Here is a 57,094-nt window from a genome sequence, read left to right on the forward strand (position 1 = left end):
CCAGTAGTCAGATTGCTGGGATATGCTTTACTCATATTGCTTTCTCGGTGCTGCGTGCTTTCTATTCGCAGCTTACACTGAGAGAGCTTTTTTACCGACTAGCTGACTTTTCAAACATCCTCTAACCTCGTATCTTCTTTTGAACACCAGTCCTTACACCGTTGTTTTGATTGTTCCCACTGGTATTGGGGCGGCTGTGGGTGGCTATGCCGGAGATGCATTGCCCGTGGCACGGGCGATCGCCCAAGTTGCCGATCGATTGATTACGCATCCGAATGTGCTCAATGGCGCTCAGCTTTACTGGTCATTGCCTAATGCCTTCTACGTTGAAGGCTATGGGCTTGATCAATTTGCTGCTGGGCAGTGGGGGCTGCGTCCCGTGGTGCAAAACCGGGTAGGGTTGGTTCTAGATCAAGGCATTGAGCCAGAGTTGCGCTGGCGACATCTGCAAGCGGCGGATGCTGCCCGTGCCACCCTGGGGCTAGATTTGACGGATTACGTCGTGACAGATGCGCCGTTAGGAGTGGGGCTGAAAACGGCAGGTTCGGGCGCAACTTGGGGAACTATTCAGAACCCCGACAGCTTGCTGCGAGCGGTAGAAAAATTGGTAAAAGTAGGAGGGGCAGAGGCGATCGCCGTGGTCGCGCGCTTTCCCGACGATGGGGGCAGCGCAGCCCTTCAGCAATATCGCCAAGGTCAGGGCGTTGATCCTTTAGCAGGTGCCGAAGCCGTCATCAGCCATCTCGTCGTGAAGACCTTTCAAATCCCCTGTGCTCACGCCCCCGCACTATCACCCCTTCCCCTCGACCCGACTCTATCGCCCCGATCGGCAGCAGAAGAATTAGGCTACACCTTCCTCTCCTGCGTTTTAGTCGGCTTGAGCCGTGCCCCTCAGTTTGTTAAGGCTGCTTCAACTCGGGTAAGCGACCTGTGGGTAGACCAAGTGAATGCTTTAGTCATTCCGGCAACTGCCTGCGGGGGCAGCGCTATTCTCAGTCTCAGCCAAACCTCGACGCTCATTATTACCGTTCAAGAAAACCAGACGCGCCTAGCGGTTACCGCCAGTGCCCTGGGCATCTCGACGTTTGAAGTGAGTTCTTACCTGGAAGCTTTAGGAGTACTGGTCGCTCATCGGGCAGGCATTAGTCTGGCGGCTCTACGTCCCACATTGTCTTCCATCCGTGAGCTTAACCATTAAGATTTTCAGCTAATGTAATTTTCTCTCTGGAGGAAAGGTTAAAACAGATCGTTGAGCAGAGCTTTGGTATTAGGAACTATGGTACAGAACGAATGGTTTAAGACATTTGATTTTGATGCGCATACAGGTCAGTACAGTTCTAAAAATGCTCTTGCTTGCGGAAAGCTATCTTGGCTCGCTTATTACGCCAAAGACGAAATTCGGGAAGTTCTAAAAAGTTGGAACTTTACGAAGTTTAGATTTTTTGATCTAGGCGTTACGCAAGCCTTTGTGGTAGCTGATGCTGAGAAAATCATTCTGACCTTTCGGGGTACAGATTGCATGAAAGACTGGCTAGGAAACTTTGATATTGATTTAGTGGGCGGTCCGTTTGGCGGTAAGGTTCATGAAGGTTTTTCGCGATCGCTCAGCCTCATCTGGAAAGACATTCAACTGACGTTTGACTTGCTGCAACCCAGACGTATTGCCACTCAAACAGAAATGGTTCAAGGCGACCTGAAGACAACCAAAGCGCCTTCCCTGTGGGTAACGGGGCATAGCTTAGGAGCAGCATTAGCGACTTTATCGGTTGCCAGACTAAGGGAAAAAGATCAAATGGTACATGGTCTTTATACTTTCGGTTCACCTCGGGTGGGCGATCGTAAGTTCCAAGAAGAATATAACAGCGACTTTCGTTCTAGAACATTTCGCTTCGTTAGTAAAAACGATGCCGTTACCCGCGTTCCTATGCGAACTTTGTTTTACAGCCATGTCGGGCAACTTTTTTATATTGACGATGATGAAACAATCCACACCGATCCATCTTTTTGGTATCGCTTTGTCGATGGCATTGAGGTGCGTCTCAAAGACATTGCCGATCTTGATTTGTCAACGATCGAAAATCATAAAATAGAATATTACGTTAGAGCCTTAGAGAAAAATAAAGCTCTAAAAATAGAGGACTTTGCCTAGGAATCTGTCTGCATACACGCTCTTGCGTTAGTCTAAAGGTGAAACGTTTGTTAATGCCTTTGGCAAGAGAAAATTGGCGATGAGTCAGACCGTTACTCGACCCCAACCCAATTCCAGCGATCGCTCAACTAGCGCGATCGTCCCTCCAACCTCCGAATTCAGCGACTTTGTTCAAGAAACTTCAGCTTTGACTCGGCGATTGTTCATTCAGCTTCAGCGTCGCCCCTCAACCCTGATCGCTGGAATTATTCAACCCGTCATGTGGTTAGTTTTGTTCGGCGCACTGTTCCAAAATGTTCCCCCTGGACTGTTCGGCGGTACGCAAAACTATGGGCAGTTTTTGTCGGCTGGAGTGCTGGTGTTCACGGCTTTTGGCGGCGCATTGAATGCGGGCTTACCCGTCATGTTTGACCGAGAATTTGGTTTTCTCAATCGGTTGCTGGTAGCGCCCTTGGCTTCGCGCTTCTCCATTGTCCTTGCTTCTGCCATCTTTATTGCCACCTTGAGCTTGGTGCAAACGGCTGTCATTCTGACCATGAGCGCTTTTTTAGGAGCAGGCTTACCCGCTCCTTTAGGACTGGGGCTAGTGGTTACCATTGTGCTGTTGTTGGTTTTGGGTGTCACAGCGCTGAGCCTGGGACTGGCTTTTTCTCTACCTGGACACATTGAACTGATTGCAGTAATTTTTGTGACGAATCTGCCACTGTTGTTTGCCAGTACAGCGTTGGCTCCTCTGTCATTTATGCCAACCTGGTTGCAAATTGTGGCGAGTCTCAATCCTTTGACCTACGCGATCGAGCCGATTCGATACATTTATCTGCACCCCAACTGGTCACTAGGCAGCGTGGTCATGCAAACGCCTTTTGCCGAAGTTACCCTGCTATCTGCATTGCTGGTGCTGACAGGATTCAGCGCGATCGCCCTATTGAGCATTCGTTCTTTGTTGCGCCGCAGCTTTGCCTGATTGGGATACCAGACTGGGTATACTGGTCGGGAGCAATTTTAGCTTGATTAACGTCTACCGTAAAACACACTCTAATCCCTAATAGCCCTATGAAAAAGCTTTCAACTCGCCTTGCCTTCGGGACTCTGGGAATAGCTGGAACATTGGGGATGATCATTTGCCAGACTGCCGTTGCTCAAAACTCCTCCCGCGATTCCAATGTTTATAACAATACCCTCAGTGGCGATCGCCCCTCTGGTGGTTTGGGGTCTGGTAGCTCTGGTCTAGGAAATATGTTTGATCTCTTTCACCGAGCCGTTCTAGGATCTCCTCGCAGTTCTTCAGAGTTTGGACAAGAGCAGCAGAACAACATTGGCTCAGAGGCTTCAGACTTCCGCCAACGGCAGCAGGAACTCTTGCGTCAGCAGCAACAGGGCAACACGCCAACTAATCCGCAAGCTTCACCAGCCCCTGCTGCTATGCCTCCACAATTGAACTAAGGCGCTGTTGCCATGGCAACCCTTGAAGAAGTTTTGCAATTTTGGTTTAGCGATCCTCAATCTGAGGAGGCGCAATATTCGAGGCGGCGTAAAGTTTGGTTTAGTAAGAACCCTGAGATCGACCAGACTATCCATCGCCGTTTTTTAATGACCTATGAACAAGCAGCTTCCGGCGAACTAGATGGCTGGCAAGCAACGCCAGCGGGTTGTTTGGCATTAATTTTGCTCCTCGATCAGTTTCCACGGAATCTTTTTCGAGGGCAGCCCCAAGCATTTGCTACTGATCCTCAAGCACGGATACTGGCGTTACGGGCGATCGCTCAAGGGTTCGATCAATCTTTAGCTCCTATCCAGCGCATTTTCATCTACCTTCCTCTAGAGCACGGTGAAACCCTGAGTGATCAGCATCAGTCAGTCACTCTGTTTCAACAGCTTACAGACCAAAACCCAGAACTCGCCGACGTACTAGATTATGCCGTTCGCCACCAGATCGTCATCGAACGTTTTGGGCGATTTCCCCACCGCAACGCCATTTTAGGAAGAACATCGACTGCCGCAGAGTTAGAGTTTTTAAATCAACCGGGTTCGTCTTTCTGAATCAGATTTTTCTTCAAGAGATCCTCAGGCTTCATCTGTTCGTAAATCTCGAAAGGTTGATGAATCCACGGATTATCGGTCAAGCGATCGACGTAATAATCGGGGGCGATCGCCGAGCAATCCTTGTACCACAGAACAGCACTCCGCACTTCTTCAATGTAAAATCCGTAGTAACGATCGAGCCACACCAACGTTCGCTTGAGGCTAACTCCCGAATCGACCAAATCATCGACTAGCAGAACATGGCTGCCCAAGTTAGCAGTCGTCATTGTCAGGTCACGCCCGAAAGTAATAGAACCGCGAACCTGGTTATTGATGCCACCGTAGGAGGAAGTTGCCAAAATTGCCAAGGGTTGATCAAAGATCCGCGCTAAAATATCGCCGACTCGTAACCCACCCTTTGCAAGGCATACAATTTGATTGAACTGCCAGCCTGACTGATGAATATTAGCAGCGAGTTGCTCAATTTTTTGGTGATAATCTGTCCAAGAGATGTAAAGGTCTGACATGATAGACTGCATTGCATGAATGAGGATGAAGAGCATGATACAAGCCTCTTGCTCTGGAAAGGAATCTATTGAAATGAGCAAAACTCATACTTAATCGCCACTAATCGTGCTATAAGAAAATACAGTATCTACATCGACAAAGTGGGGATTAACCGCTTCGCCTTGTCTTAAAAGAGGTAATTCCGTGGGCATTGTTGTTGAAGCCGTATCTAAGCAATTTGGTAGCTTTAAAGCGCTCGATCAGGTCAGCGTAGAAATTAAAACGGGTGGGTTGGTTGCGCTCTTAGGGCCCTCTGGTTCAGGCAAGTCTACCTTGCTACGGCTGATTGCAGGCTTAGAAATGCCCGATACTGGCAAAATATTTTTGACTGGGAAAGATGCCACCTATACCAGCGTGCAAGAACGAAGTATTGGTTTTGTCTTTCAGCACTATGCTTTGTTCAAGCATTTATCGGTACGCAGAAATATTGCCTTTGGGCTAGAGATTCAAAAAGCGCCCAAGTTCAAGATTAAAGCAAAGGTAGAGGAGTTACTGGAGTTGGTGCAGTTGTCAGGACTGGGCGATCGCTATCCCTCCCAACTTTCTGGGGGACAACGCCAGCGGGTCGCCCTAGCACGAGCTTTAGCCGTCGAACCCAAAGTGCTGCTTTTAGATGAACCCTTCGGCGCTTTAGATGCCAAAGTGCGCAAAGACCTGCGGGTATGGCTGCGGCGACTCCACGACGAAGTTCATGTCACGACAGTCTTTGTCACCCATGACCAAGAAGAAGCCATGGAAGTTTCAGACGAAATTGTAGTCATGAACAAAGGGCAGATTGAGCAAGTCGGCACCCCAGCCCAGATTTACGACCATCCAGCAACGCCCTTCGTCATGAGCTTTATTGGCCCCGTCAATGTGTTGCCTAGCAGCTCTCGCATTTTTCAAAACAATGGGTTTGATTCGCCTCATCCTGAAGTGTTTCTGCGTCCGCAAGACGTAATGATTGAAACTCAGACAAATGGGTCAAGTGTAGGGGCAAGGGTCAGCCGAATTATTCACTTAGGATGGGAAGTACAGGCAGAACTCACGTTAGATGATGGTCAGGTGGTTGCCGCTCATTTAACGCGCGATCGCTTTGATGAACTGAACCTTCAGCCCCAACAGCGCGTCTATATTAAACCTAAAGAAGCTAAAGCCTTCCCACTGCATTACTCTATCTAACTCTTTCCCGCCAAGTTGCTCAACAGCTTAAAGAATCATCGACGTTGATTACTAGATCTGATTGGAATTGAATCAGAACGATCGCGGCATCGTTTTCTACCCCGATCGCACCTCCTGTTTTAACTATTATCTAATATGGAAATTCGTCCTGCGATCGCCGCTGATCTACCTGCCATTATTGCCATTTACAACACATCTATTCCCAGCCGCACCGCCACTGCCGACACTGAACCGATTACCGTTGAGAGTCGGCAAGAATGGTTTGCCAAACATAATCCGTCGCGTCCGCTTTGGGTTCTAGAAGCAGAGGGCGCGATCGCCGCTTGGATCGGGCTAACTTCCTTCTATGGCGGACGACCTGCGTACAATGCCACCGCTGAGATCAGCATTTACATTGTGCCTCAACACCAACGCAAAGGCTACGGCTCGCTTTTAGTGCAACAGATGATCGATCATTGCCCTAGCCTGGGAATCACCACGCTTTTAGCGATGTATTTTGATCACAATACTGCCAGCCAGCGCTTATTTTCCTCCTTTGGATTTGAACCCATGGGTCATTTAGCAGAAATTGCTGTTTTAGACGGTAGGAAGCGGGGCTTAATTATTGTGGGTAAGCGAATTTGTGAAACGAATCTGTGATAAATGGGACACTTAATTTTTCAGGTTGAAGTAATAGTAATAGGAGGGAAATCACCAGAAAAAGAAACTTAGGAAATTAGATATGATGACAGTTCTTTCCATGATTGCGGTGAATGGCGATCGCCTTAACGCCAGCATTACCCGATTAGCAAAAATCGGTCGCTTACCCAATGGCAATATTTGTCGTCTTGCTTTTACTCCAGAAGACTTGCAGGCGCGCTATTTAGTGCAGCAATGGATGGTAGAAGCAGGCATGGCAGTTCGCACCGATGCGGCGGGTAACCTAATTGGCACCTACGCAGGGCGAAGAGTCGGAGCGCCATCATTAGCAACCGGGTCGCATGTTGATACAGTACCATCCGGTGGAGAATATGATGGGACATTAGGCGTACTAGCAGGGATTGAGGCGGTGCGGGTGCTGCGGGAAAACAACATTCATCTAAACCATCCCATTGAGGTGATTGTGTTTACTGACGAAGAGAGTTCAATGATTGGCTGTCAGGCAATGGCAGGCATGGTGAAGCTTAAAGATGATTCTTTGGCAGAGCATTTAGAGCGCATTGGTGGCAACTGGGATGAGATTGGCACAGCAAAACGGACGAGAGAAGATATGGCAGCATTTATTGAACTTCATGTGGAGCAAGGCGCGGTTTTAGAGCGATCGCAAAAACAAATTGGTATTGTGCAAGGCGTTGTCGGGATGTTGCGTCAGGCAATTAGCATTACGGGGCAAGCTAACCACGCAGGCACTACGCCCATGGACGGCAGGCAGGATGCTTTGGTCGCAGCAGCCCAGGTTGTGTTGTTTGTGCAATCGATCGCCCTTAAAATGCCGAGCCAACCTGTCGCAACGGTGGGCTTTTTGACGGTTGCACCCAATGCAGTCAACATTGTGCCAGGACAAGTCGAACTAACGGTCGATATGCGGGATCTGTCGCAGGCTTGCCTCGATGAAATGAAGGAATTGCTGGATCAAGAGCTAGAAGCGATCGCCATTGACACTAATACTCAAATCACTGTCAGTCCTATCTTAGTGGTAGAACCCACGCCAGCAGCGGCTTTAGTGCAGCAGGCGATCGAGAAGACCTGTCAACAGTTTGACCTCAGCTACTGCCATTTGCCCAGCCGAGCCGGACATGATGCACTAGAAATGGGGCGCTTTACCGACATGGGGATGATTTTTGTACCCAGCGAAGCAGGGGTGAGTCATTCGGGAGAAGAATATACATCGCCTGAGCAATGTATTCAGGGTGCTAACGTTTTGCTGAATACGCTATTGCAGCTAGACGAGATTTATTCATAGTTACGGCAAACGAAAGTCACAGCAAACGAATGCTCTCGATTAACCCCTGACAAACTCCTGTCAAAAAGGGTAGATCTAACGTCTCCAGTCGATCGCTGCTCTGGTGATAATGAGGGTTACGCAAATGAGCAGTATCAGTGACCATGACTGCGCCATAGCCTTGATCCCAGAAATGGGCATGGTCACTCCGTCGGGTATCAGGCAGCAACATTCCTCGGTTGTCTACAGGCAGCCACTCACAGGGAACAGATTGACGCATACTGCGGCTAAGGCGGATGAGATCTGGAATAGTTTTGAAGTTACCAATGAGGGCAATGAAGTCGCCAGAGTTGGGGTAGAAGCGCTGGAGAAAGGGAGCCGGATAGCGCTGAGAATTGGGGCGGCGATCGCAATATCCCAGCATTTCTAAAGAAATCATCAGGCGTAGTTTTTGTCCTTGTTGCCGCAGTGCTTCTGCATAAATTTTGCTGCCCACGCCCACTTCTTCCAGGTCAAAAGCCACGAGCCGTACAGGAGATGGAGCGGGATTAGCGGCGATCGCCCTCGCCAGTTCTAGCAACACCGCTACCCCCGTTGCATTATCATCTGCTCCTGGCGAACCGGGAACCGTGTCATAGTGTGCGCCTACTAAAATCGGGGATTGCTGCCGCAGTCCTGGTAAATTAAGAATCAGATTTTGGTGCGATCGCCCCCGAAACTCAAACTCGTGGATCTCTACAGTTCCCCATTGAGAAAGCTGTTGGTGAATATAATGCTGGACGTAGAAATGTCCGGCAGTAGCAAAAAAAGGATCGCGATCGCGGATAATTTCTCCAAGATGCACTTGAAGGGTTTGTTGAAGATTTGACGGCAACGGCTGACGACTCAAAGCTAACGACTTAAAGGGGATTGCTTAACGATAAGTACTTCCTGAGGAAAGGCAAAATTCCTTCTATCAACTGTTCTGGATATTCCTCATGTAACCCCAGCGCACCTGGCATTCGGAACGATTGCACCTGCGAGAAATGAGCAACCACCTCCATTTCTTCCCGCGATTTGGGCGGCGTTTGCTCACCAATAACCATCAATGTGGGAACAGGCAAAGGCTGGAAATAATCAAAAAATTCGGCACGGCTACGAACCGGATCTAGCCCTCCCGTCACAAAAGCAACCGAGGCAAATCTGGCTCCCCGCTTTTGGGTACTTTTCCACTTTTGTCGAATGAGATCACGAGTGACATTGCGGCGATCGCCATACACATGCCGCCGATACATCCACCCCAAAAACATCCGGGTTGTATTCAGTAGATAAAGAAACTGCCCCAAAATAGGAGTCCGCACCACTGCCCGAATGAAGCTGTAGAGTTTGGGGCGATCGCCCATTGTGGGTAGAGGCCCTCGCCAGGTAGGAGCCACCAGTACCGCCCATGACCAAGGCGCAGGTTCTCTGCTTGCCATTTGCATCACGTATCCAGCCGCGTGTCCGGCAGCAATTACAACCACAGGTTCGTTGAATACCTGGGTGACAAAATTATTTAAGAACTTGTGGTAGATCTTCGAGTCATATTCAAAAGAGAGACGGCTCGACTCACCAAAGCCAAGCCAGTCAGGCACAATAACTTGGAAATAGGGGGCTAAAAGCTGGGCAACGCCTCGCATTTCTTCACGGCTAGAGACACTGCTGAAAGCGGGTAAGAGCAAAATTGGGCTACCTTCGCCCAGCACCTCATAGACTACTGTAACAGGTCTATTTTTCCAATTCCATTGGTAAGTGCGAACAATGCCCCCCAAGACTGGGTGAGAGGCAGTAGATAAATCATGGATTGCTATAGAGGTAGAATGCTGCTGCATTGCCGCCAACTCGGATAAAAAGGTTTGTTTGCTTAAGTTTTGAATCTAAACAATACACCTTTTTGGGAGCAGCAACCTGACTTTTTACAGTGTTTTAGTCCCTTTGCCTAACCTCACTCAGGCGGCGGCAACTCCCCTAAAATTGTGAACCGAATATGGTTTAAGGCTAAGTTTCCAATAGAAATCTCTTCGGGTAAAGCAGGAGCAGCAATTTTCTCAAACGAAATGCCTTTACTCATTTCCGCGTGATACCAGGGTAGCCCCATAAAAAAGCGGGTGGGATAAGGACCATTTTCAGCAATATCGTCTACGTTAGATTCCATGGGCAACCAACCGAACCCAGGCACGTAAAATTCAATCCATACATGATTAAATTCAGGTTGCAGCGGTACGCCTTGTTTCTCAGGTTGAGGAGGACATTTGTAACGACCAACTGTGCGACAAGCAATGCCATTGAGCCTTGCCAACGCCAGCAAAATACCGACATATTCCCCACAAGAACCCACACCTCGCTCTAGGGCAACATCGGGCGAGTCAATGTGGGGCTTAATGCCGTAGGACATGCGATCGTACACGTAGTTACGAATCTTTAGAATCTTGCGCAGAATATTTGTTTCAGTGCCGATCGCCTCTTCCGCCGCTCGCCGAATTGTGGGCGTATCCATGGCTAAATCGTCGTCATCCACCAAGTACCGCGTCTGGAATTCTAATGACAGCGGCGGTATTTTCTCAACTTGTTCGGGCTTCAAATAGTATTTAATGCTGCGAACTTCGAGCAGTGCCTTCCAGCCAAACAGTCGTCCTTCGTGAGGGGTGAGGCGATCGAACCGAAAGACCGCAACCCGCTGACCATCTTGCTGTTCTTCAGTAAAGGGCACCCCGATCGCCTCAATTTTGACGAGCTTTTGGCGAGTGGTTTCTGCAGGTAGGGCAATGCGCCACTCTAACTGATCAACGGCAACATCTTCTAATGGAGAAAGCTCTTCAATGTAGGACATCTCGATCAAATAGCCGTTGGACAAGGTGTAATGTTCGGCTTCGTTACGAGAAAAATAAAGAGGATGAATAAAGGTACGATCGCGAAACGTGAGTTGATAAGGATTATCTAAGTTATTCGGGTCGTCACGAATGTAAGCTTCTTCCCCAGCATATGCCACATAGAGACAATCCCGACCTTCGTCACCAGGAGCCGGATGGAACGCAAGCGCACAAGGGGAATCAAAAGGCGTGAGAATGCTGTAATTAATCTCGCCCGTTGCCCGATCCATGCAGTAAACCGTTTGCTCAACGCGATCGCACACCCATAGTTCTTCGTCTCGCACCGTCAGGTTTTCTTCGCCTACTCCCGGTGCCGCAAACTGGGTAATTCGTTTCCCCGTCGTGGCATCATAAACCAAAATATAGCCCGCTTTTTGACAAGCAATGTACACCGTAGACTGCCAAACCGCCACTCCATTGACCGGATAGGGTAGCGTTACAAACGATCGAGGTGTAAAGTCTTGTAGCGTACACCAGTAAACTCGGTTGTCTTGAACGAACCAAACCTGCTCGCCCCAAATTGCTAGCCCTTGGGCATCAACAAACTGCTTAATGTTGAACGGATTAAGCACCGTTGTGTTGTCATTAGCGCAATCCACTTGAAGCACGTATCCGCGCACAGAGTCTAGCGCCATCAGCTTGTTGCCATCAGAGGCAAGTCCGTGCAAGGCGTACACACCAATGGGACGAACCGTCCGCTGCTGTAACGTTGGGCTTGGGTGAGTCATTCGGTGTACAGGGGGACTAGATTCGAGCAACATGGGGCAGTCCTATCAAATAATCTCTCTGATAATAAACAGAATTAGGGTGCTCAACTATGTATCCAAAGGAACAGTATGCCAAGCAACAACCCGCTGAGCCTGAATTTACAAGCTATTTCTAGTTCTGTCGAGTTGCTATCACGGCATAAAATGGATCACTTCCCATCCCTAACATTTGCATGAAGCTAGAGGAAGGGCGTGCAATCACCTCCGGCTGGCTAAATCCAGGAATCGCTGCAAAGTATGCTTTCACCCATTCCACCCGATCGCCCTCTGAACTATCGCGCCAAGCCGCGATCGCTTTATTGGGAAACATTCGGTTAGAAAAGCTAATGATGGCAATACCACCCGGTTTAAGAATGCGGTAAATCTCAGCGAACACCGCTTCAGGATGCTGCAAATACTGCACCGAAACCGTATTCAAGACTGCATCAAAGGACTGGTCAGGCAAAGGCAAAAGCTGATTCTGGTTCAGATTTTGCACGAAATAATGATCTAGCCGAGGATTTTTCGCTAGTTCGTCTTCATTCATTCCATGCCCTTCAACGTGCGCGAATTTCACGTCTTCGGGCAAGTGCGAAACCCAACTGCTCATCATGTCAAAAATGCGAGTTTGAGGCTGAAGGCGATCGCGGTACAAATCCGTTAACTGTTGAATAAAACCATCATCAACATGAGTGACAAAGCGCGGAGTATCGTAAAAAGATAAATCGTTAGACTCATCCATTTTGGATCGTTGAGTGGGTTGAAGCTGCATAGGTTGAGAGCGAATATCTGTATACAGTTTTCAGTGTAATGAAAGAGGCTAAACTCCGCTATTACCGTTCAAAACCCCTTTCCTTCAGGAGAGGGGTTGGGGGAGAGGTCTCTCTAGCTGCGTTGGATAAGCCTAACCCCTAGCCCCTTCCCTACGAGGGCAGGGGAACCGGATTTTTGATATGTGCTTACCGCTCCTTAAAACTTCCCATCTAAAGCAGGTACACAGCGATCGCAAAGCAGGGGATGGGCTGCCGATTTACCGACATGGATGGAATAATTCCAACAGCGATCGCACTTCACTCCCTCCGCATCAATCACGCCCGCGCCCAGAGCATCGGACTGAGATTTGTATTTTGCGTCCGCTAGCGGTGCCATACTGTCTAAAAGTTCTACCTGCGAAGTAAGAAACAGATAGCGCAACTCATCCACCTCATTTCCGCTTAAAGAATTAGTTGGGTTCATGGCAGCGAGCTTTTGCTTTAGCTCTGCATCAGCGACATAGAGTAGCAATTTAGCCTCCAGTGAAGAGCCAATTTCTTTTTGAGTACGGGCTTGTTCTAGCACCTTATTAGCTTCTTGACGAATATCGCGGATCTGATTCCAGACTGTCGAAAGCTCCGGATTCTGCCATTGTGGATCAATGTTGAGCCAACCGGACTCAAACACCGATTCGTAGGGCGTAGCATAGGGCAAATATTGCCAAATATCTTCGGCAAGATGACAGAGAACCGGGGCGATCGCTTTGGCTAAGTTCTCGATCGCCACCGCCAAAACTGTCTGACAAGCCCGACGGCGCAAGGTATCCTCAGCGCTGATATAGAGCCTATCTTTGGCAATATCTAAATAGAAATTTGATAAATCTACTACGCAAAAGTTCTGAATGGTTTGGAAGAAACGGAAGTATTGATAGTGTTCAAACGCTTCATCCACATCAGCAAATACTTCGGTAATCCGATGCAGCATATAGCGATCGAGTTCGGGTAATTGCTCATAGCTAACGGTGTGTTGTGCCGGATCAAAATCGTGCAGATTCCCCAGCAAAAATCGCGACGTATTCCGAATTTTGCGGTACACATCCGACATTTGTTTAAGAATAGTTTTGCCAAGTGGCACATCCGAGGTATAGTCCACCGATGACACCCACAGGCGCAACACATCTGCACCATAGGGCGGTTCTTCTTTCTGGTTTTTGCCACCCTCAATGACGATCGCCGGATCAACCACGTTGCCGATCGATTTACTCATTTTTCGCCCTTGCTCATCTAGCGCAAACCCATGGGTCAGAACCGTTTTGTAGGGCGCTATGCCGTGAATTGCCACACTGGTCAGCAAGCTCGACTGGAACCAGCCCCGATGCTGATCAGAGCCTTCCAGATACATATCCGCTGGATAACGCAGTTCTTCTCGACTGTCCACAACCGCCGCCCAAGAAGAGCCAGAATCGAACCACACGTCCATTGTGTCGGTGCCTCGGCGGTACTGATGTCCGTCGTTGTGATATTGCTCTGGCAATAATTCTTCCACCGATAATTCCCACCAAGCATCCGAACCTTTTTCGGCAAAGATAGCCTGAACATGGGCGATCGTTTCAGAAGTCATCAGCGGTACATTTGTTTCTTCGTCATAAAACACCGGAATGGGCACACCCCAACTCCGCTGTCGAGAAATACACCAGTCCGATCGCTCTGTCACCATAGACGTGATGCGGTTTTCGCCCTGTGCCGGAATCCATTCCACCTGGGCGATCGCCTTCAACGTTGCTTCCCTAAACCCTGCTACCGATGCAAACCATTGCTCCGTCGCTCGATAGATCACTGGCTTTTGCGTCCGCCAGTCATAAGGATAACGGTGCGCGTAGGATTCTTCTTTGAGCAGCGATCGCGTTTCCATTAACGCCTGCACGAGCGCCTCATTCGCATCCTTCAGCACGTTCAACCCTTGGAACTGACCCGCTTCTTCGGTAAAGTTGCCGCCATCATCGACAGGCGACAAAATGGGTAAGCCGTAGCGCTGACCCACGATGAAGTCATCCATGCCGTGCCCTGGCGCAGTGTGGACTAACCCCGTGCCCGACTCGGTTGTGACGTAATCGCCACCAATGACGATGGGACTTTGGCGATCGAACAAAGGATGGAGATAAGTAGAATGTTCGAGAGCAGTGCCAGAAATTTCTGCCTTGAGCGTTAGGGAAGTGCCGAGCGTATGGGAAAGGCGATCGATCAATTCCTTTGCCACAATTAAGTATCGGAACCGTGGCTTACTACCCATCACTGACTGCTCATTACCAGCCACTTCTACCACAGCATAGATTAAAGCCGGATTGACCGCAACGGCTAAGTTTGCTGGAATTGTCCAGGGTGTTGTCGTCCAAATGGCAACTCCCAGTTCTGCCAAATAAGGCGTTAAAGCCTCAGCCTCAGCCGACAGGCTTACCATCGCAAACGCCACATACAAACTACGTGAGGTATGCCCTTCAGGATATTCCAACTCGCCTTCTGCCAAAGCCGTCCGCGAACTCGGACTCCAGTACACAGGCTTGAAGCCCCGATAGATATAGCCCTTTAAGAACATTTGCCCAAATACACCAATTTGCGCCGCCTCATACTCAGGCTGCAACGTCAGGTAAGGATGCTCCCAATCGCCCCACACGCCGTAGCGCTTAAAGCTATTGCACTGCTGCTGCTGCTGCTCGATCGCCCAAACTTTTGCCTGCCGCCGCAGTTGTAGCGGCGTTAGTTTTTGCCGCTCCTCAGCTTTCATGCCTTGCAGCACCTTAAGTTCAATAGGCAGCCCGTGACAGTCCCAACCGGGCACGTAGCGAACCTTTCGCCCTTTCAAAAGCTGGTACTTGTTAACAATATCTTTAAGAGTTTTGTTCATAGCGTGCCCAATATGCAGCGCCCCGTTAGAGTAGGGCGGTCCATCGTGCAGAATAAACGGTTCCCCCGGATTGTTCTGGGACAGCTTTTCGTAGATTTGGTGATCTGACCAAAATTTTTGCAGTTCGGGTTCGCGCTTGGTGGCGTTTGCCCGCATATCGAATTGGGTCTGGGGCAGTTTGACGGTGTCTTTGTAGCTTCCTGGTTCTGTCACGATCGCTAGGGGAGGTTGTAGGGACGTTTTATATTCAAGAATTGTATCTAACCCTGGCAGGCATCGAACTATTATTGGATGGATTTGACAAATTTGTGAGAGACGGATAGAGCTTGACAACTATCAATAAACTTACATATATACTTCATTCATACTACACGTCTACTCTAAATTCAGTGTAGAAACGGGCACTTACATTTTGTAGACAACTAAATTTTGTAATTTTGTTACTGTGGTGGCACGATCTTCAAAGAAGGTTGTCCGTGACTAAAAGGGAATTGCTAAAACTGGTGTAGAACGAGCGATCGCCACTGATGAATAGAGGACGTTACTTTTGGCACAGCGAAGCTGCCCGCTTGGATGAATCGCAGCTTGAAGCTTTGGGGGTAAAACTGACATGACTGTTACTGCAATAGAACTGCCGATGGAAAAAATTGCTGAGTTTTGCGATCGCTGGCAGGTCACTGAGTTTGCCCTATTTGGTTCCATTCTGCGCGATGACTTTCGCCCCGACAGCGACATTGACGTGTTGATTACCTTTTCTCCAACTGCCAAACGTGGCTTAACGGAAACCCTACAAATGCATGATGAACTCCAAGCAATCTTTGATCGAAAAGTAGATCTCCTTGTTAAAGCTGCGATCGAACGGAGTGAAAATTGGCTCAGACGTAAAAACATTTTAGAATCAGCACAAACTATCTATGCCTCGTGATCAAGAATCTCTCATTGACATTGCAGCCGCTATCAAACGCATCCTACGGTACACCGCTAACATTAGTCGGACTAACTTAGAAACTAATGATGAAAAACTATCTGCCATCCTTTACCAGATTACGATCATTGGCGAAGCAACTAAACGGCTATCTCAAACGTTTCGAGAGCAACATCCAGAAATTCCTTGGCGAGAAATGACAGGAATGCGAGATGTAATTGTCCATGAATATGATCAACTTGATTTTGATGTGATATGGGATGTTGTTCAAAACAAATTGTCATCGCTTCAAAACCTGATTAATCCTTTACTTTGAGGTAATGTTTAATCAACTGCTAGAAATTGCTAAAACTGGAGTAGAACGGGCGATCGCCACTGATGAATAGAGGACGTTACTTTTGGCACAGCGAAGCTGACCGAATGGATGAATCAGCAGCTTGAATTATTGGAGTTGATTTGGGATGAAACTCAGAAACATTAAAGTTCCTACCGATGAAATAGCCGCGCTTTGTCAGCAGTGGCATATCTATAAACTTTCCTTGTTTGGCTCAGTCTTACGAGATGACTTTACAACGGAGAGTGATATTGATGTTTTGGTTGAGTTTGAGGCTGGATTCACTCCTGGTTTTTTGAAACTCCATCAGATCCAAGAAGAACTATCAGACTTATTCGAGCATCGAACTATTGATTTAGTGACCCTTAAGTTTCTCAATCATCGTATCCGCGATCGCGTTCTAGCTACAGCCGAGGTGTGCTATGTCGCAGAGAGATGATCGAGTTTATGTGGGACACATGAGCGACACGGCAAATAAAGCGATCGGTTTTGTCGAAGGTTTAAGTCGAGAAGATTTTGACAACAATGAACTCTTGCGGCTGTCTCTTACGCACCTATTGCAAATCATTGGTGAAGCTGCTCGTCGAGTATCTCCTGATTTTCGATCCGTTTATCCAGCGATTCCCTGGAAGGCTGTAGTTGGAATGCGTAGCAAAGTCGTGCATGATTACCTAGACGTAGATGAAGATGTTGTATGGGATACTGTCAAAAATGACTTGCCATTTCTAATTTTAGAGTTAGAGAAGATCGTAGGTAATCTATAGCAGTCATGACCATAATGCTTAAACATAGCAACTGCTAGAAATTGCTAAAACTGGAGTAGAACGGGCGATCGCCACTGATGAAGAGGGGGCGTTGCCTTTGGCACAGCGAAGCTGACCGCTTGGATGAATCGCAGCTTGAAGCTTTAGAAATCAAAATATAAAACTCAAACCAATTGGAGGAAGCACAATGTCTGAGATTACCCTAAACCCGGATCAACTGAAAGAAATTTTGAAAAGTGCGATTGTTGAACTGCTGCGTGAGAACCAGAAAGAAGTCTCTGACTTTTTAGCAGAAATTATTGAAGACGTTGGAATGGAACGGGCGATCGCAGAAGGTGCAACCACCGAAATTGTTAGCCGTGAGTCCATCTTTCAACTTTTGGAGCCGAAAACGTGAAAGTTGAGTTTAGGAAAAGCTTTGAAAAAGATCTGGGCAAAATTCGAGATCGAGATTTGCTATCCAGAATTAAAGATGTAATTGAAGAAGTTGAAAATGTTGAAACTCTTTTGGAGGTCAACAACATCAAAAAACTTAAGGCAGATGGAAACTACTACCGCCTCCGAGTTGGCAACTACCGAATTGGCTTTGCCGAAAATGAAGATCTGATTACCTTCGTTCGTGTGCTACATCGCAAGGAAATATATCGATATTTTCCATAGCTAACAAAAATTGCTAGAAATTGCTAAAACTGGAGTAGAACGGGCGATCGCCACTGAGAAAGAGAGGGCGTTGCCTTTAACACAGCGAAGCTTTCCCATCCATGACACAGCAACTTGGAGCTTTAAGTTGGCATTTGAGTACGCGATCGCCAACAAAATCAGTCAAGCTTAATTAAAGTTGTCTAAGTTGAGTTGAATCTATGAATATGACGGGTTCAGATCCCTTTTCAAAGCCCTCAAAGTCCTCACTGTGGATGTCTGCCGATCGCCATCCGCTGATTGCACAAGGGTTACGTAAGCAACAGGTTCTGGGACGAGCGATCGCCAAATCTAGTAGCCTTGTTCGTGCTGCTGGCACATCGCAACAGCGGCTGAAGGGTAAACTAGAAAGCAGCGACGGGTTTGATTCTAGCGCAGACACATCCAGGTTCGACCCGAATGCTCGGAATTCTTATGTTGATAGTTTTACGTTAAAGCGATTAAAGCAAGGACAGCGGGTAGAAGTAACGGTTACGTCTCGACAGTTTAATCCAGTGATCAAGCTGGTGAATGATCGAACTCGGCGATCGGTGTTATATGGCGATAATATTGGGTCTACTGACCCTAAATCTATTTTTTTTAATACTAATTCTCGCCTCACTTTTACTGTACAGCGTCAGGCTAAGTACTCTATTAAGGTGAGCAGTTTATCGGCACGCGAATCGGGAAATTATCAAGTTAAGTTTCGGTTCGTGAAAGCCCAGCCGACTTCAGATTTTAATTTTTTCTATGGGTCTGGATTGACGAACGCAGCAGCGGCAGTATCACAGGCAATCTCTTCGAGATACCCGCAAGGGGTCGCTCAACCCGTCTTTGCAGATGTGGCAAATTTGGGAGGAACATCGACTCGGTTAGACGTCGTGCAAGCGCCAGAGGTTTGGGCGCAAGGGTTTACGGGGCAAGGCGTGACGATCGCCATTATTGATGACGGTGTAGATTATAGTCATCCGGCTTTGCAGAATAACATTTGGAACAACGCGCGCGAAATTGCCAATAACGGTATTGATGACGATCGCAATGGTTTTGTTGATGATACATTGGGATGGAATTTTGTGGATAATAATAATGATCCGAGCGATCGTTCTTTAGACGGGCATGGAACGCACGTAGCAGGAATTGCAGCCGCTAATGGGGATGAGGTAAAGGGCGTAGCGTTTAACGCAAAAATTATGCCCATTAAGGTATTAGATAACGATGGAGGCTCTGATCTAGATATTGCCAAGGGCATTCAATATGCGGTTAACAATGGGGCAAAGGTGATTAATATGAGTTTGGGAGGCGAGGGATCATCGCTTGCACCTGAGCTTATTGAGGCGTTGCAGTTGGCGAAGCGATCGGGGGTAACCGTCATGATTGCGTCGGGGAATGAGCGGCAGAGTGGCGGGGCATTAAAACCTGGGAATCCGGCTCGGTTTGCGGCAGTGCAGGATTTGGGAATTGCAGTCGGAGCAGTCGATGACAGACGGTTTTTGTTCGAGGATTCCAATCCAGCAGGGGAGCAGCGGCTTAATTTTCTGGTGGCTCCTGGTGTGTCCGTGCGATCGACTTTGCCAGGTGGAGAGTATGGATTTTTGAGTGGAACTTCGATGGCAACGCCTCATGTGGCTGGGGTTGTGGCTTTAATGTTAAGTGCTAATCCAAGTTTGACGGTGGATCAAATCGAAGACATTTTAGCAAGGACTGCGAGGCAGGATGTGCGGTTGACACCTTAGGGAGTTGCAATTAAATAACGCCCCAAACCGCCCCCTAAATCCCCAATTCTGGGGGACGTCCGAACCTGTCAAAGTCCCCTAGAATGGAGGCTTTAGGGGGCTGACAAGTCAATGCATCCCATTGGGGTTTTATTTTCACGCAACTCCCTTAGTGATAGTTCTAAAGTTCCTATCCTATCGGCGTCGCAAATCTCTCAAAAGCTCTATGATTATGGGCACTTATTTTATTTACGGAGCAATTAGCTGTGGGAGATCAGGGTACCGGATTAGCGCGAATAGGAGATGCAGGAGCAATCGCCCAACTGATTCAAAAAGCCATACTTACTGAGGCAGTGCGCGTCAAAGTACTGCAACAAACCAGCGATTTGCAGGTATTTCTAGAATCGTCCCGTCTACCCGATCGCCAACTGGCTCAGGTGGTCTATGCCACTTTTGTAGGATTAGGTTCTCCTGCTATTCGATCGCTGCGAGTTTCTGGACAGCAAGGGCAAGATGTCGTCTGGACACAGCAATTCACACTAGAAAATGGGTCGCAAGCGGCGGCGGTAGAGACTCTTTCAAGGAGTAAGCCGCCTGATCAACGTCGGGTCAGCAAGCAATCTTCATCCCTGCACCCTGTTAATTTTTTGTCACGCCATCCCAAGATTGTGCTGCTTTTGCTCCCGATTATGATCACCAGTCTTCTAGCGGGAATAGGCTGGAGCTATTTGTCGCAAAGTCTAGGCGAAGTTGACCCTGAAACCGCTTCTACCGGAATAGCATTGCCTCCAGATTCAGTATCCTTCAACAGCCCTGAGCCTTTAACGCCCAACAGCCCCACCGCTTCGACCATTGCAGCAAACTTACCAAATCCTAAGGCAACAGAGCCAATTATTTCAATTAAGGCAGTGGGCGATATTGTACCAGGAACAAACTTTCCCAGCGATCGACTGCCAGAAGGCGACGGGCAGTTTCTCTTTGCTGATGTTCAGCGCTTTTTAGGCGACACAGATATTCTGTTCGGCAACTTTGAAAGCACAATGACCGACTATCCCTACGTTGCCAAAGATATTAGTCAGGGCATGACGTTTGCATTTCGTTCACCGCCCACGTTTGCCAATGTGCTTAAAGAAACGGGCTTTGATGTCATGAGTGTAGCGAACAATCACTCGTTCGATTTTTCTGATCAGGGCTTTGCTGACACCGTTAACAACATTGAGCAAGTGGGCATTAAGGCGATCGGGCAGAAAGGACAAATTTCCTATCTCAAAGTTAAAGGTGAAACGATCGCCTTCATTGGTTTTAGCTATTTACCCGACCATAATTTTATGGGTGATCTAGAAGCCGCAAAAGCGTTAGTTGATCAGGCAAAACAGCAGGCAAAGATCATTGTTATTTCAGTTCATCAAGGCGCAGAAGGCAGTGATGCCATTCATACTTACAATCAGTCAGAGTCATTTTTGGGTGAAGATCGGGGGAATTCAGTTCAGTTTGCCCGTACCATGATTGACCAAGGAGCCAGCTTAGTTTTAGGGCATGGGCCGCATGTACTGCGATCGCTAGAACTCTACAAAAGCCGACTGATCGCCTACTCTTTGGGCAACTTTATCGGCTATCGCACGTTGTCAAGCGACGGCGTTCTGGCAAACTCCATGATCTTGCAAGTCGAGATGAATAGCGAAGGTAGATTTGTTTCCGGCAAAATCATTCCGGTCATTTTAGATGCTAACGGCGTACCCTATATTGACAACAAATTTACCAGCGTTAGCATGGTGCGAAACTTAGTTGAAAGTGATTTTTCAGTCACGCCCATCCTCATTGAAGAAGATGGAGAAATTGTCATTAACGAAGCAAAGTGAAACCCTAGACACACGGCGCTAATGACTGATCAAGGCACGTTGTTTAACCGCATTATTTAACATAGTCTGCAATAGCCGCTCTACGAAAGTGACAACACGGTTAGTGGTAAGTTATTTCAATTGGATTTGGCGGCATAGTCAATTCAAGGCAACGGCGGCTCAACGAGCAGAACTAACTGACCAAGCTTGGACTTGGCAGGACATTGTTACCTACCCCACAATCCTTTAACGCACTACCGTTTTCTTAATCACCATTAGGGGTAACAAATTCTAGAGCAATTTGGATTCTATGCTTCCCTGTCTTTGGTATGAGTCTTTTCTAACACCGACGCATCCAGAAGAGAGATCTCTGTTCAACCTTCCCCTAAAGAAAAGGGATTATGGGGGTATCCTGCTCTTCAGCAATGCCGCAGCCCTTTACCGATAAGTGCGGAGGCAAACTGGGAACCTTGGATCTGCATCTATACAAAGTTCATCCAAAAGTTCCATGAGCGTATTCAAAATATTTACAATTATCTCTTCTGGGCTGTTGTCTTGCTCCAGCGCGGTTGCTTTAGCCAGTTGGCAAGAGATTTACTACCAGCCCGCCGAGGCGCTTGTCAAGGTACAGATCACTAATTGGGAAGCAGTGATTAAATCGGCGAACGATAAATTGTTTGATCTGAAAGTAGAAACTGGAATCATTCCAGCGCCTGTTAGCTAAGAGGCTTTACTCATTAAAACTTTTAGAGTCGGAATTAAAAATTCAACCAGTGTGGAAGCATCTACACCTAATTCTGTTCTCGCTTGACTAGCGGCGATTCCAGCTTGAGAATGCCACCAAGTTGCACCAGTCACAATCGTTTCTACAACTGTTCCTTGCCTCGTTCCTTGAGCAAGTAGTCCTCCCATTACTCCAGTCAAGACATCGCCGCTACCACCTCGTGCCAAAGCAGGTGTACTTTCCGGTATCACCCAGACCGATCCACTAGAATTTGCGATCGCTGTCCTGGCTCCCTTTAAAAGGACGATCGCCCCACTTCGCCGCGCCGCTTGCTGCACCGCCAAAATGCGATCGCCTTCTAGTAAACTTGGAAATAGCCGCTTGAACTCCCCAGGATGAGGCGTTAAAACAGTGGGCGCTTGTCGTTCTGCGAGGGAGGTACCCAGACTTGCTAAGATATTCAATCCATCCGCATCCAAAATTAAGGGACGATGACTTGCTAAAACCTGTTGCACCACAAACTGCGCTTGCGGAGACAAACCACAGCCACAAGCGATCGCGTCATGCCGTTCCAGATCCAGATCTTCTGGCAATCGAGCAATTTCTCCTGCTGCTCCTTCCTCACACCCAACCACCAACGCATCTGGAATATGTCCCACCAACAGTAATCGCAGCGATTCTGGCACCGCGATCGACAGCATTCCGACTCCGCTAGCGCGGGCAGCAGAACTGGCAAGAATGGCTGCACCCAAGTACTGGCGAGAGCCGCAGACTAGCAGCAGATGACCCTGCTCGTATTTATGAGTGGTAGGAGGGCGATGCAGTGGTAGAGAAGCGATCGCTCCTTTTGAGGTAATCCGCTGTAGTTCTGGTGATTCTCCTAGCACTGCAAAAATATCACTTAAAGGCAAGCCAAAATCAATTAGCTCTACCTGACCCATATACGCCAAAGCTGCATCTTGTAAGAACGCTCGCTTCCACAATCCCAGACAAAACGTGTGAGTCGCTTGAATCGCAGTGCCTAGAACGACTCCAGTATCAGTGTGAATACCAGAAGGAAGATCAATGCTGAGAATAGGACAAGACAGCGAATTGAGATGGGCGATCGCTTCTGCGAGAATGCCTTCTACCTGACGGTTTAAACCAAACCCGAATAACCCATCAATCAACACATCGCAATCATCCAACAAGTTCACGCGCTCTACTTGAAGAATACCCAAACTTATCCCATACTGCGCATGGTTCGCCGTCAATTCCTTCAAATGGGGCAGTGGACAGTAAACTAAAACCTCGTATCCATTCAGGTACAACTCCCGCGCCACAACCCAAGCATCTGCACCATTGTGCCCTGCCCCTACCAAAAACCCTACCTTTTGGGGAGCCGGATAAAGCTCCTGCACCCGCTGAGCAACTAACCCAGCAACTTTTTCCATCAGTGCTGCCACAGGCATACCTGCCGCAAATACTCGCGCTTCGATCTGGGTCATTTGGGCGGCTGTGACCGCAAAGCGCTGAATTTGTTCTTGACGTTTCACGTTAAAGATCATAAATTGGTTCACTTTGGCGATTGCAATATGATTGATATGCTCCTACGATCATGAATTATCAATGAACATCTCTCGAATTGATCACCTTGTTCTCACCGTACAAGATATTCAGAAAACTTGCGAGTTTTACGCCGAAGTTTTAGGGATGGAAATTGTGACTTTTAGCAAGGATCGTAAGGCACTAAAGTTTGGACAACAAAAATTAAACTTGCACCAGGTCGGTTATGAATTTGAGCCAAAAGCTAGACACTCAAACCCAGGAGCGATCGACCTCTGTTTGATTACAGATACGCCGCTTCAAGAGATCAAAGTCCACCTAAAAAATTGCGGTGTAGCGATCGAGTTCGGGATTGTCCCTCGAACAGGAGCAATAGGAGCGATCGCCTCTCTCTACATCCGCGATCCAGACGGAAATTTGCTAGAGATCGCCAACTACTGAGGCTCTGGCAACACCCGCACATTGACTGTATGGGTCGGTTTTACCATATCAGCAGGCTTCTTAATTCCTCCCACGCCTAATTCCAAAACTAACTTATAGTCTCCTGGCTTTTGTGGAAAATTAACCCGTCCGATCGCCGTTACCATTTCTCCCGGCTGAGGAGTTCCAGCAATGTAAAGGCGGCTGCGCTGACCTGCCTTAATGCGCACAGGTTGATTCTCTGAGTCAAAGAACTCGATTCCCACCTGTGTTCTTCCTCGAGATAAACCCGTTTCATAACCAATCCAAGGCACTTGTCCAATGTTTTTCACCTGAGCGACCAAGATGATTTTCCGAGAAGGCGTTACTTCTATTAAATCTTTCAGGGGTTTAGCGTTACGTTTATGAACTGATTCAATGCTCCCGTTCCAGTTCGTGAGATAACGATCGCGATCGCGTATTGGGTCAAACGCTTTATAAAAAACATGCTTAGCGTGGCGCTCAATTTGGCTATCCTGTAACTGCCAGATTCGCTCTGGAGTGGGCTGAGGAACGCCATCCCAATTGGTTGAGCCAAAGGCTCCTACTGCTTGAGTAAACGTAGAAAACGCAATCAATAGAGTCAGAATTGCCAGTTTAGCGCCAAAAAAATTGGGGTTGCCTTGGTGCCATTTTTCAACCCAGCTTGTCAAACAATAGCTAATCAAAAAACAGACGATTGGTAAAATATCAGTTAAGTACCTTGGACCATAACAAGCTCCACCTGTCCACACCTTAAAAAAGCAATATTGCAGAAAGATCCCCAGGGCTGCAATAGTGAGGCATAAAAACAGTTTCTCATCTTTCCCGGCTCGCCATTTCCAAATTTGCCATGCACCGGGCATTGCCAACAGGGAAACTGGAGTAAACACCAAAATGCCTCGGCTCGGACTGATCAACAACCCCCAAAAGCCCGTCAAGAATTGTTCTACCGTTAAACTGTAGTAGGAACTGGTGAACGAAGCATTTTCAGCATCATATCTAGAATATCCACCAATCACTAATTTGCTGAGACTAAAGCCAAAGTAGTAGATGTTCCAACTGGCGCTAATTAGGGCTGAGGGAAGCCCAAGCAACAGGTACAGCGCCTCTTTGCGGTAAACAAAAAAGGCATAGGCGATCGCCGCTACACTATACAGCAAGCTCGTAGAGCGAATCCCTGGCAATAAGCCACAAAACACGCCAGTCAAAACTAACAAAATTTTGCGATTTTTACCTTGGGTACGGTTTGCTTTTAACAAACAAAAAATAATACACAAGACCGTCAGGTTAGAACTACCGTGCTGCCATAGCCCCTGAGAACCTGTCACCCAAGTGGAAGTGGAAAACGCAAAAATAAATGTAGAAACGAGGGCGATCGCCCCATTGAATTTCAGCCGATTTGCCAGATAAAAAATTACAGTCGAAAAAGATGCAACCCCAACAGCCGCAAGCTTTTGATAGTTCTGCAACGCTCCTTCAAAACTAGGATCAGCGAGCCTTAGAAAATCAACCGAATTCCCTAGAATAAAATTCTGGTAAAACTCAGAAATTTTAATGCCTACAAAAAATAGAAAATAAATAGGAAACGTTAAAATAACATTACCAATTGGATAAGTCGAAGCTAAATGACCATTGGCAGCTTCTACAAAAAAGTGAGGAATGCCATTCGCGCCATGTTTGGTATCAGTTCGGTACATATATCCATCCCGAAAGATATCAAAATTAAGACTGTGATGATCTAACCAATTGAACGCCAACACAGAACTAGAAGCATTGTCGGTAGAACTAATCGTCTCCCCATTGGCAAGATAAACAAAGACACAGGTACAAAAAATGAGCAAACTGATCCAGGCTTGAGGTCTTTTTTGGATCAGGATTTTAATTTTGGCGAGTCGTTCTTTCATGAGTTAATCCTGATCCACGATGTAGAACACCAGATTAGACACCCAACCCAAGAGTTTGAAGTGCTTTCGATAAATCTGTAGATGGGTTGGAATCATTTCTAATACCTCTTGTTCAGAGAGTATATTGAGATTCTTTTCTTCAGCCCAAAACTTTTTACCTAGAAGCTTCAAAATGCGTCGAAACAAAAGCGGCGGCAACCAATGTACCAGAGGCAGAATGCTATGAAATTCTACCGGATACCAACGGTTAGGCGTTGTGATGCAGCAAGTTTTACCCACTCGCAGTAGCTCTTGCACAAACGCAGTTTGCTGCTCTCGGCTGCCCACATGCTCAATTACGGCAAAGCTAACGACTAAATCAAAGCTTTTATCGGTAAATGGCAAGTTCAACCCATCGGCTTGAACATAGGTTAATCCAGGAAATTCTTGCTCTAAAAATGCGGCATCTTCAACGCCAACAGCCGTAATATTTTGAGGGTAAGGATAAAGTTTTTCAAAAAAATTTGAATCTTCCCGCAAGTCAGAAGTAACGCCCACATCTAGCACTGTCATGTCGGGCGTGGGCGGCGAAAACCGAGTTAATGATGCAAACATCTTTTGGCGGGCGTACCAAGAAATTTTGCTAATCATTCCTCCCAAGTTAGGCTGAACGTAAAGGCTTTGTCCAAGTTGACTCGACTTACCTTTCTTGCTCATAGCCCTCAATTCGCTTCATGGACATTGCCGAAATAAATAGTGCCGAAAACACAGTGCCAAACCCCATAATCAGCAGCGTCGCCGCAAAAGAAGCCCATTCAGGACGAGGCAACGGCATCAAGTTTGATTGCAACCACTGAGTCAGCAAGGTTGCCAAAATTGACCCACCGATAAAAATCAGCGTACTTCCTAACAGCAACCCTGTCTCTAAGTTGAAAAATTGATAGAATTTCCGCAAAAGCCGATTGTCTTTATCAAACCGACGGCTCCAAGAATAGGTTTTGGTATGGATTCCTAAACTCAGGATCTCGAACCCAACCACGCTAAAAATGGTGGCAAAAATGCCTGTCACCACGCCCAGCGGACGACCCTCATATTGGGCGAACCCTAGCAGCACGACCAGATGCGTGATCATTCCCAAAGTCAACAGCACCGATCCTGGCAGCAGAAATACTTTGTTAGGACAGTAAATCATCATCATTCGTAAACTGCGCCAGCCATCGGAAAAAGTGCGGAGTTTAGATTCGCCCAGGCGAGGTTGCAGAACGATCGGGATTTCAGCAATTTTTAGCCCTGCCAGTCCAGCATTAATGGCTAGCTCTAAGTTAAATTCCATGCCAGAGCTAACAGGTTGAATGCGATCGTAGGCGACATGACTGAAGCCTCGAAAGCCACAGTAAACGTCACTATAGGGCGTGTTGAACAGGAAGTTGAGGAGCGCCGTTAGCGCCGGATTGCCCACCAAACGGTGCAGCAAGGGAATCTTTTGGTTCCCTCCTTCTAAGTAGCGGCTGCCTGTGACAAAATCGTAGCCCCGATCGCCCAAGTACTCTAAAAACTTAGGAATCAGCGTAAAGTCATAGGTATCATCAGCATCGCCCATAATCAAATATTTGCCCTTAGCACTGGCAAACCCTTTAATATAGGCATTGCCATAGCCCCGCATTGGCTGATGCACCACCCGCGCGCCCATCCGCTCTGCGATCGCCACCGTATTGTCGGTTGAGCCATTATCACAAACCACGATCTCGCCGTTAATGCCTGCCGTCGCAAAAGTCCGTTGAATCTTTTCAATACAAATCCCGATCGCCTCTTCCTCGTTCAAACAAGGCATCACGACCGAAACTAACGGTCTACTGGGTTGAGGCATAGATGAAGCTTGGGGCAATACAGTCTGTGTCATGATTATGCGTGACGAATCGAACAGTCAATTAGAAAACGTGGGTGTTTGGGTAACGAGATAACTAGTTAATTTAAAGCAGATACTATCATGCCTGATCCCTCTTCTTACCTGCTTGAATATTCTGCCGCTTAAACACGATGCAAATCCAAATTAAAACCTTCACGGTCAACAAACGCTTCCCGCTCACTATTAGCCGAGGCACCACTACCCACACCACCAACGTTTGGGTTTGCATCCAACAGGATGGCATTGAAGGTTGGGGCGAAGCCTCCCCTTTTTCCGTGGGCAAACATCCTCAAGTCGTTGAAGTTCTTGTCGCAAAACTTCAAGCCGCAGTTCCCCATCTTCAACCCTTTTCTCCTTTTGATCAGCAGGCGATCGAACAAATTTGCTGCAATCTCAGCCTGCTTTCTGCTGCCCGTACTGCCATTGACCTTGCCCTCCACGATTGGTTGGGCAAAAAAATTGGGCTTCCTCTTTGGCAACTGTGGGGACTCGATCGATCGCGCATTGTCGCCACCTCCGTCACCATCGGCATTAGTTCACCCGCAGCCGCCCAGCAACGAATGCTCGACTGGCTACAGGTCACTCCGGTTAAAGCGGTTAAGGTGAAGCTAGGCAGCCCAGAAGGCACAGATGCTGATCAAGCCATGCTATTGGCAGTCAAAGAAGTTGCGCCTGTGGATGCAAAATTCAGCATTGACGCGAATGGCGGCTGGAACTTGGAAGAAGCGATCGCCCTTTCCTCCTGGCTTGCCGATCAGGGCATTACCTACATTGAACAGCCTTTGCCCGCCGGACAAGAGCAAGATTTACCGATTCTCTACCGCCAATCGCCTTTGCCTATTTTTGTCGATGAGAGTTGTTTCACTAGCTCAGATATTCCTGCTTTGAGCGATCGCGTCCATGGCATCAACATCAAACTCATGAAGTCTGGCGGACTCACTGAAGCCTTGCGCATGGTACACACTGCTCAAGCTCACGGCTTGCAAATCATGCTGGGCTGCTACTCAGACAGCATCCTTGCCAACACTGCTGCCGCCCATCTCGCCCCCTTTGCCGATCATCTTGACCTAGACAGCCATCTCAATCTTATTAACGATCCCTTCACTGGAGCCACAACGCAAGATGGCTACCTAATTCCTACTCATTTACCAGGTCTAGGGGTTGGGTTAAATTCTGGCATTGCTGAATCAAAATATGAATCCTTCAAAGTCCCTTTCCCTTAGGAGAGGGATTTAGGGAGGGGTCTGTCGCGCTGCGTTGTCGAAACCTAACCCCTAGCCCCTTCCCTGCGAGGGCAGGGGAACATGATTTTCATATCGCAATTCAGCAGCGCCTAAATTCTTAACGTTCCAGGCAAAAAGTCCTCATTCAGACATTCATCAGGGGTAAAGGGCGGCTCTTGAGGAAAACTACCAAGTGGTAATGCTGTTTCGTCTGAGGCTTGCTTTCGAGCATTTTGGTAGCACTCATCAAACGTTTCTTGGAAATATCTTTTCAGGCTAGGACTATCTTTGAATGTATCGTGTAGCCTAGTTCGATGCTCCCGAATTGAGCTAAGCCAGCTATTTGAATGCTTTTCAGGTTGGTACTTGCACTTCAGTAGATGCATTAACACCACACGAACATTGCTCAATAGTGCCCGTTTCTCACTGCGGCTCATGTCTTCCACTTCGTCCACTAAGTTCTCCAGGTCGATCTCTGAGTATCGCCCAGATTGCAAAAGCCGTGCAGTTTGCTCAGCCCATAAACAAAAGTCCTGATCATACAAGGATGAGACTTGGGCTTTGCTAGTTTGAGATGCTGTCATGACTTAAGTATCTCCTCAGATCATGGTATGCAGAGAGCCTCTACTTCATGTTCATAATAATCTATAGTTGCAATCTTCAGACTTATCCCCATTCTCTATGCTGACTTCCACCGATCGCATCGCCATTTTACTCCACGAAGGCACCCAATCGTCAAAAGGAAAAACGGGGATTTCTCTGCTGCGCTACAGCGATATGGAAATTGTGGCAGTCATCGATCAAACCTGTGCCGGACAATCGTTACTGGCACTCACTGGCATTAACCGCAATGTGCCGATCGTGGCATCGACACGAGCAGCCTTGTCCCATCATCCGACGGTGCTGGCGATCGGCATTGCTCCTTCTGGCGGGGCATTGCCTGCCGTTTGGTTACAAGAAGTCAAGCAAGCCATTGCAGCAGGATTATCAGTCGTTAATGGATTACACACTCCTCTGGCTAATGATCCTGAACTCCAGTCTTTATTAAAGCCCCAGCAATGGATTTGGGATGTGCGGCAAGAACCCGCAGGACTCACAGTTGGCACCGGACAAGCGCGATCGCTGCCCTGTTTGCGCGTGCTCACCGTAGGAACAGATATGAGTGTTGGCAAAATGTCTACAAGCCTAGAACTTCACAAAGCCTTCCTCGCCCGAGGCTGGCGATCGCGCTTTATCGCCACAGGACAAACCGGACTTATGCTAGGTCATGATGGCGTACCTCTAGATGCCGTGCGGATTGACTTTGCCGCAGGCGCAGTCGAGCAGGTAACAATGCGCTACGGATTTGATTACGACGTATTGCACATTGAGGGGCAAGGCTCACTGATTAACCCGGCTTCAACCGCCACACTGCCCTTAATAAGAGGCTCTCAGCCTACCCATTTAATTTTGGTGCATCGCGCCCATCAAACCCATATTCAAAACTTTAACCATGTAGTAATTCCATCTTTGTCTAAAGTAGTTCAACTCTATGAGACTGTGGCTACCGCAGGTGGAGCATTTGCGCCTGCTAAAGTTGTGGGAATTGCCCTTAACACCTTTAATTTAAGCGAATCTGAAGCAGAAATGGCGATCGAACAAGCCCAGCTTGAAACTGGACTGCCCTGTACCGATGTGATTCGACGGGGTGCAGATCTGATTTTAGATGCAATCTTGTAATAGTTCCTAACAAAAGTAGTATTCTGATAACGAAAGTATCCCACTAACGTTCCAGAAATGTAAAAACTGACTGTCTAAACAGGGTTCTCAGTTCTGTGAAAAGATTATTGCTGCTCATCGTTTTGAGTCAGTGTGCTAGTAAAAGTGTAAAAGTCAGTAAGATCCTTCAGAGGATGTCTGAGAAGTATCAAAGATTCTTACACTCGCCCCCCAACCCCCCATTTTGGGGGACTTCCGAGCCACTCCTTCTTCAAAGTCCCCCAAAATGGGGGATTTAGGGGGCGGATTGGATAGCAACCTAGACTTCTCAGACAACCTCTCAGAAAAGAAAGCATTTTTAGCCAAAGTACGAAGAGTTTGCGTAGAGACGTGCAAAAAGAATGATCTGGTATTGAGGACGACACGGATCTCAGCCCTCACTATTCTTAAAATGTGAGAGCAATTAGAATGCTAGATATATTTCTTGCGTTCCATCTACCTCTTCCTTTACCCCAACAGCCATGATTAAGAATACAATCCGCCATATGGCTCATTCATTGGGATATCGCATTTCAAAAATTTCCGACCTATCTGAACCCGCGGTCTACCCATTTATTGATATTTTGGATCTAGTCATTCGGGATTTTTCGCGAATGAAGCCAGATGTATTTTTTATGCAAATTGGCTCCCATGATGGCAGCTTTGCCGATCCGATTCATCATCTAGTTAAGCAACATCGCTGGCGTGGCATTTTGGTAGAACCTCAACCGCAGGTATTTCAACGATTGATGCAGAACTACCAAGGGGAAGATCAATTAATTTTTGAAAACGCGATCGTTAGCCAACAGGCAGGTGAAACAAAGTTTTATACTGTTCAGCAACGCGAGGGCATAGAACTACCGCCTTGGTTGGAACAGTCAGCAAGCCTCGATCGCCAAAAGTTATTAGGGGCACTGTTCCATTGGAGAGTCATTGAAAAGCATCCTGGCATTCCAGATGATTTTGAGTCCTTGATTAAGGAAGTTGTTTTACCGACGGTAACAGTCGAAGGGTTGTTAAGAAAACATCAGGTGCACCAGCTTGATTTATTGGTAATCGACACGATGGGACATGATTTTGAAATCATTCGCAGTCTGCCGTTCGATCGGATTAAACCTGCCGTGATTCATTTTGAGCATTCAATCATGTCAATTCGCGATCGCAATGATTGTTTAGACTATCTTAAGGCGCAAGGCTATAAGTTAGCAAAAGTCGCAGTTGATACAATCGCTTACTTGCACGCCCCTGTTCGTCATTGGACAGCAGATCACTGGTAGTCCGTTAAGCAATCAGGTAGTGCTGAATATCGTATAAAAGTTTGGCTCCCATGCCCTCCTAAACTAGGGATTTGGGGTTAGGTTAAGTTGAAACGCAATGAGAGAAACCTCTCCTCCAACCCCTCTCCTGAAGGAAAGAGGTTGGCAGAGATTCATGCTTTTATGCAGCAATGCCTAAGAGGATGTCTGAGAGGTATCAAAGATTTTTACACTCGCCCCCCAACCCCCCATTCTGGGGCAGGGACTTCCGAACCAATGCTCCTTCAAAGTCCCCCAGAATGAGGGATTTAGGGGCGGATCGGATAGCAATCTAGACTTCTCAGACATCCTCTAAAAAGTATCTATTTGTAAATTAAATTTTGCCTCTAAGTAAACTTTTTTTGCCTGGACCCCACAGTTCTTAAAGCCTCTGTTAGCCTGCTAGATAAGACATCTTAAACAGCGGCAACTGCTAATTTAGCACGAGTCTGCCCCGTCTCGGTTATTTCTTGCCATCTGCTACAGACTATGAATCACTATTGCATAACCTGGATCGAAGATTGGTGCGCGGAAAATGGCTGGACTGATCTCTTCACACCTAACCGTAATGAGTTCTGGGCATTTCCTCCCCATGGCGTTATGCCATTGCCCATTCCCAACCAAGTTTTGAGCGTAATTAAAGAAGAGCGGGGATTGACCGTCGATGAAAAACGGTGGCGGTTAGCAGCCATTGTTAGCACTGCGATCGCCATTCTTGCCAGCTATCTCTCCCAGTGCCCTATGCCTCTAGTTGCCGCATTTATTTTTTGTGCGATCGTCGTTGCACAGCTAGAAATTGAAGATTAAATTCCGTCGCCTAAAATGCAGACCTTAGTCTACTGAAATTCCAATGCTCTTTGCAGAACATTAAGGCTTCACTGTTGTAGCGTCTTAACTAAATGCCATGAGCAATCAATTTTTAGCCCAACTGTCTAAACTTCAGCAACTCCTTGCTGCTCCCAATACGCTTGGAGCCTACACTCAAGTATTTGTCGTTACCTACAACATCATCAAAGAATCATTAGTGCTGGTGTGGTTAACACTGTGTTTGGTGCTAGTTTTATTCGACTGGATTAGCACCAGCGCTATTTCGACAGGACAACGCTCTAAAACTTTGTTAGAAAACCTCAAACAGGTCAAGTCCGAAGAGTTTGCTTCTGAAACCGGAAAATCGATTTTGTCAGCAGGCAAAGCTGGGCTAGCCTACACCATCTCTCAAGCGAGAGATCAATTGGGGTTGTCTGAAAAGCCGTCCGAGCCTACTGTTTCGATTGCAGAAAAATAAGTAACTCCGTCTGTGAATCCCATGAGCAAATCTTTGGGAACTCTATTGTTGAGAATTAGCATGATGCGAGGTTTTATGTCGAAGCAGCAAACTCAGAGGGCTCCAGTGACTCAGCAGATTATTTCATCGGCTCTGATTCCAATGCTTCAGCCGCGTGCATTTAGTAAAGAAGTGGACGAGACAGAAAGTCCAATCACCGCTAATTCTCAATCTATTCTGCAAACGAAGAGCAATGGGTTATTGCTGGGGCATTCTCTTGGACGGATGAGTATGCGATCGCTCTCTCATTTACCCATTCAGCCTAAGTTAACCATTGGTAAAGTCGGTGATCCTTACGAGCAAGAAGCCGATCAAGTGGCTGCTCAGGTCGTCGCCCGTCTGCATGCGCCTCAGCCCATGAGTTTGCCTAAGCTACAGCCTAAAGCTGCTCTACACAGAAAATCGGTGAATCAGTCGGTGCAGCGATCGGCAGAACCAGAGGAGGAAGAAGAACTCCAAATGAAGCCTTTAGCCAGCTCAATCCAACGAGAGGCTGAAGAAGAGGAAGAAGAATTGCAGATGAAACCTGCGATTCAAAGGAGGTCAGATCCAGGCGGAAGGGCAGCTTCAACGGATTTAGAGTCTTCCATCAATCAAGCTCGTGGTAGCGGTCAAGGATTATCTGATTCCATTCGTGAACCAATGGAGCAGGCATTTGGTGCAAACTTCGGCAATGTAAGAATTCACACTGATTCTCAATCAGATCAACTCAATCGTTCTATCAATGCTCAAGCCTTCACAACTAAGAATGATATCTTTTTTAGCAAAGGCAAGTACGATCCGAGTTCTAAGGGCGGTCAAGAACTCCTTGCCCATGAGTTGACTCATGTAGTGCAACAAGTAGGAGCAATTCAGCGTAATCCTACACTAACATCATCCCAACCTTTAGCATTAGATGAGCTTAAGTCGGGTAGCGGAGACAAGAGAGACGAAGCCTATGAAGCAGGGGGTGGGTTTGCTGTAGGTAATACAGCAGACGCACTTGATGGACGTGCTGACTTGTTAGAGCTTTCAGAGCAAAAACCAGGAGAAGGAGAGGCTTCAACAGCAGTTGGGTTTGGCATGGTCAATAGCTTACTAAGCCTTGGCTTTGCCCTCAAAAAATTTGGGGGTGCCAAATCGGTTGGTGACAAAGCAATGGCAGTTTTGTCTGGGGCAGGTGGTTTAGTTGGTTTAGGAGAGAAGATCACCGCAGCAGTTAAAATCGGCACAAAGGCAGATGATAAATCTGGGGTTGCCGTAGCTAGCAGTATTATGGGCACAGTGGGTCCAGGCTTTTCAACCCTGGTAGGTATCGTAGAGTCCACGTCTAAAGTTCAGGACGTGTTTAAAGAAAATGATACGAAAAACGAAACAACGTTTGAGAAAGCGATGAGCGCTGGATCTAGTGTTTTTCAAACTATCCAGTCGGGTATGACAGTAGCACAGAAAGTTCTGAGCTTAGTCGAGTCGACGGGCGGACCCGCAATGCTTCAATTCGCTCTGCCGGGAATTGGGTTAGTGGTTAGTGCTTGTCAATTAATCATGCGGGCTTACGGTATTTATAAGGCAGTGCTTAGTTACCGAGAGATGGCTATTCAGAAAAAGAAGATGAAGGAGAATCTGAGTCGAGCCCCAGGCGCTAAACAGGTTTTTAGTAGGAATTTCTGGGGCAACACCGCAACTGACCTAGACATGCTAGATAAGATAGTTGCTAACCCAGATGCATCTAATATTCCTGATGCCATTAAACCAGCATTGAAGGAATATCACCTAGTTCATGAAATGAAGTACATCAACCAAAAACGTATTGTGCGTGAATCAATGCTAGTGGGTGCTGAACTCATGAAGGTTGCTGGCGAAATTAGTATTATGACTGGTGCGGGTGCTGGAGTTGGTGTTGGGCTAAAAGGAGGTGCCGCAGGTATTAAAGCAGGTGCAGTTGTGGTAAGAGAAGCGAAGCAGGCATATCGTGATAATTATGATACAGACAGTCGTAAGACTACAGCAGCGAAGCAGAAACGCCGCGTCCAACATGCTCAATTGATCTTTGACATGATTGAGCAAGCAGCAACCGAGTACAAGGCTAAACCGAGAAATGAGGCTGAGACATATGTGCAAGCTGAAGCCGACAAAATTAGCAATTATCTGATAGCGGCTGGGGTGCATAATATACCGCAGTGGTGTGGTCAGGCTAGCAAGGGATCTGACGGTTCTCAAAATGCCTTTGTTCAGATTTGTGTAGCAATGCAGAAGCGTCAATTCGGATAGGAGTAATTTATGTTAGATAATCTTCATCGCCACCTTTTAGAAACTCTTAAAGACATTTTAGAAGAAAAAATGTCTTTACCCTCTGCTGTGGTAGAGCCATCAGAGACAATGCCTTTAGTTTCACTGTCTACAACTCTAGCGGCTGATCAACGAGGACGTCATCGAGAAGTTAATCATGCTTTCTTCCCTTTCTCTGAAGAGGATTTAGAGCATACTCTCCTACTGCAGTTCTATTTTCAACTTCCATTTTCATTATATGAAGCTCGTCTCTCGGACTTGGCTTTTTTATTGCAGGTGATTAATAACCAAATTCCGCTAGGCTGCTACAGCTTGAACACACAAGAAAAATGGGTTCAATTTCGGTATGTTACTCCCCTTCCCCACTATGCTCCTCTCAATAGTGACATGATAGGAGAAGTTATGTTGCTACTCATTGCGTTTCAAGATATGTTTCCCCCTGTAATTGAGTCGGTGAACGCAGGAGAAACATCCCTGCAGCAAGCCTTAGAAGCCATTCACACGATAGGTTTCAATTAGTGTCATCGGTTGAAAGCTCTGAATGACTGCTAGGAATCAATTAAACCCAGCCTTTCACTCCTACATCGGTGAAAGGTTTTTCCATTTTAATATGCTCACTCCGGGCTGCTTCTAAAATATGTTTCATCTGCAAAGTTTCGTTTGCCTCTGCTGCTAAAAACGCCGCATTTAAAGCAATGCTGCGAATATTGCCCCCTGCAACGCTGAGTTTAGCAAGCTTTACTGGATCTAGCCCCATTGTTGGCGTTTCTGCTGGAAAAATTCGTCGCCAAAGTTCGGCGCGTTGGGTAGGGTCGGGAAAAGGAAAGTTGAGAATAAATCGAATCCGCCGCATAAACGCTTGGTCGATCGCCCCTTTCAAGTTCGTTGTCAACACTGATAACCCCCGATAATCCTCCATCCGTTGCAGTAAATAATTAATCTCCATGTTGGCGTGGCGATCGTGGGAATCTTTGACCTCCGAGCGTTTTCCAAACAAAGAATCCGCTTCATCAAATAAAAGAATGACACCGCCCGTTTCTGCCGCATCAAACACTCGTCCTAAGTTTTTTTCTGTCTCGCCAATATATTTACTGACGATCGCACTTAAATCAATGCGATACAGATCTAAATTCAATTCATTTGCCAATACTTCTGCCGCCATGGTTTTTCCGGTGCCACTGCTTCCTGAAAACAGGGCACTAATGCCTAAACCACGCTGACTTTTTTTGCCAAAACCCCATTCCTGATAAACCTTAATTCGCTGTCTAAGCTGCAAAGAAATACTGTGCAGCACCTGTAGTTCTAAATCAGGCAAAACTAAATCGTCCCAACCCACACTCGACTCAACCCGATCTGCCAATTCATCCAAGCGAGGGCGCGCCTGGGTTCGGCAAAGATTCCATAGCGCCCTCGGCAGAGATTGAGGGTCGCAAGGCTGTTTTTGAAGCTGCTGCACCTTGCTCCCTAGAGTACGGATGGTCGGAGCACTCAGGTTAAAGTAAGAGATTAAATACGCCACTGATTTTTCTAGACCTATCGAAGACTCTCCCAATGCCTGTTGCCAAAGCTGCTGCTGTTCATCAGAGGTGGGAGTTTTGACGATAAACGTGACGAAAGGACGAGAGGCTTGACGACGGCGATCGCGGCTCAACAGCATTACCGGAGCAGCAATAGTTTCTAGCAGGTGAGAAATGGCATTGTCTAACCGAGGTTCAGTCGTAGTTGTGTCTGACCATTCCAGCACTAACGTCGTTTGGTTAAGCCGATATTCTCGTTCCCATAGGCACTTTAATAAATTGAGATTCGTTAAATCGACAGGCAATAAATCTGCTGATACCGCGTAAGGCGTAAGATTCAGACTGGTGCAAGTGAGGGCGGCGATCGCCCGTTGGTTCGCCAAGTCGCTGCCACACAGTTGCAGAACAGGCAAAACCTCGTTAGCTTGAGAAACCGCGTACCAAGTAGTTGCCGCTTCTTCTGCTAACTGTTGATGGCTAAGAACCAAAGACTCCGGAGCATTTAACGGAGTTGCCATCCCCATTAAATGCTCACTTAAATGACGATTACCTAATAGATAGTGAAGAATTTGTTCATCTATTCGCACAGGACTATGGGTAAGCGCATTCCCAGAACCAATCTCGATCAACTTCCAGCGCCGTAAAGGACGCTCTGGCGACAATGCCATCCATTCCGGTTGGGGCGACAGAGCAAGTGCTAAACCCAGGGTGGCATAAGTTCGCTGAGGATTACCGTGGGCAGTGGCACAAAGATTAGCAAAGTCGGATTCCACCTCAACTCCGGCACACAGTAACAGCAAATCCTGCTCAAAATCAGATAGCCCAAAGATCTGCCGCAATTGATCAAGGGCAAAAGCAGCAGAGATTGAGGGAGCCGCCCTGGGAAAGGCGATCGCCCCTAAAGAATCTGTACTTTGGATTTGCTGATTTAACTGCTGACGCAGCCGCTCAATGTGTGCGCTTAAATATTGCTGATTTTCCTGATACCAATTTGTGGTGCTGTCAATTAACACATTACAAGCTCGTGACGTGATTACTGCGACAGAGATAAGTGACTTACCCCCCAACCTCTTGAATCAAATTTTCTAGATACGTCACTGCTTCATTAGGAGAGATGGTCACCACTTTGCCCTGATGCAACAACTCATACTGTCCGCCATGATGTCCATGTCCAGCAATAAGACCTAAGCTAATGGCTTTATTACCCAAATCATTTAATTGATTCAAGCCAATCGATTCCAGTTCTAAGTTCATTCGATTTCCAAGCAGTTGTTCATCCATATTTGGATTTTCCATGTTGGGATCTTCCATGTTTTGCTCTTCCACGTTTCGCTCCTCTAAATTACAATTCTTGGACTGTTATACCAGTTAAAGGTAGGACTTTCGGGTTGGGTATCAATGCCAAGTTGGCTTTCTGCGCCATCCACATGCAGCCGCACCAAATATTCTCCTGCCTTAACATCAATGATTGGAACCATTACTTCATCAGTATCTTGATCACGAGGTTGGGACTCAAACAAGTAAACCGCAGGCTGATCAATTGTCCACTCATTTAACGCGAGTATCACGCGCTGCTTAACGCCCACAGGTAAGTTTACCTGAACAGTAATATTTGCAGTTCGGAATTCATCATTTTGCTCAATAAGATGAACGCTCATGCTCTTAATAGTCGGACGTAGCACAAAGGGTACAACGCTCGATTCCACACTACGATAGGGCGGATCCATGATTCCAGTACTGACCTGATGAATTACTTGAAGATTTTGTACACCTGCCCGTAAAAGATGAGGCGGAACCAAAGCAAGTGGAACAATAATTTGATGAGAGCTTACCTCGGCGGGAATAATATCTATACCGCTAATCCGGACGCGAACCTCAGCCCCTTCAAACTGCTTACCTTGAATGAGTAACGTGCTATCTAACAAAATCGGATCAAAGCGTCCCGATTGCGAAACCACTTGCTCCACGATCGGCTGGTGTGGAAAAGGAACGATGCCCCCCATATTGCGATCGCGCACTGGCAACGCTCGTTTCATGGTTTCATCACCATCAATCATGACCACCATAACTTTGTAGACTGTAGATAATAAATAGGGCGTTTGAAAAAACACCGACCAAGTTTTAGATAAATCCTCCAAATTCATATTGATAGGAATAATCAAAGCTTGCTGCATTTGATCCGCCAAATTAGAATCGGCTAGGAATCGAAATGTCGAATCCAGCGTCGTCTCCCGAATCATTGCTTCAGTCAGCAGCGGCTGGTCATTAAATGTACGAATCACACTGCCCAACAAGCGCTGCGGCTCTAGCTCTGTTTCGTTACCATAGCAGCTCATCATATAGAATAAATCGATCGCTGCCTGTCGCTTAATCGGGCTACCCTTAGACCGAGAAGGCGTAGCATCAGCGTTATTGAGCGCAGAGTTACGACTAACTTGATACAGAAACAAATTCACCCCTGACTCGGGCGTTCCGCCACTGCTCAAACTTCCAGGTCGAACAGTCGTGACTCTGGCTCCATCAATGTCTCTCTGCACCGAAGCCTGTAACAACTTCTGTAGCGATGCAGTGACGGTTGCAATTGAAAGATAATTACTCATTAAGCGGTCACCACGCCTAGCTTCAGCGCTTTAACGATCGCTTGGGTGCGGCTTGTTACCTGTAGTTTTTCAAAAATTGCTGTAAGATGCGCCTTAACCGTTGCAATGGTAATAAACAAATGCTGAGCGATCGCATCGTTAGAAGCCCCTTGAACTAACCAGTGCAACACCTCTTGTTCGCGCTCTGTTAAATGCACCGACTGCCTAGCTTGCAGCGATCGCCCTGCATAAAAATGAAACATCCGAAAGAACCCCGTCGCAATTTCAGGCGAAAGATACACTTCACCATTGAGTACAGTGGCGATCGCCTCATGCAGTTGAGTGACAAGCCGATCCTTGCACACATATCCCCGCGCCCCTGACTGCATTGCTCGAAACACCCACTCATCTTGATGGTGAGACGATAAGACCAATACCTTACCCGCATAACTCATATTCGCCAAACGATTTAGCACCTCTATGCCATCTCCGTGCGCCAGTTCTAAATCCAGCAGCGTTAACGTCGGATGTTGCTCGATCGCCAAATTAAAAGCTTGATCTGCCGATGCCGCTTCTCCAACAATGGTGAAATTCGTTGAACTATTAATATTGCAAAAATCTAATAGCGTTCGCAACCCTTGGCGAAATGGCTGCTGATCATCGACCAGCAAAATCGAAACCGGAGCGGCAGACGTAGCGGATGTAGGAGCTTTGGATGCAGAAACCGTCATACTCATAATTACTCCAAAAGAACATAGAGCTAGAAATAGGCTGAAAACTGAGGCTGTTTTAGCAAGCTGATTAGTTAGTAAGCTGATTGGTTAGTAAGCTGATGACTTTGGCAAGCTAATCGAGAACTGTGCGCCGCCCTGGGACAGGTTTTCCGCCCAAAGGCTGCCCTGATGATCAAGAATAATTTTCTGAGCGATCGCTAACCCTAGCCCCGTCCCCCCCGGACGACGAGAGTAAAATGGCTTAAATACCTGCTCAATGTCAGCTTCAGGTAATCCACAGCCTTGATCAGCAATTGTAATCAACACCTCTTGCTGAAATATTTGCCATTGACAAGTGATCACACCGCCTAAAGGACTAAACTGCACAGCATTATGCAAAAGATTGTGGAACACCTGCTGAACTTGCCAGCGATCGATCGAAAGATGCACTGTTGATTTAGGAAAGCAAATTTTAACCTGTTTTTCTCGGAGCCAAGGTTGTAAACCAGCAGCAGCATCCCGCAAAATTTCTAGCACATCACAAGAAACAACCCGCAATTGCGACTGTTGTCCACAGGCGAACAAATTAGAAACGCTTTCAGTTAACTGAGCCGTGGTTTCTCGAATTAATGCTACCTGCTGCTTTTGTCCATCTGCCGACAGTCCCAGATAAAGGTTCTCTGCATAAAGACTAATCAAGGCTAAGGGATTTCGGAGTTGATGCTCTGCGCATTGTAAAATCTGCTCTAAAAGTTGATTTTCTGCTTGTTGCCGCAGATGCGCTTGGTGCATTGTTAAAAAATGCTCTAAAAGCTGTACTTGACCCTCTACCAGCATTTGCTGAGACGAAGAAAGACGAGCTTGAGTCCAAAGTAGCAAAAAGTCACCCTGTTGACCAAAGCGACAAACCGATGCGATCGCGTTACTCGAGAAATTCTCTAAAACAGTCAATACTTGCAAGGGTAAAGTTGCAAATTGAGTTAAAAATTCGTCTGAATCGATGAGTAATTTTTGATACTTGCTGTACCAAAGTAATTCACTCGACTGTTCGTGTAAAGATGTAACTTGCCGTGTTTTCGCTGGCTGCGTTCCCGATTGATGCCAGTGGACAATTTGCGCCTGTAAAACAGGAATTTGGAGCGCTAACTGCTGCAACTGAAGTTGACAGATATGGGAAATGTTTGGAAGCTGACGGGTTAAAGGAGGATGAAGCAAAGGAGCTGATAAATACATTCTTAAACCTACTCTAGCCAGGCGCTTTCATCATTCCCACCTTCTCTAAGGTGTTTTCAACTAAGTAGACATTTTTAGTATTTCTTAATATTGATTTCTCTTCCCCATAGCGATCTTAATGCATAAGAGAATAGATTATCCTAGACTTAGGATCAGGTTTGCACTACATTAACTTTGGGATGAGTCAAGTGGCGATCGCTTCATCGCTTCAATAAGACAATGCTCCTAATTATCAATGCGACGCTAAAACCTGGTGTCATTGGACGACATTAGGCAGTCGTTGCGAAACTCCAACAGTACAGACCATGAAGTATTTGAAATCTCTGCTATTGGCAATTCTCATCGTTTTTCTAACCCTTGCTAATGGCATGACTTGTTCACCTGCCGCCGCTGAAATTCGCCAATTCCACGAATCTCCTGGAAAATTGCTTTACAAATCTCAGTGGGCTCTAAAAGATCAAACTGGCAAATCTTGGCAGGCGATCGCCTTTCAGGTACGTTCAGCCAATTCCTTAAAACCCGGCTTTGCAGTTCGGCTCCGTCTGGTAGGGTTTCCTAACTCAGTGACCCTCAGCCCTCTCCAACCGCTCCGGCTCGACGATCGCCAACAGTTTCTCACTGCCTCCAACATATCTGTCAACCTTCCCCCCGGAGCGATCGGAGAGTTTGATATTCAGCCTATCCTTTCCCAACTCAATCCTAAAACGCCCCTATATCTGACCCTGACCACAAAAGACGCATCGACTATTGATCTAAAAGTGCCACCTTTCCTGGTTGAAGAGTGGCAAGGTTTACCTAATCGGTTGCAATAGAGATCTGAGTGTAATTACGATTTGCTCTTATCCCTAGTTCTGATTTCACATCTATAAAAAGTCGCCCTTGTCTTTAAGGGCGACCTTTGAGGCAAATAACCTTCCTAAATTTAATGATTTACCACAAGGCTCGTACGGGTGCCGAAGAGCCACTGCCTGAAGGCGTAGGCTGCGGAGATGGGCTAGGACGAGGTGTTGTAGGCTGAGGTACTGTCGTCGGCTGAGGTACTGTCGGTTGCTGGGCAACATTCAAAATTGGACTAACGAGTGCCAGCACTTCATCTGCGGTTGCGTAACCATCAAATGCATCAGAACTAAAGGGAATCGGAGAGCCGCCTCGGTTCTCGTTATAGATCACTTCGGTACTGCTGGCATTTGTTGAAATCCAAGGATTTACATCTTCTCCTAGCAAGGATTGTCGTAGAAACCTAACGCCAGCGGCATGTCGAGCTTCTACACTGTGAATAGCTAGGGCTGCTGCCAAAACAGTTTTACCGGCTTCACCTGCTGCCAAAAGGTTTTGCACTTGCCCCTTGTAAGCTGCAACTCCTAAATCCTCAACGTACTGCCCTGCTAAAAGAAAGTCTGCGGGATTAGCAAAAGGATCACGTCCTAAAATTGCCGTGTAGTTGGGGTTAGCCGGAATGGTGACAGCATTTGGATCGCCTCCTAAAGAAGGCAGGACTGCTGAAAGTTGCTCAACATGGTCAGCTTCATCTTGCCCATAAGACACGATCGCATCTTTAGCCACCTGAGGAGCGCCTGCCAAGCCACCGTTTTGAGCCGCAGCCACACCTCGACGATAAAAGTCGGCTTCTAATTTCTCTAATGTCAATGCATATTCTGTGACTTGCCGAGGTGTCAAAACTGTGCCCTGAGCATACGCCGCAGAGGTTGGAATGAAACATACTACCAACAGCAATGGCAGAATAAAGACCATTGCTTTAGCCAGAGGTCGAACCTGACTCACAAACCGACCCGATTGAGCAAATAAAACTGCGAGGAAATGATAGGGCAATAATAGACGATGAGTCGCCCGTGGAATGATAGGGGTCAAATGGGTTTTCATTGGATTCTTCCTCTTATTATGCAACGAGCGCACCGTTGATTGGGTTGTTGATCAGGTTTAGTGAGGCAACGATCGCCACAATTTGTTTAGGGGTGTATAGCTCGTCGTAAGCTTTTCCTGTAAATGGATTAAGCTCAGCGACTAAGTCTGCGTCCTGCACTAAGCGATCGCTGTCTGGCTCAGTGACAGGTCTCCCAAGTAGCGATCTAACGCCAGCCGCATGACGCGCCTCGACTGAAACAATCGACCCTGCGGCTAGAAGGTAAGTTGGGTTGGTGAGACTAGGGCCTGCACCGTTATAAGCATGAACGCCCACATCTTCTAAAGCAACCGCTGTATTAAGAATCTGGTCGCGATCGCTAAGAATAGCCTCTAACCCCTCTGAGTTGAAGCTAATATCTTCAGTAGCAAACAAGGTTTGGTCACCCAAAACACTGCGTAAAAACGTCACATGAGCCGCTTCTTGAGCGCCTAAAACTCTCATGTACTCTGCCTCTCTGGTATCTGTAACCTTGCCAGAATCCGCTACTGCTGCATAAAAAGCAGCTTCAAGTTCCTCCAGCAAGAGAGCAAAGTTAAGAATGCCAACGTCATCGGCATTGAAAGTGAGGGTGCGACTACGCCTAGATTGGGCAGTTGCCATCTTGGGGAGGGTTGCAAGCATTAAACCACCAAAACCACAAACTCCCCACTTGATGAGATTGCGGCGCGAGGCAGATAATGCCTTTTGGCTCTTCATGTTAATATCTCCTGAAAATAATCAGTGTTCATACGCTTGCTGATCAAGTACGTCTATCAGGCTCTATTGGATTAGTAATGCAATTGAACTGTAACCGCTAGATGTATTTAAGGCTTTGAACCTTTTGAGTCATCCCAAATTGGTAAGAGCATGGCATAGAAACCCATAGAGTTATCTGTTAGACTATTTCACCTGCCTACCACAGTCTCTCTACAGGAAGAGAGATATTTAGGCAAACAAAAAACCATGCCTTAATTAAAAGCACAGTTTCTTGCAAAGTCGAGTTCCATCAAACTCTTTTAGCGCTGAAAAGCTGTCGCTAGCTTGTTGCGAACTTGGGCGATCGCCCCTTGCACAAAATTTCCGACCGAAGCTTTCGGCTCTACCGCCAGCGTAATTGGCTCATCCTTAAACTCTTTCACTCGATAGCCATATTCCAACTGATGTTGATTCTTTTTCAAGATTGGAAACAGGCGAAAAGCACCTTGACACAGTTCTTCCTGATTTGCATAAATCGCCTGATTAATTTGACTAGAGCGCTTTACCGCAAGTGAACCTACAGGAAACCAAGGCTTTTTATCTTTGACGCGAATGTAAACCTCAAAGTCAGGCACCCCATCTGCCTTCATTTTGTCGTACTCTTTACCCGCCTCAGCGCGCACCTTTGCTCGCTTAGAAACTTTAGGTGCAGACTGGGCTTTACTAAATCCCTTACTGTTGGTCATGGGTATTGCTCTTGAAACTCTGTCATATAAGTTTATACGATTCTAAGAATTAATAAGTCCAAAAAACGATGAGGATTTAGAAACCCGCACGCCGTCAACTGCTTGCCCAGTTTTCCGTTTCAACCGAGAATAAGAAAATATTAAAAATATCGAAAAAGGTAAGGTAAGTCTGTGGGACAATACGAACGCTTGATTTTAATGGCAGAGGATGAACTAACTCAATACAGCACTGACGCTCGCAAAATAGAGAAACTTAGGCAAAAAATTGGTTTGTCTGTTAGTGCTGTCGAGCAAAAGCAGGTCAAAGAATCTTTGCTCGCTGGCTTACCCAATAGTGGTCTTAGCAAACTGGTTGAAACCCAACGCCAGACCATTGCCCTTCCCTTCTGGGGCATCGCTGGGCTAGGCTTGCTCTTAGGAATTTCCTTCTCCCAACCCCTCGACTTTATTGCCACTATTGTAGGCACAGCTGCTGCCTACAACCTACAAAAGTGGGGCTGGAACCTCCAAGCCAAAAGGCTTGTGCTACAAACCTTAGAAGACATTGAAGAACGTGTCCGCCAGCCCAACTAAAGAGCGATCGCCCACCCTAATCCATCTCTCAATCTCCATCTCTTACATTTAGAGTAGGCATCCAAGGCAAGTCAGTGACACCCAGGTCGTAGCCCAGTTGGCTTAGAAGTGTGGTGAGTTGTCCACGGTGGTGAGTTTGGTGGTTAAACAAATGAATCACAAGCAACCCATGAGGGAGTACTCGCTCTACCCCATCGGAAGCTGATTTATATCTCAAGGTTTGGTTCAACCAATCATTTGTGAGTTGCTTTGACCATTCTAAAATCTGTTGATCTGTTATTTCTCGCTGTTGCCGAAGTTCGTTAAAATCAGAGTAAAGTTCCTGTCTGAGTTGGGCAACGTAAGGCTGACTCATAAAGCGTCCCATCCAAATGCGATCGCCCACTAGCAGATGATTCAACGTTCCACTAATCGACTTAAAAAAAGCACCTCGATCTTCCCGGCGCTGTTCATCTGACATCTCGGCACAAACGGCATAAAGCTTTAGGTTCATCCAATGGTTGTACTGTGCCATTGTTTCAGCAGAAGTGCGATCGTACATTTTTTAATCGTACATTTCTATCAGTGAACCAATACACTCGCGCCTAACTATTTACAATGCTAATTACTCTACCAAATAGGGAGGTTGGCTGAACAGTAGCTCTGCGGTTTCTGAATCAACCGGGCAGGAGAATAGATAGCCTTGTCCAAATTCGCAGCCCAAGGCTTTTAGGCAAACGAGTTGTTCAGAAGTTTCAACTCCTTCGGCAGTCACATCTATCCCTAAGCCATGCGCCAAGGCAATAATAGTTTGGACAATCTTGTCTTGACCACTACCCAAGCCGTCTACAAAAGAGCGATCGACCTTTAAATTATTAATGGGGAAACGGTAGAGATAGCTTAAGGATGAGTAGCCCGTCCCAAAATCGTCAAGGCTGAGCCGAACTCCCAACTCTTGCAGTTGCGCTAATTGATCCGTGACACAGGTCGCTGTTTCCATCAAAACACTTTCAGTAATCTCGAGCTTAATAGATGAGGTTGATATTTGAGTGGCTTGAAGAATCTGGCTAATTTGTGAAGTAAAGTCGGGTTGAAGTAATTGCCGACCAGAAACATTGATGCTCATAATCAGGTCTTGGGCTTGTCCTGGTTTTTCTTGCCAGCGTCGCAGTTGGTTGCAAGCTTCATGCAGTACCCATCGACCGATCGGGACGATTAAACCTGTTTCTTCTGCTACTGGAATAAACTCAGTTGGAGAGATAAAACCTCGTTCAGGATGAACCCAACGAATAAGTGCCTCAAACCCAACAATGACTCCTGTTGATAAGGAAATAATGGGCTGGTAATGAAGTTGTAGAGGCGAGGTATTGTTTAGAAATAAATCTTCAACAACATGGCGGAGATCCATTTCTGTATGCAGCCGCGATAAGGCATGGGTATGCATTTCTTTATCAAAAATTTCATAATTTGCTCGCCCTTGAGACTTAGCCCGATACATGGCGGTGTCTGCGTCGCGGAGCAATTCTTCAGGTTGAGTATACCCGTTTGACGAGTGAGCAATGCCGATGCTAACAGAAGTAAAGACCTCATGTTCGTTGAGCTTGAGCGGAAAAGAAAGGACAGCCCGAATGCGATCGGCAATTAGTTGCGCCTGAGAGACTTCCTCAATGGTTTCCAGCAGAACAGCAAACTCATCTCCGCCAAGACGGGCAAAGGTATCTTTGGTGCGAATGCATCGCTTCACAAGTCGCACAATCTCGATGAGCAATTGATCACCAATGTTGTGCCCTAAACTATCATTGACAAGTTTGAAGTGATCGACATCTAAAAACAAAACGGCGAAGTCACAAGACTCAGCAGGTGGCTCCTTAAGAAGCCAGCAGGCGCGGACAACTTGAATCCGTTGCTCCAATTGCTCCATAAAAAAGACGCGATTAGGTAGCCCAGTTAGGGCATCATGAAGAGCTTGCTGCTTGAGGGTTTCAGCAGCATGGTGGCGTTCTACCGCAATACTAGAAAGGTAAGTGGCAGTCTCTAAAATTTGCAAATGGTGGGGAGTGGGTTCGCAGGGCACTGAGTGGGACAAGGAAAAAGTGCCTAGTAAGTCTCCCTTTCGAGAAAAGAACGGAGAAGACCAGCAGGCACGTACGTTGTAGCATTCAGCAAGATCTTGAAAGTTTTTCCAAAGCGGATCTTGAGCAGTATCGTTGACAAAAACAGAGACTCGACGATGAGCAGCTGTGCCACAGGAAGCCATGCCCTCGGCGACAGGCAATTCGGGAGGGATTGGGTTATCGGTTTCTGAACTGCTAGGGGCAGCGCTAAAGCGGAGCACATTCAGTGTGTTGTCAAAGAGCCGAATTGAACAAACGCTAGCTGGAGACTTGCTTTCTAGGAGTAGGCACAAGGTATTAAAAGTCTCCAGTAGATTAGCACCGAAGGCAATTTTCTCTAGGACTTGAGTTTGGGTGTGGATCAATTCTTCCGATCGCTTCCGTTCAATGGCGATCGCCAAGACATGAGTAACTGTCTCCAAAAAGTCAATTTCGTCATCAGAGAAAATACGATACGTGTCCGAATAAAGTTCTAAGAACCCCAAAGGAAGAGTAGCTCCAGGAATGGGCAAATTTACGCCACTCACCTTGGCTTGAAACCTGGCATGGGGATGTAAAGTCAGTAGACCTTCTATACCCAGTTTGGCAGCTTGATGACTAACAAAGGTAGGCTGATGGGCTTGAAGTAAATATTTAATCTGAGCATGGAGATAGGCACTTACTTCTGAACAGTCTAGAGACGTATGATTCCAACCAACGCTGCTATCACGGTGTAGGGTGTTGCCGTCTGACAGAACTTGCCAAATGCTGCCGTACTCTATCTGAAGATGGTCTGTAACCAGGACAAGGGCAGCATGGCAGAGGGCGGAGAGGCTAATACCCGAAAGCGCTTGCTGGTAAAGATTGATAATTGAAGTAGAAGGATGGAGAGAGTGGAGCGATCGCGTCAAAACCTCTGCCCAGGCTTGCCCTAAAACTGGATTGTTTGAAGTAAGTTGAAGCGTTGAAGTCCCATGGAGGTAGCTAGACGGAAGAAAGCTGGCGCTTGATGGCGATTCTGGCTGAAGTTCGATATCTTCAGGGTTAGAGCCGGTGTCAGCATCTGAGCCTTTTTGTCCACTGATCGTTTCCAAGTATTCCACAGTGCAGAGTGCCTTAGCGAATGTCTAGAGTCTTTGATATGAACTAATTGCCGCTTAGGGTGGGTAATGGGCAGGATGGCTGAAGGTAAAGTATTACGCGGAACTAAGGATTAGAAACCTGTTGGACGGGTGAGCTTATATAAAGAATGCTATATTGCGAGTTTTTAAACCCAAAACCGTGTAAACACTGTAAGGAATTATTTGCTGAGGATTGTACGCAACGTCTGGAGGCTGTTTGAGGAGATGTCTGAAGATTGCAGAGAAACTTTGTTAAAAATTGGCGAGGCAGCTTTAAAGAGCGGCTTGTCGGTTAAAACCATTCGATACTATGACGAAATCGGTCTGTTAAACCCGATGGTTGAGCGTTCTAAGAGCGGCTATCGATTGTTTAAATCTCAATTGCTACAAAGACTGGCATTTATTCGCCGTGCCCAAGCTTTAGGATTGCACCTTAGCGAGGTGCAGCAGATCTTAACCGTTCATGATCAAGGAGAGTTGCCTTGTGGCGAGGTGAAGCAGCACTTAGAGGCAAAGTTGATAGAAGTCCGGCAGCAAATTGAGGCTTTAGAGACACTTGAGGTTGAGCTTAAGGGTATTCTATCGGCTTGGCAGGATCAACCCCATAGGGATCTGCTGGAGCAAACGATTTGTCCAAATCTTCAAGGGGTTACTGCATGGAAGTAGTGGTTTCGGGATTGGTGACGCTGCTAATTTTTGTATTTGGGGCGGCGATCGGCAGTTTTCTCAATGTCGTAATTTATCGGATTCCAGCAGGGCGATCGCTGCTGCACCCGCCGTCTCAGTGTCCTCAGTGTTCACATCAATTGCAGCCTTATGACAACGTGCCTGTATTGGGGTGGCTTTGGCTGAAAGGGCGTTGTCGATATTGCCAGACTTCGATTTCAATGCGCTATCCATTAGTAGAGTCGGCGACAGGATGCCTGTTTCTGTTGACATTTTGGGCAGCGTCTGAAGACTCAGCCGATTTTTTGTTGCCTGCTGTTGGCAAGTGGATCTTTTTTAGCTGGTTGTTGGCACTGGCGTTGATTGACTGGGACACTATGACCCTGCCAAATTCTCTGACTCAGTCTGGGTTAGTAGTGGGACTCGGGTTTCAAATGATTGTAGGTTGGGCAACTGCGGGTTGGGGCGGGGCGGCGAGTCATCTTTTAGGGGGCGTGTTGGGAGCCGTGGTAGGAATCTGGGTGTTTGATTTAATTACAATTTTGGGATCGATCGCCTTTGGACAAACGGCAATGGGCGGTGGCGATGCGAAGCTGGCGGCAATGATGGGAGCTTGGTTAGGTTGGAAGTTGCTCTTGCTAGCAGGGTTTTTGGCTTGTGCAATCGGGGCATTTGTGGGCGGTGGGGCGATCGCCATGGGGCTGCTGAGCCGTCGTCAACCGATGCCTTTTGGTCCTCTTTTAGCCCTGGCTGCAGTATTAGTAGCATTTTTTGGAGAAGCAATGCTGTCTACTTATGTGCATTTATTTTTTCCAACCATTTAGATCGGGAACTTTAGAGGCAAGGCTTTAGACTTTATAGAGGGGATTATCGTCTTCCACTTCTGATAAGATCTCTACCTCTGATAAAATCATTGATGAACGTTGTAACTTGGATCACCGTCAGAACCACTGACTATCGCTGGGAAGCCGAACTGATGCAGCAAATCCTCACTGCCCAAGGGATTCCTAATCGGGTGATTGCCCAAGGAAGCACAGCATATCCTGGCTGTGGGGTATCTGCTGCCTTACAGGTTCCTCTTCACGAACAATGGACGGCACTGCTGTTACTGAGTCCTGTTGAAGAGGGAGATACAAGTGTGTAATATCTGCCTCCATAACCCCCTTAAAAAATGTCTTTATTTGACTGGTTTGCCAACCGCAAGAAATCTGAACCCATGAACCAAGCTTCGCAAGAGCGCGAGATTGCGGATGGGTTGTGGAGCAAATGTCCAGAGTGCGCGGTGCTGACCTACACCAAAGATTTACGGACAAATCAGATGGTTTGTTTAGAGTGCGGCTACCATACCCGAGTGTTTAGTGATGAACGCATTCAACAGTTGATTGATGCGGGCACTTGGCAGCCCATGGATGAAGATATCCGCCCTGTCGATCCACTGAAGTTTCGAGATCGGAAGGCTTATGGCGATCGCCTGCGTGAAACCCAAGAAAAAACGGGGCTAACAGATGCCGTAAAAACAGGACTGGGACAACTAGAAGGTCTGCCCGTGGGCTTGGGGGTGATGGACTTTCGGTTTATGGGCGGCAGTATGGGTTCTGTGGTGGGTGAGAAGTTAACCCGCATGATTGAGCGATCGACGCGGGAACGGGTGCCTGTCATCATTGTTTGTGCATCAGGGGGGGCACGAATGCAGGAAGGAATGCTGAGCCTCATGCAAATGGCTAAAATTTCGGCAGCCTTGGAGCGGCATCGGGAAGAGCGTTTGCTGTATGTACCAGTCTTAACTCACCCGACGACAGGCGGTGTAACGGCAAGTTTTGCCATGCTGGGCGATGTGATTGTGGCGGAACCAAAGGCAACGATCGCTTTTGCAGGGCGGCGAGTCGTAGAACAAACGCTGCGGGAGAAATTACCTGATGATTTTCAAACCTCTGAGTATCTTCTCAGTCATGGGTTTGTTGATGTCATTGTGCCACGGACTCAGTTGAAGAAAACGCTGGCTCAACTCGTGCTTTTGCATCAGCCCCAAACTCATCCGCCTGCTCACTTACCCAAATTTATGCCGATCGCGTTGGAAAAGTCGGTGGTGGGCGATAGTCTGGCATGATCGAAGTTAGCGTAGGTCACAGTGGCTCCCCTAAAAGAAGTGCCTCCGATTTGCTTAAACTGCTGAACCAGCGAAAGCAGGGCTGTAATGCTGAACTGAATGTAGAGCATAGACAGGAAGCTCCAAAGTAGCCCCCACGGGTTTTGGGTAGTGAGATGGTTGATAGCAACCGCAGCAATGAGGAAGGCTAATCCGTAACGGGTAACTGCTCGTGCCGTGGTTAGGGCGATCGCGATCGGCTGACAATTCCAAAGGCTTGCTCCGGCTGCAATCAGACCAGAGGCGATCGCTCCAGCAATGGCAAATTTTGGGTTGTTTTGAGTCCAACTGCCCCAGTAGAAAAATCCGAGTAACGCACTAGAAGCCGCAGCGGACATCATCCGAAAGAGCACGCTTAGCGATTTAAATTTATGCACAGTGCCCATTCCAGCAATTCCTAGAACGCCGTACAGGACTAAAACATAAGTCCAAGCTGCGTCTTCTGGAGTTGCACCCAAGGACGCAAAAATAAGCCGACTGAGGACATCGAACAAGAGGAGAGCAACTATAATCACGACGATGATAAAGGGTAAGACTTGCTTAAGGGTTTGCCCCGTTTTAACATTGTGAAAGTTGGCACCCACCAATTGAGCCTGGCTAAAGTCACAGCCTCGCAGGTCTGAGCCGCTGAAATTAACGCCGATGAGATTTTGTCCTTTAAAAGAGCGATTGCAGAGGTTTTTATGGGAAAAGTGATGGGACATGAAAGAAAAAGATAAGGAACGAAAAATCTGGTAAATGAATCGAAATTTAGCATGGCGGTCAGTCTTGACGATCCTTTTGGGGTTACCGTTAATATTTTATGGTATCCCTCATGGGTGGCGACCAGTTGGCAGAGAGTCGCGATCGCTGTTTCAGGGAATCGAGTATCGGCGGGAGGTGCGATCGCATCCTCGTTCATTAGTAATTCATCAGGTGGCAATCGATTTGATGGCTCCGGGAATTGGGGTATTCGTGACACCCGGAAATGCAACACAAGATAATACGGAAACTAATGCTAGAACAACTTCAGAATTTTTGAGAGCGTTCAGGTTGCAACTGGCGATTAACGCTAACTTCTTTTGGTATTTTCGGGAGAAGACACCTTGGGATTATTTTCCGAAGAGCGGCGATCGCGTCAATACCGTTGGACAGTCAATTTCTAACGGCATTACCTATTCCGCGGCTGAACCCACTTGGTCTGCACTATGCTTTTCAATCGATCATCATGCTCGAATTGAGAAAAGTGGAGATTGCCCGATCGGAACGCAGCAAGCTGTGGCTGGAAGTACAATGTTGGTAAACCAGAGTAAACCTTTAAAGGCACAGGAAAATACCGCAGATAGTGATGGACTTTATTCACGAACTGTCGCAGCCGTCGATCAGCGGGGAGAAAAACTATGGATTATTGCTGTAGATGATAAGCAGCCCCTTTATAGCGAAGGCGTAACGCTCGCTGAGATGACCGCTTTGGTCATGGAACTAGGAGCCTATGCAGCAATTAATTTAGATGGCGGTGGCTCAACGACATTAGTAACTGAGACAAGCTCAGGGATAAAGATTCTGAACTCACCTATTCATACTAAAATTCCCCTTCGTGAACGTCCCGTTGCTAACCATTTAGGGTTTTATGCGAAGCCTAAAGAGAACTAACGAGATCATCTAACTCTGCATATTCTGGCAGTTGCGCATCAATAGGCTGTCCTCTGCGCAAAACCACCCGATCGTGCTGCGATCGCGCCAGTAATTCGCTGTAATGACGTGCTTTGAACAAAACTAAATCTGCTGGCAAACCCACTCCAATCCGTCCAATGGATAATCCCATCAAGTCGGCAGGAGTTGTCGTCACAGTGCGACACCAATCACTGTAAGGCGCGTCTAAATGGGCAATCCGTACCGCCTGGGTAAACACTTCGTGCATATCATGATCTCCAAAACCGTAGAACGGATCACGGCAATTGTCGCTAGCAACCGCCACCGGGATGCCTTGCTGCTTGAGTTCATGCAGCAAGGTAACGCCGCGCCATCGAGGAGTACGGGGAGAAGGCTGGCGATCTTGGAGATAAAGATTGCACATGGGCAGGCTGACAACGCCGATATTAGCTTGTTTGACGAGGGCGATCGTCTTCATCGCTTCTGCCGGAGATTGTACTGCCAAGCTGCAACAGTGCCCACACACAATTTGCCCAGTGAATTGATGCCTTAAAGCGGCTTCTGCAACTAGTCTAAGGGTAATGTCATTAGGATTGTTACTTTCGTCGGTGTGAAAATCGAGATTGAGATGACGCTCTTTGGCTAATTCAAAAACGCGATCGAGTTGCGTATTAACTTCGTCGTTCATCCACAGAACGCCCCCTAAGATACCTTTCACTTCAGCCATTTGATCGGCAAGTTTTTCACCTTCAGGCGTTAAGAAATAATCTAGAGAAACCAGAGAAACGGCTTGGAGCGTCAATCGATCGCCCCATTCTTGTCGGAGTTTCTTAAAGACTGCCAAACTAATCTCAGCTTGTCCATCTGCCGAATCAATATGCGTACGTATTGCTTGGGTTCCATGGGCATAGCTGCACTTTAAGCCAAACTCCATTCGTCGGTAAACATCCTCAAATTTCCAGTTTTTCTTACAATCACTTTGAACAGTTTGTAGCGCGTTCTCGAACGTTCCATTTAAGTTAGGCGATCGCTCCCAAATATGTCCTTTATCGAGATGGGTATGCATATCTACAAAGCAACTCCAAACTTGTCCTCGCTTCAGATCAATAGAAGGAATTTCTGGAGGATGAACTGTTCCGGCAGGGATAAGTTGGGCGATCGCACCATTTTTAATTTCCAGATCAACAAAAGCAAATTCTCTATTCCACAAATCATTAATAGCCAGTAACGCTACAGGTACATGAGCGTTAATCAACCAATAATGATTTAGTCCTTTTAACTCATTCTTCATCGTTAGTTTTCCTGCTTTACAGTACTTTCATGCCAATTTCGCAACAAGGTATCCGAGAGTAGCGTTAGCCCTGCAAAAATGGCAACCCCCAAAACGGTTGTCATTAGCAGTGCCGCGAACATTCGAGGAATTTGCAGGTTAAAGCTAGAAATGAGAATTTGATAGGCAATTCCTGATCGAGTTCCTCCGGTTCCGGCAATAAACTCGGCAACAACTGCCCCAATTAAAGCCAGCCCACCACTAATACGTAACCCTCCCAAGAAGTAGGGCAAAGCACTGGGCAAACGAAGATAGACCAGGGTTTGCCAGCGGGAAGACCGATACAGTTGAAACAGGTTCAGCAGATTATGATCGGCACTGTTTAAGCCTAAAATAGTGTTTGACAAAATGGGGAAGAACGCGACGAGCCAAGCGCAAATGACCAGCGAAACGAACGTAGAGCTTTCGCCAGGAACAACTTGACGAACCCAGATGATGATCAGAGGGGCGATCGCCACAATCGGTGTCGTTTGCAGAATCACTGCATAGGGGAAGAAACTACGCTCTATCCATTTGTTTTGAGCAAACAAAATTGCAACTAACAACCCTGAAATAACGGCTGCAATAAAGGCAACAACAGTAATTTGCAAGGTAATTAGCAAGGAGGGGAACAGTTCATCCCAGTCTTTAACTAACGTTTGCAAAACCAAAATAGGACCAGGAAGTAGGTAGGGGGGAATACCGCTGATGCGAACGCCTGCTTCCCAAGCACCTAACATCATGATGCCAACCAGGACGGGCGCTAGCACATGAGGAGAAATAACTTGACGACTTGAATCGGGTCTGGGCATTGCAGCTTTAAAGCGGCTGTTCATAAGGGAGTGACAGAGGGAGCAGGGGCATTAGCAAGAGCGTGGGAAATTCTTTGACAGTAGCTGTTATAAAGGCTGGAGCTACGGAAGTCTTCGGTACGAGGATAGGGGGCGGCGATCGCCACATCTGCGACAACTCGACCTGGACGCGATGCCATGACAATGACCCGATTGGAGAGATAAACGGCTTCGTAAATGTTATGGGTGACAAATACCACCGTCCATTGTTTTTGCAACCATAAGTTTAATACATCGCTGTTCAACTTACTGCGGGTCATTTCGTCTAAAGCCCCGAACGGCTCATCCAGTAGTAAAATCTCAGGTTGAGTGACCAACGCTCTCGCAATAGAGACACGCATCTTCATGCCGCCAGATAGTTGGCGGGAATATGCTTTCTCAAACCCTTGAAGATCGACCAGGGCGATCGCTTCCGCCACAGCTAAGTCAGCCGTCCGTTTAGCAATACCTGCCAGCTTAAGGGGCAACCGGACATTCTCTTGCACAGTTGCCCAGGGCATTAATGCAGCTTCTTGAAATACAAATGCGAGTTTGGGTTGTTTAAGGTTCCATTCAATCGTGCCTGCGCTCATTTTACCCAGCCCAGCCATGATTCGCAGTACCGTACTTTTGCCACAGCCGGAAGCACCCACTAGAGTGACAAACTCTCCCGCACCAATATCTAGACTAAAATCAGTGAGGGCGATCGTCCCGTTAGCGTAGATTTTGCTGATGTGGCTGAGCGTGATAGTAGAGTTGGGCATGATGCTAGGTCAGGAACCGAGACGAAGGAAAGTTTAGATAGGAGGGGTTAGCTCTTGTATGAATTTGTTCCTTTATTGATAAATTTTAGAGTATAAGCTTTTCTATAATCAGTATCTTTTTCAAACAAACCTTCTGCTGCCATCGTATCAAAAAACGATTTCCAGCGTTCCTCTGTCATTGCGCCAATCCCCTTTGTCTCTGCATCTCCAGAGTTTACAACGCCGTACTCTTTCATCTTCGCAATACCGTAGGCAAGTTGTTCATCATTCATTTCTGGGTTTGCTTTCTTAATGAGTTCGTTGGCAGGTTTTGGATCACCTTCTAAATAGCTATACCAACCTTTAATGGATGCATCTACAAACCGTTGAACCAAGTCGGGGTTCGTCTCGACCAATTCGCGCTTTGCCTCAATCGTTGTAGAATAGGGGGTGTAGCCACTATCTGCTAACAGAAAAACGATCGGCTTGAAGCCTCCTGCTTTTTCGATCGCCAAGGGTTCCGAACTGAGATAGCCCTGTTGAGCAGAAGTTTTGTCTGTTAAAAAGGGAGCAGGATTGAAGTTGTAGGGGCGCTTCTGATCATCTGTAAATCCATACTTGGCTTTGAGGAAAGGCCAGTAAGTCACATTTGCCGCTGAGGAAATTAAGATAGGTTTGCCCTTGAGATCGGCTAGGGTTTTAGCACCCGACTCAGGATGAGCAATAATCACCTGCGGATCTTTCTGAAAAATGGATGCGACCGTCACTTTTGGGATGCCTTCTTCGATCGCTTGAATTGCGTCCGAGGCATAACCCATAAAGAAATCAACTGCCCCACCCATTAAAAGCTGCGTTCCGTTGACCTGCGGTCCGCCCATTTTTATCGTGACATCTAACCCATATTCTTGAT

General features: G+C 47.1%; 60 protein-coding genes (1 of these 60 cut by a window edge). 34 read left to right on the top strand and 26 right to left on the bottom strand.

Going from position 1 to position 57,094, the window contains the following annotated elements:
- Window positions 1-139: 139 nt before the first annotated feature.
- From KME11_21255 to KME11_21275, 5 genes are all read left to right on the top strand, one after another.
- A complete protein-coding gene (locus tag KME11_21255) occupies window positions 140-1,198 on the top strand; it encodes a DUF3326 domain-containing protein (GenBank protein MBW4517740.1) in 1,059 nt (352 codons plus the stop codon).
- A gap of 78 nt (window positions 1,199-1,276) precedes the next feature.
- Window positions 1,277-2,149: a lipase family protein gene (locus KME11_21260; GenBank protein ID MBW4517741.1), complete on the top strand. Its 873-nt coding sequence runs from the start codon at window positions 1,277-1,279 to the stop codon at window positions 2,147-2,149.
- 79 nt (window positions 2,150-2,228) lie between these two features.
- Complete coding sequence (locus KME11_21265) at window positions 2,229-3,113, top strand: ABC transporter permease (GenBank protein ID MBW4517742.1); 885 nt, start codon at window positions 2,229-2,231, stop codon at window positions 3,111-3,113.
- 89 nt (window positions 3,114-3,202) lie between these two features.
- Window positions 3,203-3,592: a hypothetical protein gene (locus KME11_21270; protein ID MBW4517743.1), complete on the top strand. Its 390-nt coding sequence runs from the start codon at window positions 3,203-3,205 to the stop codon at window positions 3,590-3,592.
- Window positions 3,593-3,604: 12 nt separating this feature from the next.
- A complete protein-coding gene (locus KME11_21275; protein MBW4517744.1) occupies window positions 3,605-4,189 on the top strand; it encodes a DUF924 domain-containing protein in 585 nt (194 codons plus the stop codon).
- On the opposite strand, the gene KME11_21280 is transcribed toward KME11_21275, so the two are convergent.
- Window positions 4,168-4,698 carry a phosphoribosyltransferase domain-containing protein gene (locus tag KME11_21280; GenBank protein ID MBW4517745.1) on the bottom strand — a complete coding sequence of 177 codons (531 nt, stop codon included), beginning with the start codon at window positions 4,696-4,698 and terminating at the stop codon, window positions 4,168-4,170. The genes KME11_21275 and KME11_21280 overlap by 22 nt on opposite strands.
- Window positions 4,699-4,882: 184 nt before the next feature.
- On the opposite strand from KME11_21280, the gene KME11_21285 reads away from it, so the two are divergent.
- The 3 genes from KME11_21285 (at window position 4,883) to KME11_21295 (ending at window position 7,841) form a co-directional block, all read left to right on the top strand.
- Window positions 4,883-5,899 (top strand): TOBE-like domain-containing protein, encoded by a 1,017-nt coding sequence (locus KME11_21285; GenBank protein ID MBW4517746.1) that lies wholly within the window; start codon window positions 4,883-4,885, stop codon window positions 5,897-5,899.
- A gap of 135 nt (window positions 5,900-6,034) precedes the next feature.
- On the top strand, window positions 6,035-6,538 hold the full coding sequence (locus KME11_21290) for a GNAT family N-acetyltransferase (protein ID MBW4517747.1): 504 nt from the start codon (window positions 6,035-6,037) through the stop codon (window positions 6,536-6,538).
- 85 nt (window positions 6,539-6,623) lie between these two features.
- Complete coding sequence (locus KME11_21295) at window positions 6,624-7,841, top strand: Zn-dependent hydrolase (protein MBW4517748.1); 1,218 nt, start codon at window positions 6,624-6,626, stop codon at window positions 7,839-7,841.
- A gap of 16 nt (window positions 7,842-7,857) precedes the next feature.
- On the opposite strand, the gene KME11_21300 is transcribed toward KME11_21295, so the two are convergent.
- The 5 genes from KME11_21300 to ileS form a co-directional block, all read right to left on the bottom strand.
- Entirely contained in the window at window positions 7,858-8,709 is an 852-nt protein-coding gene (locus KME11_21300; protein ID MBW4517749.1) for a M20/M25/M40 family metallo-hydrolase, read from the bottom strand.
- A 10-nt stretch (window positions 8,710-8,719) separates the two neighbouring features.
- Window positions 8,720-9,670, bottom strand: coding sequence for an alpha/beta hydrolase (locus KME11_21305; GenBank protein ID MBW4517750.1), 951 nt, complete (start codon window positions 9,668-9,670; stop codon window positions 8,720-8,722).
- Between the two features lie 113 nt (window positions 9,671-9,783).
- Window positions 9,784-11,469, bottom strand: a complete 1,686-nt coding sequence (locus KME11_21310; protein ID MBW4517751.1) for a PQQ-binding-like beta-propeller repeat protein — start codon at window positions 11,467-11,469, stop codon at window positions 9,784-9,786.
- 118 nt (window positions 11,470-11,587) lie between these two features.
- Window positions 11,588-12,226 (bottom strand): methyltransferase domain-containing protein, encoded by a 639-nt coding sequence (locus KME11_21315; GenBank protein ID MBW4517752.1) that lies wholly within the window; start codon window positions 12,224-12,226, stop codon window positions 11,588-11,590.
- A 197-nt stretch (window positions 12,227-12,423) separates the two neighbouring features.
- Complete coding sequence (gene ileS, locus KME11_21320; protein MBW4517753.1) at window positions 12,424-15,321, bottom strand: isoleucine--tRNA ligase; 2,898 nt, start codon at window positions 15,319-15,321, stop codon at window positions 12,424-12,426.
- 397 nt (window positions 15,322-15,718) lie between these two features.
- On the opposite strand from ileS, the gene KME11_21325 reads away from it, so the two are divergent.
- The 11 genes from KME11_21325 (at window position 15,719) to KME11_21375 (ending at window position 22,083) form a co-directional block, all read left to right on the top strand.
- Window positions 15,719-16,033 carry a nucleotidyltransferase family protein gene (locus KME11_21325; protein ID MBW4517754.1) on the top strand — a complete coding sequence of 105 codons (315 nt, stop codon included), beginning with the start codon at window positions 15,719-15,721 and terminating at the stop codon, window positions 16,031-16,033.
- Window positions 16,023-16,349, top strand: a complete 327-nt coding sequence (locus tag KME11_21330) for a DUF86 domain-containing protein (protein ID MBW4517755.1) — start codon at window positions 16,023-16,025, stop codon at window positions 16,347-16,349. The genes KME11_21325 and KME11_21330 overlap by 11 nt, the downstream gene beginning before the upstream one ends.
- A gap of 145 nt (window positions 16,350-16,494) precedes the next feature.
- Window positions 16,495-16,806, top strand: a complete 312-nt coding sequence (locus KME11_21335) for a nucleotidyltransferase domain-containing protein (GenBank protein MBW4517756.1) — start codon at window positions 16,495-16,497, stop codon at window positions 16,804-16,806.
- Window positions 16,790-17,131: a DUF86 domain-containing protein gene (locus KME11_21340; GenBank protein ID MBW4517757.1), complete on the top strand. Its 342-nt coding sequence runs from the start codon at window positions 16,790-16,792 to the stop codon at window positions 17,129-17,131. Before KME11_21335 ends, KME11_21340 begins: the two co-directional genes overlap by 17 nt.
- A gap of 187 nt (window positions 17,132-17,318) precedes the next feature.
- Window positions 17,319-17,528 (top strand): hypothetical protein, encoded by a 210-nt coding sequence (locus KME11_21345; protein MBW4517758.1) that lies wholly within the window; start codon window positions 17,319-17,321, stop codon window positions 17,526-17,528.
- On the top strand, window positions 17,525-17,791 hold the full coding sequence (locus tag KME11_21350) for a type II toxin-antitoxin system RelE/ParE family toxin (GenBank protein MBW4517759.1): 267 nt from the start codon (window positions 17,525-17,527) through the stop codon (window positions 17,789-17,791). The genes KME11_21345 and KME11_21350 overlap by 4 nt, the downstream gene beginning before the upstream one ends.
- A gap of 10 nt (window positions 17,792-17,801) precedes the next feature.
- Window positions 17,802-17,963, top strand: a complete 162-nt coding sequence (locus tag KME11_21355; GenBank protein MBW4517760.1) for a hypothetical protein — start codon at window positions 17,802-17,804, stop codon at window positions 17,961-17,963.
- Between the two features lie 34 nt (window positions 17,964-17,997).
- A complete protein-coding gene (locus KME11_21360) occupies window positions 17,998-19,542 on the top strand; it encodes a S8 family serine peptidase (protein MBW4517761.1) in 1,545 nt (514 codons plus the stop codon).
- 245 nt (window positions 19,543-19,787) lie between these two features.
- Window positions 19,788-21,380, top strand: coding sequence for a CapA family protein (locus tag KME11_21365; GenBank protein ID MBW4517762.1), 1,593 nt, complete (start codon window positions 19,788-19,790; stop codon window positions 21,378-21,380).
- 88 nt (window positions 21,381-21,468) lie between these two features.
- A complete protein-coding gene (locus KME11_21370; GenBank protein MBW4517763.1) occupies window positions 21,469-21,609 on the top strand; it encodes a hypothetical protein in 141 nt (46 codons plus the stop codon).
- Between the two features lie 258 nt (window positions 21,610-21,867).
- Entirely contained in the window at window positions 21,868-22,083 is a 216-nt protein-coding gene (locus KME11_21375) for a hypothetical protein (protein ID MBW4517764.1), read from the top strand.
- Here the strand turns inward: KME11_21375 and KME11_21380 are convergent.
- A complete protein-coding gene (locus KME11_21380) occupies window positions 22,080-23,630 on the bottom strand; it encodes an NAD(P)H-hydrate dehydratase (GenBank protein MBW4517765.1) in 1,551 nt (516 codons plus the stop codon). The genes KME11_21375 and KME11_21380 overlap by 4 nt on opposite strands.
- Window positions 23,631-23,691: 61 nt before the next feature.
- Between KME11_21380 and KME11_21385 the strand changes: the two genes are divergently transcribed.
- Window positions 23,692-24,069 carry a VOC family protein gene (locus tag KME11_21385; GenBank protein MBW4517766.1) on the top strand — a complete coding sequence of 126 codons (378 nt, stop codon included), beginning with the start codon at window positions 23,692-23,694 and terminating at the stop codon, window positions 24,067-24,069.
- On the opposite strand, the gene KME11_21390 is transcribed toward KME11_21385, so the two are convergent.
- The 3 genes from KME11_21390 to KME11_21400 are packed head-to-tail and all read right to left on the bottom strand — an operon-like array spanning window position 24,063 to window position 27,852.
- Window positions 24,063-25,973, bottom strand: a complete 1,911-nt coding sequence (locus tag KME11_21390) for a hypothetical protein (protein MBW4517767.1) — start codon at window positions 25,971-25,973, stop codon at window positions 24,063-24,065. The genes KME11_21385 and KME11_21390 overlap by 7 nt on opposite strands.
- 3 nt (window positions 25,974-25,976) lie before the next feature.
- Complete coding sequence (locus KME11_21395; protein ID MBW4517768.1) at window positions 25,977-26,669, bottom strand: class I SAM-dependent methyltransferase; 693 nt, start codon at window positions 26,667-26,669, stop codon at window positions 25,977-25,979.
- On the bottom strand, window positions 26,653-27,852 hold the full coding sequence (locus KME11_21400; GenBank protein ID MBW4517769.1) for a glycosyltransferase family 2 protein: 1,200 nt from the start codon (window positions 27,850-27,852) through the stop codon (window positions 26,653-26,655). Before KME11_21400 ends, KME11_21395 begins: the two co-directional genes overlap by 17 nt.
- Window positions 27,853-27,989: 137 nt before the next feature.
- Between KME11_21400 and KME11_21405 the strand changes: the two genes are divergently transcribed.
- Window positions 27,990-29,081 carry a dipeptide epimerase gene (locus KME11_21405; GenBank protein MBW4517770.1) on the top strand — a complete coding sequence of 364 codons (1,092 nt, stop codon included), beginning with the start codon at window positions 27,990-27,992 and terminating at the stop codon, window positions 29,079-29,081.
- A 110-nt stretch (window positions 29,082-29,191) separates the two neighbouring features.
- Here KME11_21405 and KME11_21410 read toward each other — a convergent pair whose 3' ends face one another.
- Complete coding sequence (locus KME11_21410; GenBank protein MBW4517771.1) at window positions 29,192-29,665, bottom strand: DUF29 domain-containing protein; 474 nt, start codon at window positions 29,663-29,665, stop codon at window positions 29,192-29,194.
- Between the two features lie 97 nt (window positions 29,666-29,762).
- On the opposite strand from KME11_21410, the gene KME11_21415 reads away from it, so the two are divergent.
- The 6 genes from KME11_21415 (at window position 29,763) to KME11_21440 (ending at window position 36,224) form a co-directional block, all read left to right on the top strand.
- A complete protein-coding gene (locus KME11_21415) occupies window positions 29,763-30,800 on the top strand; it encodes a DUF1611 domain-containing protein (GenBank protein ID MBW4517772.1) in 1,038 nt (345 codons plus the stop codon).
- A 500-nt stretch (window positions 30,801-31,300) separates the two neighbouring features.
- Complete coding sequence (locus KME11_21420) at window positions 31,301-32,095, top strand: FkbM family methyltransferase (protein ID MBW4517773.1); 795 nt, start codon at window positions 31,301-31,303, stop codon at window positions 32,093-32,095.
- 507 nt (window positions 32,096-32,602) lie between these two features.
- Entirely contained in the window at window positions 32,603-32,920 is a 318-nt protein-coding gene (locus KME11_21425; protein MBW4517774.1) for a hypothetical protein, read from the top strand.
- 97 nt (window positions 32,921-33,017) lie between these two features.
- A complete protein-coding gene (locus tag KME11_21430) occupies window positions 33,018-33,398 on the top strand; it encodes a hypothetical protein (GenBank protein MBW4517775.1) in 381 nt (126 codons plus the stop codon).
- Window positions 33,399-33,794: 396 nt separating this feature from the next.
- Complete coding sequence (locus tag KME11_21435) at window positions 33,795-35,687, top strand: DUF4157 domain-containing protein (protein ID MBW4517776.1); 1,893 nt, start codon at window positions 33,795-33,797, stop codon at window positions 35,685-35,687.
- 9 nt (window positions 35,688-35,696) lie between these two features.
- Window positions 35,697-36,224 carry a YbjN domain-containing protein gene (locus KME11_21440; protein MBW4517777.1) on the top strand — a complete coding sequence of 176 codons (528 nt, stop codon included), beginning with the start codon at window positions 35,697-35,699 and terminating at the stop codon, window positions 36,222-36,224.
- A gap of 40 nt (window positions 36,225-36,264) precedes the next feature.
- Here KME11_21440 and KME11_21445 read toward each other — a convergent pair whose 3' ends face one another.
- The 5 genes from KME11_21445 to KME11_21465 all read right to left on the bottom strand — a co-directional run bounded on the left by KME11_21445 (window position 36,265) and on the right by KME11_21465 (window position 41,747).
- Entirely contained in the window at window positions 36,265-38,229 is a 1,965-nt protein-coding gene (locus KME11_21445; protein ID MBW4517778.1) for an ATP-binding protein, read from the bottom strand.
- A gap of 49 nt (window positions 38,230-38,278) precedes the next feature.
- Entirely contained in the window at window positions 38,279-38,503 is a 225-nt protein-coding gene (locus KME11_21450) for a hypothetical protein (protein MBW4517779.1), read from the bottom strand.
- Window positions 38,504-38,559: 56 nt separating this feature from the next.
- Entirely contained in the window at window positions 38,560-39,822 is a 1,263-nt protein-coding gene (locus KME11_21455) for a DUF4255 domain-containing protein (GenBank protein MBW4517780.1), read from the bottom strand.
- The gene (locus KME11_21460; protein ID MBW4517781.1) at window positions 39,822-40,532 is read right to left on the bottom strand and encodes a response regulator transcription factor; all 711 of its coding nucleotides are present in this window, start codon (window positions 40,530-40,532) and stop codon (window positions 39,822-39,824) included. Before KME11_21460 ends, KME11_21455 begins: the two co-directional genes overlap by 1 nt.
- A gap of 90 nt (window positions 40,533-40,622) precedes the next feature.
- Window positions 40,623-41,747, bottom strand: a complete 1,125-nt coding sequence (locus KME11_21465; GenBank protein MBW4517782.1) for a HAMP domain-containing histidine kinase — start codon at window positions 41,745-41,747, stop codon at window positions 40,623-40,625.
- A gap of 305 nt (window positions 41,748-42,052) precedes the next feature.
- On the opposite strand from KME11_21465, the gene KME11_21470 reads away from it, so the two are divergent.
- A complete protein-coding gene (locus tag KME11_21470; protein MBW4517783.1) occupies window positions 42,053-42,559 on the top strand; it encodes a DUF3122 domain-containing protein in 507 nt (168 codons plus the stop codon).
- A gap of 118 nt (window positions 42,560-42,677) precedes the next feature.
- On the opposite strand, the gene KME11_21475 is transcribed toward KME11_21470, so the two are convergent.
- The 3 genes from KME11_21475 to KME11_21485 all read right to left on the bottom strand — a co-directional run bounded on the left by KME11_21475 (window position 42,678) and on the right by KME11_21485 (window position 45,092).
- A complete protein-coding gene (locus KME11_21475) occupies window positions 42,678-43,628 on the bottom strand; it encodes a ferritin-like domain-containing protein (GenBank protein MBW4517784.1) in 951 nt (316 codons plus the stop codon).
- Between the two features lie 16 nt (window positions 43,629-43,644).
- A complete protein-coding gene (locus KME11_21480; GenBank protein ID MBW4517785.1) occupies window positions 43,645-44,367 on the bottom strand; it encodes a ferritin-like domain-containing protein in 723 nt (240 codons plus the stop codon).
- 299 nt (window positions 44,368-44,666) lie between these two features.
- Window positions 44,667-45,092 carry a hypothetical protein gene (locus tag KME11_21485; protein MBW4517786.1) on the bottom strand — a complete coding sequence of 142 codons (426 nt, stop codon included), beginning with the start codon at window positions 45,090-45,092 and terminating at the stop codon, window positions 44,667-44,669.
- 171 nt (window positions 45,093-45,263) lie between these two features.
- Here KME11_21485 and KME11_21490 point away from each other — a divergent pair, with 171 nt between their 5' ends.
- Window positions 45,264-45,665 (top strand): hypothetical protein, encoded by a 402-nt coding sequence (locus tag KME11_21490; GenBank protein MBW4517787.1) that lies wholly within the window; start codon window positions 45,264-45,266, stop codon window positions 45,663-45,665.
- Between the two features lie 28 nt (window positions 45,666-45,693).
- On the opposite strand, the gene KME11_21495 is transcribed toward KME11_21490, so the two are convergent.
- Together KME11_21495 and KME11_21500 are read right to left on the bottom strand one after the other, a co-directional pair.
- The gene (locus tag KME11_21495; protein MBW4517788.1) at window positions 45,694-46,206 is read right to left on the bottom strand and encodes a DinB family protein; all 513 of its coding nucleotides are present in this window, start codon (window positions 46,204-46,206) and stop codon (window positions 45,694-45,696) included.
- A gap of 63 nt (window positions 46,207-46,269) precedes the next feature.
- Window positions 46,270-48,648 carry an EAL domain-containing protein gene (locus KME11_21500; GenBank protein MBW4517789.1) on the bottom strand — a complete coding sequence of 793 codons (2,379 nt, stop codon included), beginning with the start codon at window positions 48,646-48,648 and terminating at the stop codon, window positions 46,270-46,272.
- A 435-nt stretch (window positions 48,649-49,083) separates the two neighbouring features.
- Here KME11_21500 and KME11_21505 point away from each other — a divergent pair, with 435 nt between their 5' ends.
- From KME11_21505 to accD, 4 genes are all read left to right on the top strand, one after another.
- On the top strand, window positions 49,084-49,524 hold the full coding sequence (locus KME11_21505) for a heavy metal-responsive transcriptional regulator (GenBank protein ID MBW4517790.1): 441 nt from the start codon (window positions 49,084-49,086) through the stop codon (window positions 49,522-49,524).
- A complete protein-coding gene (locus KME11_21510; GenBank protein MBW4517791.1) occupies window positions 49,515-50,348 on the top strand; it encodes a prepilin peptidase in 834 nt (277 codons plus the stop codon). Before KME11_21505 ends, KME11_21510 begins: the two co-directional genes overlap by 10 nt.
- Before the next feature lie 92 nt (window positions 50,349-50,440).
- The gene (locus KME11_21515; GenBank protein MBW4517792.1) at window positions 50,441-50,668 is read left to right on the top strand and encodes a hypothetical protein; all 228 of its coding nucleotides are present in this window, start codon (window positions 50,441-50,443) and stop codon (window positions 50,666-50,668) included.
- 27 nt (window positions 50,669-50,695) lie between these two features.
- Window positions 50,696-51,631 (top strand): acetyl-CoA carboxylase, carboxyltransferase subunit beta, encoded by a 936-nt coding sequence (accD, locus tag KME11_21520; GenBank protein ID MBW4517793.1) that lies wholly within the window; start codon window positions 50,696-50,698, stop codon window positions 51,629-51,631.
- On the opposite strand, the gene KME11_21525 is transcribed toward accD, so the two are convergent.
- Window positions 51,568-52,374, bottom strand: a complete 807-nt coding sequence (locus KME11_21525; GenBank protein MBW4517794.1) for a pentapeptide repeat-containing protein — start codon at window positions 52,372-52,374, stop codon at window positions 51,568-51,570. The two genes, accD and KME11_21525, sit on opposite strands and share 64 nt — an antisense overlap.
- 34 nt (window positions 52,375-52,408) lie before the next feature.
- On the opposite strand from KME11_21525, the gene KME11_21530 reads away from it, so the two are divergent.
- Window positions 52,409-53,302 (top strand): phosphodiester glycosidase family protein, encoded by an 894-nt coding sequence (locus KME11_21530; protein ID MBW4517795.1) that lies wholly within the window; start codon window positions 52,409-52,411, stop codon window positions 53,300-53,302.
- Here KME11_21530 and KME11_21535 read toward each other — a convergent pair.
- The 4 genes in view from KME11_21535 to KME11_21550 are tightly spaced (at most 47 nt apart) and all read right to left on the bottom strand, a layout consistent with a single transcriptional unit that may run on beyond the window.
- Entirely contained in the window at window positions 53,289-54,593 is a 1,305-nt protein-coding gene (locus tag KME11_21535; protein ID MBW4517796.1) for a cytosine deaminase, read from the bottom strand. The genes KME11_21530 and KME11_21535 overlap by 14 nt on opposite strands.
- 2 nt (window positions 54,594-54,595) lie before the next feature.
- The gene (locus tag KME11_21540; protein ID MBW4517797.1) at window positions 54,596-55,423 is read right to left on the bottom strand and encodes an ABC transporter permease; all 828 of its coding nucleotides are present in this window, start codon (window positions 55,421-55,423) and stop codon (window positions 54,596-54,598) included.
- A 20-nt stretch (window positions 55,424-55,443) separates the two neighbouring features.
- Window positions 55,444-56,205 carry an ABC transporter ATP-binding protein gene (locus tag KME11_21545; GenBank protein ID MBW4517798.1) on the bottom strand — a complete coding sequence of 254 codons (762 nt, stop codon included), beginning with the start codon at window positions 56,203-56,205 and terminating at the stop codon, window positions 55,444-55,446.
- 47 nt (window positions 56,206-56,252) lie between these two features.
- Window positions 56,253-57,094, bottom strand: partial view of an ABC transporter substrate-binding protein gene (locus tag KME11_21550; GenBank protein ID MBW4517799.1) — the 3' portion only. It continues 229 nt past the right edge of the window; only the last 842 of its 1,071 coding nucleotides appear in the window; its start codon lies beyond the right edge, outside the window — the gene reads right to left on this strand; it ends in the stop codon at window positions 56,253-56,255.

Origin of the sequence: Timaviella obliquedivisa GSE-PSE-MK23-08B, from assembly GCA_019358855.1 — a bacterium.
GTDB classification, from domain to species: Bacteria; Cyanobacteriota; Cyanobacteriia; order Elainellales; family Elainellaceae; genus Timaviella; species Timaviella obliquedivisa.

What these genes read in the sequence shown, in the direction of transcription:
- KME11_21260 (MBW4517741.1), top strand. Translation starts at nt 1,277, where the DNA reads ATGGTACAGAACGAATGGTTTAAGACATTTGATTTTGATGCGCATACA.
- KME11_21265 (MBW4517742.1), top strand. Translation starts at nt 2,229, where the DNA reads ATGAGTCAGACCGTTACTCGACCCCAACCCAATTCCAGCGATCGCTCA.
- KME11_21270 (MBW4517743.1), top strand. Translation starts at nt 3,203, where the DNA reads ATGAAAAAGCTTTCAACTCGCCTTGCCTTCGGGACTCTGGGAATAGCT.
- KME11_21275 (MBW4517744.1), top strand. Translation starts at nt 3,605, where the DNA reads ATGGCAACCCTTGAAGAAGTTTTGCAATTTTGGTTTAGCGATCCTCAA.
- KME11_21280 (MBW4517745.1), bottom strand. Translation starts at nt 4,698, where the DNA reads ATGTCAGACCTTTACATCTCTTGGACAGATTATCACCAAAAAATTGAG.
- KME11_21290 (MBW4517747.1), top strand. Translation starts at nt 6,035, where the DNA reads ATGGAAATTCGTCCTGCGATCGCCGCTGATCTACCTGCCATTATTGCC.
- KME11_21295 (MBW4517748.1), top strand. Translation starts at nt 6,624, where the DNA reads ATGACAGTTCTTTCCATGATTGCGGTGAATGGCGATCGCCTTAACGCC.
- KME11_21305 (MBW4517750.1), bottom strand. Translation starts at nt 9,670, where the DNA reads ATGCAGCAGCATTCTACCTCTATAGCAATCCATGATTTATCTACTGCC.
- KME11_21310 (MBW4517751.1), bottom strand. Translation starts at nt 11,469, where the DNA reads ATGTTGCTCGAATCTAGTCCCCCTGTACACCGAATGACTCACCCAAGC.
- KME11_21315 (MBW4517752.1), bottom strand. Translation starts at nt 12,226, where the DNA reads ATGCAGCTTCAACCCACTCAACGATCCAAAATGGATGAGTCTAACGAT.
- KME11_21325 (MBW4517754.1), top strand. Translation starts at nt 15,719, where the DNA reads ATGACTGTTACTGCAATAGAACTGCCGATGGAAAAAATTGCTGAGTTT.
- KME11_21330 (MBW4517755.1), top strand. Translation starts at nt 16,023, where the DNA reads ATGCCTCGTGATCAAGAATCTCTCATTGACATTGCAGCCGCTATCAAA.
- KME11_21335 (MBW4517756.1), top strand. Translation starts at nt 16,495, where the DNA reads ATGAAACTCAGAAACATTAAAGTTCCTACCGATGAAATAGCCGCGCTT.
- KME11_21340 (MBW4517757.1), top strand. Translation starts at nt 16,790, where the DNA reads ATGTCGCAGAGAGATGATCGAGTTTATGTGGGACACATGAGCGACACG.
- KME11_21345 (MBW4517758.1), top strand. Translation starts at nt 17,319, where the DNA reads ATGTCTGAGATTACCCTAAACCCGGATCAACTGAAAGAAATTTTGAAA.
- KME11_21360 (MBW4517761.1), top strand. Translation starts at nt 17,998, where the DNA reads ATGACGGGTTCAGATCCCTTTTCAAAGCCCTCAAAGTCCTCACTGTGG.
- KME11_21375 (MBW4517764.1), top strand. Translation starts at nt 21,868, where the DNA reads ATGAGCGTATTCAAAATATTTACAATTATCTCTTCTGGGCTGTTGTCT.
- KME11_21380 (MBW4517765.1), bottom strand. Translation starts at nt 23,630, where the DNA reads ATGATCTTTAACGTGAAACGTCAAGAACAAATTCAGCGCTTTGCGGTC.
- KME11_21385 (MBW4517766.1), top strand. Translation starts at nt 23,692, where the DNA reads ATGAACATCTCTCGAATTGATCACCTTGTTCTCACCGTACAAGATATT.
- KME11_21390 (MBW4517767.1), bottom strand. Translation starts at nt 25,973, where the DNA reads ATGAAAGAACGACTCGCCAAAATTAAAATCCTGATCCAAAAAAGACCT.
- KME11_21395 (MBW4517768.1), bottom strand. Translation starts at nt 26,669, where the DNA reads ATGAGCAAGAAAGGTAAGTCGAGTCAACTTGGACAAAGCCTTTACGTT.
- KME11_21400 (MBW4517769.1), bottom strand. Translation starts at nt 27,852, where the DNA reads ATGACACAGACTGTATTGCCCCAAGCTTCATCTATGCCTCAACCCAGT.
- KME11_21405 (MBW4517770.1), top strand. Translation starts at nt 27,990, where the DNA reads ATGCAAATCCAAATTAAAACCTTCACGGTCAACAAACGCTTCCCGCTC.
- KME11_21410 (MBW4517771.1), bottom strand. Translation starts at nt 29,665, where the DNA reads ATGACAGCATCTCAAACTAGCAAAGCCCAAGTCTCATCCTTGTATGAT.
- KME11_21415 (MBW4517772.1), top strand. Translation starts at nt 29,763, where the DNA reads ATGCTGACTTCCACCGATCGCATCGCCATTTTACTCCACGAAGGCACC.
- KME11_21420 (MBW4517773.1), top strand. Translation starts at nt 31,301, where the DNA reads ATGATTAAGAATACAATCCGCCATATGGCTCATTCATTGGGATATCGC.
- KME11_21425 (MBW4517774.1), top strand. Translation starts at nt 32,603, where the DNA reads ATGAATCACTATTGCATAACCTGGATCGAAGATTGGTGCGCGGAAAAT.
- KME11_21430 (MBW4517775.1), top strand. Translation starts at nt 33,018, where the DNA reads ATGAGCAATCAATTTTTAGCCCAACTGTCTAAACTTCAGCAACTCCTT.
- KME11_21435 (MBW4517776.1), top strand. Translation starts at nt 33,795, where the DNA reads ATGAGTTTGCCTAAGCTACAGCCTAAAGCTGCTCTACACAGAAAATCG.
- KME11_21440 (MBW4517777.1), top strand. Translation starts at nt 35,697, where the DNA reads ATGTTAGATAATCTTCATCGCCACCTTTTAGAAACTCTTAAAGACATT.
- KME11_21450 (MBW4517779.1), bottom strand. Translation starts at nt 38,503, where the DNA reads ATGGATGAACAACTGCTTGGAAATCGAATGAACTTAGAACTGGAATCG.
- KME11_21455 (MBW4517780.1), bottom strand. Translation starts at nt 39,822, where the DNA reads ATGAGTAATTATCTTTCAATTGCAACCGTCACTGCATCGCTACAGAAG.
- KME11_21460 (MBW4517781.1), bottom strand. Translation starts at nt 40,532, where the DNA reads ATGACGGTTTCTGCATCCAAAGCTCCTACATCCGCTACGTCTGCCGCT.
- KME11_21465 (MBW4517782.1), bottom strand. Translation starts at nt 41,747, where the DNA reads ATGTATTTATCAGCTCCTTTGCTTCATCCTCCTTTAACCCGTCAGCTT.
- KME11_21470 (MBW4517783.1), top strand. Translation starts at nt 42,053, where the DNA reads ATGAAGTATTTGAAATCTCTGCTATTGGCAATTCTCATCGTTTTTCTA.
- KME11_21475 (MBW4517784.1), bottom strand. Translation starts at nt 43,628, where the DNA reads ATGAAAACCCATTTGACCCCTATCATTCCACGGGCGACTCATCGTCTA.
- KME11_21480 (MBW4517785.1), bottom strand. Translation starts at nt 44,367, where the DNA reads ATGAAGAGCCAAAAGGCATTATCTGCCTCGCGCCGCAATCTCATCAAG.
- KME11_21485 (MBW4517786.1), bottom strand. Translation starts at nt 45,092, where the DNA reads ATGACCAACAGTAAGGGATTTAGTAAAGCCCAGTCTGCACCTAAAGTT.
- KME11_21495 (MBW4517788.1), bottom strand. Translation starts at nt 46,206, where the DNA reads ATGTACGATCGCACTTCTGCTGAAACAATGGCACAGTACAACCATTGG.
- KME11_21505 (MBW4517790.1), top strand. Translation starts at nt 49,084, where the DNA reads ATGTCTGAAGATTGCAGAGAAACTTTGTTAAAAATTGGCGAGGCAGCT.
- KME11_21510 (MBW4517791.1), top strand. Translation starts at nt 49,515, where the DNA reads ATGGAAGTAGTGGTTTCGGGATTGGTGACGCTGCTAATTTTTGTATTT.
- KME11_21515 (MBW4517792.1), top strand. Translation starts at nt 50,441, where the DNA reads ATGAACGTTGTAACTTGGATCACCGTCAGAACCACTGACTATCGCTGG.
- accD (MBW4517793.1), top strand. Translation starts at nt 50,696, where the DNA reads ATGTCTTTATTTGACTGGTTTGCCAACCGCAAGAAATCTGAACCCATG.
- KME11_21525 (MBW4517794.1), bottom strand. Translation starts at nt 52,374, where the DNA reads ATGTCCCATCACTTTTCCCATAAAAACCTCTGCAATCGCTCTTTTAAA.
- KME11_21530 (MBW4517795.1), top strand. Translation starts at nt 52,409, where the DNA reads ATGAATCGAAATTTAGCATGGCGGTCAGTCTTGACGATCCTTTTGGGG.
- KME11_21535 (MBW4517796.1), bottom strand. Translation starts at nt 54,593, where the DNA reads ATGAAGAATGAGTTAAAAGGACTAAATCATTATTGGTTGATTAACGCT.
- KME11_21540 (MBW4517797.1), bottom strand. Translation starts at nt 55,423, where the DNA reads ATGCCCAGACCCGATTCAAGTCGTCAAGTTATTTCTCCTCATGTGCTA.
- KME11_21545 (MBW4517798.1), bottom strand. Translation starts at nt 56,205, where the DNA reads ATGCCCAACTCTACTATCACGCTCAGCCACATCAGCAAAATCTACGCT.